The 57,099-nt window shown below is 60.6% G+C and carries 56 protein-coding genes, 2 tRNA genes, 1 other RNA gene, 1 pseudogene and 1 riboswitch (2 of these 61 only partly in view); of the genes and pseudogenes, 40 read left to right on the top strand and 20 right to left on the bottom strand.

Annotation, left to right across the window (positions count from 1 at the left end):
* Window positions 1-453, top strand: the end of a protein-coding gene (locus tag BLV41_RS02575; RefSeq protein ID WP_044579316.1) for an ammonium transporter. The gene continues 909 nt to the left of window position 1, outside the view; only the last 453 of its 1,362 coding nucleotides appear in the window; its start codon lies off the left edge, out of view; it ends in the stop codon at window positions 451-453.
* On the top strand, window positions 450-788 hold the full coding sequence (locus tag BLV41_RS02580; protein WP_044579315.1) for a P-II family nitrogen regulator: 339 nt from the start codon (window positions 450-452) through the stop codon (window positions 786-788). Before BLV41_RS02575 ends, BLV41_RS02580 begins: the two co-directional genes overlap by 4 nt.
* Window positions 789-921: 133 nt before the next feature.
* Here the strand turns inward: BLV41_RS02580 and BLV41_RS02585 are convergent, their stop codons facing one another.
* Window positions 922-2,403, bottom strand: coding sequence for a glucose-6-phosphate dehydrogenase (locus tag BLV41_RS02585; protein ID WP_083360567.1), 1,482 nt, complete (start codon window positions 2,401-2,403; stop codon window positions 922-924).
* 307 nt (window positions 2,404-2,710) lie between these two features.
* Between BLV41_RS02585 and ffh the strand changes: the two genes are divergently transcribed.
* Together ffh and BLV41_RS02595 are read left to right on the top strand one after the other, a co-directional pair.
* Window positions 2,711-4,285, top strand: a complete 1,575-nt coding sequence (gene ffh, locus BLV41_RS02590) for a signal recognition particle protein (protein ID WP_044579312.1) — start codon at window positions 2,711-2,713, stop codon at window positions 4,283-4,285.
* A 196-nt stretch (window positions 4,286-4,481) separates the two neighbouring features.
* Complete coding sequence (locus tag BLV41_RS02595) at window positions 4,482-5,201, top strand: alpha/beta fold hydrolase (protein WP_074710292.1); 720 nt, start codon at window positions 4,482-4,484, stop codon at window positions 5,199-5,201.
* A gap of 10 nt (window positions 5,202-5,211) precedes the next feature.
* Here BLV41_RS02595 and thiC read toward each other — a convergent pair whose 3' ends face one another.
* Complete coding sequence (gene thiC, locus BLV41_RS02600) at window positions 5,212-6,954, bottom strand: phosphomethylpyrimidine synthase ThiC (RefSeq protein ID WP_074710294.1); 1,743 nt, start codon at window positions 6,952-6,954, stop codon at window positions 5,212-5,214.
* A riboswitch (TPP riboswitch) is annotated at window positions 6,951-7,061 on the bottom strand. It overlaps the preceding gene by 4 nt.
* A gap of 50 nt (window positions 7,062-7,111) precedes the next feature.
* Between thiC and BLV41_RS02605 the strand changes: the two genes are divergently transcribed.
* The 12 genes from BLV41_RS02605 (at window position 7,112) to BLV41_RS02660 (ending at window position 14,940) form a co-directional block, all read left to right on the top strand.
* Window positions 7,112-7,618, top strand: coding sequence for a GNAT family N-acetyltransferase (locus BLV41_RS02605; RefSeq protein ID WP_074710296.1), 507 nt, complete (start codon window positions 7,112-7,114; stop codon window positions 7,616-7,618).
* A gap of 55 nt (window positions 7,619-7,673) precedes the next feature.
* Window positions 7,674-8,558 (top strand): VOC family protein, encoded by an 885-nt coding sequence (locus tag BLV41_RS02610; protein WP_074713065.1) that lies wholly within the window; start codon window positions 7,674-7,676, stop codon window positions 8,556-8,558.
* Window positions 8,559-8,614: 56 nt separating this feature from the next.
* Window positions 8,615-9,067: a hypothetical protein gene (locus BLV41_RS02615; protein WP_074710298.1), complete on the top strand. Its 453-nt coding sequence runs from the start codon at window positions 8,615-8,617 to the stop codon at window positions 9,065-9,067.
* 312 nt (window positions 9,068-9,379) lie between these two features.
* Window positions 9,380-9,787, top strand: coding sequence for a 30S ribosomal protein S16 (gene rpsP, locus BLV41_RS02620; protein WP_044571189.1), 408 nt, complete (start codon window positions 9,380-9,382; stop codon window positions 9,785-9,787).
* A gap of 1 nt (window position 9,788) precedes the next feature.
* Entirely contained in the window at window positions 9,789-10,031 is a 243-nt protein-coding gene (locus BLV41_RS02625) for an RNA-binding protein (RefSeq protein ID WP_044571187.1), read from the top strand.
* Between the two features lie 157 nt (window positions 10,032-10,188).
* Entirely contained in the window at window positions 10,189-10,758 is a 570-nt protein-coding gene (rimM, locus tag BLV41_RS02630) for a ribosome maturation factor RimM (protein WP_074710300.1), read from the top strand.
* Window positions 10,758-11,555, top strand: a complete 798-nt coding sequence (gene trmD, locus BLV41_RS02635; protein ID WP_044571185.1) for a tRNA (guanosine(37)-N1)-methyltransferase TrmD — start codon at window positions 10,758-10,760, stop codon at window positions 11,553-11,555. The genes rimM and trmD overlap by 1 nt, the downstream gene beginning before the upstream one ends.
* A gap of 267 nt (window positions 11,556-11,822) precedes the next feature.
* Window positions 11,823-12,182, top strand: coding sequence for a 50S ribosomal protein L19 (gene rplS, locus BLV41_RS02640; protein ID WP_044571182.1), 360 nt, complete (start codon window positions 11,823-11,825; stop codon window positions 12,180-12,182).
* A gap of 17 nt (window positions 12,183-12,199) precedes the next feature.
* Complete coding sequence (gene lepB / locus BLV41_RS02645; RefSeq protein WP_074710302.1) at window positions 12,200-12,859, top strand: signal peptidase I; 660 nt, start codon at window positions 12,200-12,202, stop codon at window positions 12,857-12,859.
* An 82-nt stretch (window positions 12,860-12,941) separates the two neighbouring features.
* Window positions 12,942-13,868 (top strand): signal peptidase I, encoded by a 927-nt coding sequence (gene lepB, locus BLV41_RS02650; protein ID WP_083360568.1) that lies wholly within the window; start codon window positions 12,942-12,944, stop codon window positions 13,866-13,868.
* Window positions 13,868-14,536, top strand: a complete 669-nt coding sequence (locus tag BLV41_RS02655) for a ribonuclease HII (protein WP_074710304.1) — start codon at window positions 13,868-13,870, stop codon at window positions 14,534-14,536. Before lepB (BLV41_RS02650) ends, BLV41_RS02655 begins: the two co-directional genes overlap by 1 nt.
* 71 nt (window positions 14,537-14,607) lie before the next feature.
* Window positions 14,608-14,940 (top strand): DUF2469 domain-containing protein, encoded by a 333-nt coding sequence (locus tag BLV41_RS02660; protein ID WP_044571173.1) that lies wholly within the window; start codon window positions 14,608-14,610, stop codon window positions 14,938-14,940.
* 105 nt (window positions 14,941-15,045) lie between these two features.
* On the opposite strand, the gene BLV41_RS02665 is transcribed toward BLV41_RS02660, so the two are convergent.
* A complete protein-coding gene (locus BLV41_RS02665) occupies window positions 15,046-15,423 on the bottom strand; it encodes a winged helix-turn-helix transcriptional regulator (protein WP_139244186.1) in 378 nt (125 codons plus the stop codon).
* 125 nt (window positions 15,424-15,548) lie between these two features.
* Here BLV41_RS02665 and BLV41_RS02670 point away from each other — a divergent pair, with 125 nt between their 5' ends.
* From BLV41_RS02670 to BLV41_RS02695, 6 genes and pseudogenes are all read left to right on the top strand, one after another.
* Window positions 15,549-16,193, top strand: a complete 645-nt coding sequence (locus BLV41_RS02670) for an NAD(P)-dependent oxidoreductase (RefSeq protein WP_074710307.1) — start codon at window positions 15,549-15,551, stop codon at window positions 16,191-16,193.
* Window positions 16,194-16,389: 196 nt separating this feature from the next.
* Window positions 16,390-16,746 (top strand): YraN family protein, encoded by a 357-nt coding sequence (locus tag BLV41_RS02675; RefSeq protein WP_074713067.1) that lies wholly within the window; start codon window positions 16,390-16,392, stop codon window positions 16,744-16,746.
* Complete coding sequence (locus BLV41_RS02680; RefSeq protein WP_074710309.1) at window positions 16,746-18,299, top strand: YifB family Mg chelatase-like AAA ATPase; 1,554 nt, start codon at window positions 16,746-16,748, stop codon at window positions 18,297-18,299. Before BLV41_RS02675 ends, BLV41_RS02680 begins: the two co-directional genes overlap by 1 nt.
* A gap of 23 nt (window positions 18,300-18,322) precedes the next feature.
* Window positions 18,323-19,591, top strand: a pseudogene (locus tag BLV41_RS02685) (DNA-processing protein DprA).
* 140 nt (window positions 19,592-19,731) lie between these two features.
* On the top strand, window positions 19,732-20,667 hold the full coding sequence (locus BLV41_RS02690) for a tyrosine recombinase XerC (RefSeq protein WP_074710311.1): 936 nt from the start codon (window positions 19,732-19,734) through the stop codon (window positions 20,665-20,667).
* 219 nt (window positions 20,668-20,886) lie between these two features.
* Window positions 20,887-21,390 carry a DUF3145 domain-containing protein gene (locus BLV41_RS02695; protein WP_044571152.1) on the top strand — a complete coding sequence of 168 codons (504 nt, stop codon included), beginning with the start codon at window positions 20,887-20,889 and terminating at the stop codon, window positions 21,388-21,390.
* 89 nt (window positions 21,391-21,479) lie between these two features.
* Here the strand turns inward: BLV41_RS02695 and fabF are convergent, their stop codons facing one another.
* The 6 genes from fabF to aceE form a co-directional block, all read right to left on the bottom strand.
* Entirely contained in the window at window positions 21,480-22,739 is a 1,260-nt protein-coding gene (gene fabF, locus BLV41_RS02700; RefSeq protein ID WP_058945610.1) for a beta-ketoacyl-ACP synthase II, read from the bottom strand.
* A gap of 130 nt (window positions 22,740-22,869) precedes the next feature.
* Window positions 22,870-23,115: an acyl carrier protein gene (locus tag BLV41_RS02705; protein ID WP_044571151.1), complete on the bottom strand. Its 246-nt coding sequence runs from the start codon at window positions 23,113-23,115 to the stop codon at window positions 22,870-22,872.
* Window positions 23,116-23,202: 87 nt separating this feature from the next.
* On the bottom strand, window positions 23,203-24,264 hold the full coding sequence (locus BLV41_RS02710; protein WP_044571150.1) for a beta-ketoacyl-ACP synthase III: 1,062 nt from the start codon (window positions 24,262-24,264) through the stop codon (window positions 23,203-23,205).
* Window positions 24,261-25,214 (bottom strand): ACP S-malonyltransferase, encoded by a 954-nt coding sequence (locus BLV41_RS02715; RefSeq protein ID WP_074710313.1) that lies wholly within the window; start codon window positions 25,212-25,214, stop codon window positions 24,261-24,263. Before BLV41_RS02715 ends, BLV41_RS02710 begins: the two co-directional genes overlap by 4 nt.
* 180 nt (window positions 25,215-25,394) lie before the next feature.
* Entirely contained in the window at window positions 25,395-26,654 is a 1,260-nt protein-coding gene (locus BLV41_RS02720) for a PucR family transcriptional regulator (protein WP_074710315.1), read from the bottom strand.
* A gap of 179 nt (window positions 26,655-26,833) precedes the next feature.
* On the bottom strand, window positions 26,834-29,575 hold the full coding sequence (gene aceE / locus BLV41_RS02725; protein WP_074713068.1) for a pyruvate dehydrogenase (acetyl-transferring), homodimeric type: 2,742 nt from the start codon (window positions 29,573-29,575) through the stop codon (window positions 26,834-26,836).
* 324 nt (window positions 29,576-29,899) lie between these two features.
* Between aceE and BLV41_RS02730 the strand changes: the two genes are divergently transcribed.
* The 8 genes from BLV41_RS02730 (at window position 29,900) to BLV41_RS02765 (ending at window position 36,128) form a co-directional block, all read left to right on the top strand.
* A complete protein-coding gene (locus BLV41_RS02730; RefSeq protein ID WP_044572344.1) occupies window positions 29,900-30,319 on the top strand; it encodes a DUF3052 domain-containing protein in 420 nt (139 codons plus the stop codon).
* Between the two features lie 58 nt (window positions 30,320-30,377).
* The gene (locus BLV41_RS02735) at window positions 30,378-30,812 is read left to right on the top strand and encodes a peroxiredoxin (protein ID WP_074713069.1); all 435 of its coding nucleotides are present in this window, start codon (window positions 30,378-30,380) and stop codon (window positions 30,810-30,812) included.
* A gap of 2 nt (window positions 30,813-30,814) precedes the next feature.
* Entirely contained in the window at window positions 30,815-31,783 is a 969-nt protein-coding gene (locus BLV41_RS02740; protein ID WP_074710317.1) for an NAD-dependent protein deacetylase, read from the top strand.
* Window positions 31,784-31,852: 69 nt separating this feature from the next.
* Window positions 31,853-31,928, top strand: a tRNA-Val gene (locus BLV41_RS02745).
* Window positions 31,929-32,068: 140 nt separating this feature from the next.
* Entirely contained in the window at window positions 32,069-32,971 is a 903-nt protein-coding gene (locus BLV41_RS02750; RefSeq protein WP_074710319.1) for an exonuclease domain-containing protein, read from the top strand.
* A gap of 66 nt (window positions 32,972-33,037) precedes the next feature.
* Window positions 33,038-33,340 carry a hypothetical protein gene (locus tag BLV41_RS02755; protein WP_044572348.1) on the top strand — a complete coding sequence of 101 codons (303 nt, stop codon included), beginning with the start codon at window positions 33,038-33,040 and terminating at the stop codon, window positions 33,338-33,340.
* Between the two features lie 462 nt (window positions 33,341-33,802).
* Entirely contained in the window at window positions 33,803-34,639 is an 837-nt protein-coding gene (locus BLV41_RS02760) for an IclR family transcriptional regulator (RefSeq protein WP_244516711.1), read from the top strand.
* A gap of 130 nt (window positions 34,640-34,769) precedes the next feature.
* Complete coding sequence (locus BLV41_RS02765; protein WP_074710321.1) at window positions 34,770-36,128, top strand: MFS transporter; 1,359 nt, start codon at window positions 34,770-34,772, stop codon at window positions 36,126-36,128.
* Window positions 36,129-36,381: 253 nt separating this feature from the next.
* Here the strand turns inward: BLV41_RS02765 and BLV41_RS02770 are convergent, their stop codons facing one another.
* Window positions 36,382-37,446, bottom strand: a complete 1,065-nt coding sequence (locus BLV41_RS02770; protein WP_074710323.1) for a D-2-hydroxyacid dehydrogenase — start codon at window positions 37,444-37,446, stop codon at window positions 36,382-36,384.
* Between the two features lie 85 nt (window positions 37,447-37,531).
* Here BLV41_RS02770 and BLV41_RS02775 point away from each other — a divergent pair, with 85 nt between their 5' ends.
* The 4 genes from BLV41_RS02775 to gndA all read left to right on the top strand — a co-directional run bounded on the left by BLV41_RS02775 (window position 37,532) and on the right by gndA (window position 41,982).
* Window positions 37,532-38,470, top strand: coding sequence for an NAD(P)-dependent oxidoreductase (locus BLV41_RS02775; protein ID WP_074710325.1), 939 nt, complete (start codon window positions 37,532-37,534; stop codon window positions 38,468-38,470).
* 91 nt (window positions 38,471-38,561) lie between these two features.
* Complete coding sequence (locus BLV41_RS02780; RefSeq protein ID WP_074710327.1) at window positions 38,562-39,332, top strand: SDR family oxidoreductase; 771 nt, start codon at window positions 38,562-38,564, stop codon at window positions 39,330-39,332.
* A 3-nt stretch (window positions 39,333-39,335) separates the two neighbouring features.
* The gene (locus BLV41_RS02785) at window positions 39,336-40,394 is read left to right on the top strand and encodes an L-idonate 5-dehydrogenase (protein ID WP_074710329.1); all 1,059 of its coding nucleotides are present in this window, start codon (window positions 39,336-39,338) and stop codon (window positions 40,392-40,394) included.
* A 136-nt stretch (window positions 40,395-40,530) separates the two neighbouring features.
* Complete coding sequence (gndA, locus tag BLV41_RS02790; RefSeq protein ID WP_074710331.1) at window positions 40,531-41,982, top strand: NADP-dependent phosphogluconate dehydrogenase; 1,452 nt, start codon at window positions 40,531-40,533, stop codon at window positions 41,980-41,982.
* Window positions 41,983-42,163: 181 nt separating this feature from the next.
* Here the strand turns inward: gndA and epsC are convergent, their stop codons facing one another.
* The 3 genes from epsC to msrA all read right to left on the bottom strand — a co-directional run bounded on the left by epsC (window position 42,164) and on the right by msrA (window position 44,463).
* A complete protein-coding gene (gene epsC / locus BLV41_RS02795; RefSeq protein ID WP_044572362.1) occupies window positions 42,164-42,751 on the bottom strand; it encodes a serine O-acetyltransferase EpsC in 588 nt (195 codons plus the stop codon).
* Between the two features lie 139 nt (window positions 42,752-42,890).
* Complete coding sequence (gene cysK, locus BLV41_RS02800; protein WP_074710333.1) at window positions 42,891-43,826, bottom strand: cysteine synthase A; 936 nt, start codon at window positions 43,824-43,826, stop codon at window positions 42,891-42,893.
* Between the two features lie 112 nt (window positions 43,827-43,938).
* Entirely contained in the window at window positions 43,939-44,463 is a 525-nt protein-coding gene (gene msrA / locus BLV41_RS02805) for a peptide-methionine (S)-S-oxide reductase MsrA (protein WP_044572367.1), read from the bottom strand.
* A gap of 90 nt (window positions 44,464-44,553) precedes the next feature.
* Between msrA and BLV41_RS02810 the strand changes: the two genes are divergently transcribed.
* Window positions 44,554-45,624, top strand: coding sequence for a Nif3-like dinuclear metal center hexameric protein (locus BLV41_RS02810; RefSeq protein WP_083360570.1), 1,071 nt, complete (start codon window positions 44,554-44,556; stop codon window positions 45,622-45,624).
* Between the two features lie 48 nt (window positions 45,625-45,672).
* A complete protein-coding gene (locus BLV41_RS02815) occupies window positions 45,673-46,410 on the top strand; it encodes a zinc ribbon domain-containing protein (RefSeq protein ID WP_074710335.1) in 738 nt (245 codons plus the stop codon).
* Between the two features lie 79 nt (window positions 46,411-46,489).
* On the opposite strand, the gene BLV41_RS02820 is transcribed toward BLV41_RS02815, so the two are convergent.
* On the bottom strand, window positions 46,490-47,254 hold the full coding sequence (locus tag BLV41_RS02820) for a YaaA family protein (protein ID WP_074710337.1): 765 nt from the start codon (window positions 47,252-47,254) through the stop codon (window positions 46,490-46,492).
* 257 nt (window positions 47,255-47,511) lie between these two features.
* On the opposite strand from BLV41_RS02820, the gene BLV41_RS02825 reads away from it, so the two are divergent.
* From BLV41_RS02825 to BLV41_RS02835, 3 genes are all read left to right on the top strand, one after another.
* Window positions 47,512-48,978 (top strand): glyceraldehyde-3-phosphate dehydrogenase, encoded by a 1,467-nt coding sequence (locus BLV41_RS02825; protein ID WP_074713072.1) that lies wholly within the window; start codon window positions 47,512-47,514, stop codon window positions 48,976-48,978.
* A 90-nt stretch (window positions 48,979-49,068) separates the two neighbouring features.
* An RNA gene (gene rnpB / locus BLV41_RS02830) (RNase P RNA component class A) lies at window positions 49,069-49,449 on the top strand.
* Window positions 49,450-49,663: 214 nt separating this feature from the next.
* Window positions 49,664-50,473 (top strand): HNH endonuclease family protein, encoded by an 810-nt coding sequence (locus tag BLV41_RS02835; RefSeq protein ID WP_074710339.1) that lies wholly within the window; start codon window positions 49,664-49,666, stop codon window positions 50,471-50,473.
* Window positions 50,474-50,510: 37 nt separating this feature from the next.
* On the opposite strand, the gene BLV41_RS02840 is transcribed toward BLV41_RS02835, so the two are convergent.
* The 6 genes from BLV41_RS02840 to orn form a co-directional block, all read right to left on the bottom strand.
* Window positions 50,511-52,115, bottom strand: coding sequence for a peptide chain release factor 3 (locus BLV41_RS02840; RefSeq protein ID WP_074710341.1), 1,605 nt, complete (start codon window positions 52,113-52,115; stop codon window positions 50,511-50,513).
* Window positions 52,116-52,203: 88 nt separating this feature from the next.
* On the bottom strand, window positions 52,204-53,064 hold the full coding sequence (locus tag BLV41_RS02845; protein WP_044572377.1) for an acyltransferase domain-containing protein: 861 nt from the start codon (window positions 53,062-53,064) through the stop codon (window positions 52,204-52,206).
* 150 nt (window positions 53,065-53,214) lie between these two features.
* A complete protein-coding gene (locus BLV41_RS02850) occupies window positions 53,215-54,660 on the bottom strand; it encodes a sugar porter family MFS transporter (RefSeq protein ID WP_074710343.1) in 1,446 nt (481 codons plus the stop codon).
* A 169-nt stretch (window positions 54,661-54,829) separates the two neighbouring features.
* Window positions 54,830-55,402: a peptide deformylase gene (def, locus tag BLV41_RS02855; RefSeq protein ID WP_044572382.1), complete on the bottom strand. Its 573-nt coding sequence runs from the start codon at window positions 55,400-55,402 to the stop codon at window positions 54,830-54,832.
* 116 nt (window positions 55,403-55,518) lie between these two features.
* Window positions 55,519-55,594: transfer RNA gene (locus BLV41_RS02860), tRNA-His, on the bottom strand.
* A 167-nt stretch (window positions 55,595-55,761) separates the two neighbouring features.
* On the bottom strand, window positions 55,762-56,358 hold the full coding sequence (orn, locus tag BLV41_RS02865) for an oligoribonuclease (RefSeq protein ID WP_044572384.1): 597 nt from the start codon (window positions 56,356-56,358) through the stop codon (window positions 55,762-55,764).
* Window positions 56,359-56,479: 121 nt separating this feature from the next.
* Between orn and mptB the strand changes: the two genes are divergently transcribed.
* Window positions 56,480-57,099: the beginning of a polyprenol phosphomannose-dependent alpha 1,6 mannosyltransferase MptB gene (mptB, locus tag BLV41_RS02870; protein ID WP_074710345.1), read on the top strand. It continues 928 nt past the right edge of the window; only the first 620 of its 1,548 coding nucleotides appear in the window; its start codon is at window positions 56,480-56,482; its stop codon lies beyond the right edge, outside the window.

Consider the following 57,099-nt stretch of genomic DNA (forward strand, 5'->3'; position numbering starts at 1 on the left):
ATCGCCGGCGTTATCTGCGCACTGGCAGTTGGCTTGAAGTACCGTTTTGGAATTGACGATTCACTGGACGTTGTAGGTGTCCACCTTGTCGGCGGCATTGTCGGCACGCTGTTCATTGGGCTCGCGGCGGACGAAAACTCGCCGGCAGGTGGCCAGGGTCTTTTCTATGGTGGCGGATTCGAACTTCTGGGCAAGCAGGCTATCGGCGCATTCGCAGTTATGCTCTACTCCTTCGTGATCGCGTTCGTCATCGGTTGGATCATCAACAAGACCATGGGCTTCCGTATCTCGGACGAACATGAAGTAGATGGCATTGACGTCGCCATTCATGCAGAATCAGCTTATGACTTGGGCGGCCGCAACTCCGGTAGCTTCTCGCCCCTCCTTGAAAAACTCCCTACGGCTTCCGGGTCCAAGGAATCACGTAGCGTGGAAGCGAAGGTAGACGCATGAAACTAATTACGGCGATCATCCGCCCGGAACAACTGGACGATGTCCGCAACGCCTTGGAAAGCTACGGTGTTCAAGGACTCACAGTCAGCGGCGCGCACGGCTACGGCCGCCAACGCGGCCACACCGAGGTTTACCGCGGTGCCGAGTACACGGTGGACTTGCACCCGAAGATCCGGATCGAAGTCCTTGCCAGCGATGAGCAAGCTTACGATCTCATGGACATCATCGTTGCCAGCTCCAACACCGGTACCGCAGGTGATGGCAAGGTTTGGATGATCGAGGTTTACGAGGCAGTCCGGGTCCGGACCGGCGAACGCGGCGTAGCCGCCATCTAAGTAAATTCAGTGGGCCCACGCGCCCGTGGGTTTCCTGGCTGAGCTTGCGAGGTTGGGGAGGGTGCGGGGAACGACGGCGGCCGTTGGGTGAGTTTCAAAACTCACCCAACGGCCGCCGTCGTACTTGTGCCTGCTAGTCGCTGCTGGTGGTCCACTGCGCCGGACCCGTGGTACCGGCTGCGTATTCCTCCATGGGGACCTCATTTGCCTTCCATGCGGCAAATGCCGGCTCCACGATCCGCCAGCATTCCTCTGCGGTGTCGCCGCGAACGGAGAGGAGTGGATCCGCGCTGAGGACGCCGTCGAGCACTTCACCGTAGGGCAGAAGGGGGTCACTGGCCAGCTTTGCCTCCAGCTGAACGCGATCCAGCGTGAAAAGGTCGCCGGGGCCATTGACATCCAGGTCCAGGGTGAGAGTCTCCGGGCCAAAGCCAATGTGAAGGCGGGTGGGGGAGTCAGTTCCCTTGAAGCCCACGGGAAGGTGCGGAACTGGTTTAAAGGTCACCACGGCCTCTTTGCGGGTTCGTCCCAAGGCCTTGCCGGAGCGCAGAATGAATGGGACACCGGCCCAACGCCAATTGTTGACAAAGACCTCCACCTCAGCCAGCGTCTCCGTGCCATTTGCCGGATCCACGCCCTCCTCGTCCAAATAGTTTGGGACGGTTCGTTCGGCAATGGTCCCTGCTGTGTAGCGGGCACGGCGGGTGTGTCCGGCGAGGTCGCCATTGCGGCCTATGCTGCTGGCTCGAAGCACCGAGGCAATGTTGGAGCGGACATCGTGCTCGTCAAGCGTGGCCGGCGGCTCCATGGCCATTATTGCCATGATTTGCAGGAGGTGGCTTTGAATCATGTCGCGTCCGGCGCCGGCATGATCGTAGTAGCGGGCACGGTTCTCCAAGGTCAGGGGTTCATCAAAAACAATCTCGACTTTTTCAATGTGGTCGCCGTTCCAGGAATGCTCCAGCAACCTGTTGGCGAAACGCAGCCCCATGATGTTAAGAACCGTGGACTTGCCCAGGAAATGATCAACGCGGTGAATATGATCCTCCTGGACGAGCCGGGCCAAGGTGGCGTTCAGGAGTTGCGCCGACTCTGTACTCGAACCAAACGGCTTCTCCATGACCAGCCTGGTGCCGGCGGGCAAATCTTTTTTGGCAAGAATTTCACAAGCCTTTTGACTCACCGCGGGCGGCAGCGCGAAGTACAACGCCACGGGCCCCTCGATATCCTTCAAGAACGCACCCAACGCGCCCTTGGCCGTGACATCAAGCTGGTGATAGGTGCTGTCCTTTTGAACGCTCGTGAGCTCGGCAATACCGGCCTCAGTTGACGCGCCGCCAGGTCTTAGGGCATCGGCGAAGCTGTCCGTGAGCCGTTCCTGCCACTGTTGGGCTGGCCACGCATCGTTTCCGGCACCCACCAACTTCAAGCCAGGGGCACGGCCGGAGGCAATAAGCCTGGCAACACCTGGCAAGAGCAGCCGCCCGGTGAGATCGCCGGAAGCACCCAAAATCACCAATGTCTTAATGCGCCCGCCTGGGCTGGCAGCGGCTGCCGGGGACCCGGCGTCGTGCGTGGCGGTGGACTGTGGACCGGATTTGGAAGAGGTTTTCATCACGGAATCAGCATGCCACTAAGCCGCGGCAAATTCAGCCCACTTGAGCCGGGCATGTTTGAATATTTACCCACGGGAAAATCGTAGGAAGTCAATCGGAATCCGTTGGCGACGCGTGCAGCGAAGGGGCCCGCAAGTTGGTACCCTTGATAGTTGAGTCCCTCAGGAAAGGGAGTGGGGCAGCGAAAATGCTGGCCCGCCGGTCTCATCCTGAATATCGAAAATTGCCGCGCCCCTTGCGCGGGCAGGCCTAGCTGCCGGTCCGCGCGGGCGTCGGTTAATCCCTGACGAAAGAAGTACGCGGCGCGTGTTCAACTCACTATCTGATCGGTTGACAGCAACCTTCAAAAACCTCCGTGGCAAGGGCCGGCTCAGCGAGGCCGACGTCGATGCCACAGTGCGCGAGATCCGTCGCGCCCTGCTGGATGCCGACGTTGCCGTTCCCGTAGTTCGCGAATTCACCGCAAAGGTACGCGAACGCGCACTCGGTGCGGAGGTCAACGACGCCCTGAACCCGGCGCAGCAGATCGTCAAGATCGTCAACGAGGAACTTGTTGCCATTCTCGGTGGGGAAACCCGCCGCATCAACCTGGCCAAGAACCCGCCCACCGTGATCATGCTGGCCGGTTTGCAGGGTGCAGGCAAGACCACGCTTGCCGGAAAGCTGTCCAAGTGGCTCAAGGGCCAGGGCCACAGCCCGCTGTTGGTCGCCGCGGATCTCCAGCGTCCCAACGCCGTCAAGCAGCTCCAGGTTAACGGTGAGCGCGCGGGCGTTCCCGTCTTCGCCCCGCACCCAGGCGTCAGCAGCGAATTTGAAAGTGCCACGGGCGATCCCGTAGCCGTCGCCATGGCCGGTTTGGCCGAAGCCAAGTCCAAGCTGTACGACGTGGTCATTGTTGACACCGCCGGCCGCTTGGGTATCGACGCCGAGCTGATGAAGCAGGCCGCGGACATCCGCGCCGCCATCAACCCCGACGAAGTGCTCTTCGTCATCGATGCCATGATCGGCCAGGACGCCGTCAACACGGCCCAGGCGTTCAACGAGGGTGTCAACTTCACAGGCGTTGTGCTCACCAAGCTCGACGGCGACGCCCGCGGTGGTGCCGCCCTCTCGGTGGCTTCCATCACGGGCAAGCCCGTCATGTTCGCCTCCACCGGCGAGTCCCTGGACGACTTTGAACTGTTCCACCCTGACCGCATGGCCAGTCGCATCCTCGACATGGGTGACGTACTTACGCTCATCGAGCAGGCTGAAAAGAACTGGGACAAGGGCGAAGCCGAGCGGATGGCGAAGAAGTTCGCCGACCAGGAAGACTTCACCCTGGATGACTTCCTGGCCCAGATGCAGCAAATTCGCAAAATGGGCTCCATGAAGAAGATGCTCATGATGATGCCGGGTGCCGCCGGAATGCGCCAGCAGCTCGAGAACTTCGACGAGCGTGAGATCGACCGCGTCGAGGCCATTGTCCGCTCCATGACCCCGCACGAGCGTGTTGCGCCGAAGATCGTGAACGGATCACGCCGCGCCCGCATTGCCAAGGGTTCAGGTGTTCACGTCTCCGAGGTCAACGGCCTGCTGGAGCGCTTCGGCCAGGCCCAGAAGATGATGAAAAAGATGGCCCAGGGTGGCGGCATTCCCGGCATGCCGGGTGTTGCTGGCCCCGGCGGCTTCAACAGCGCCCGCAAGGGAAAGCAGGGCCCCAAGAAGAAGGCCAAGTCAGGCAACCCGGCCAAGGCCGCGGCTGAGCTGAAGGCGGCGCAGGAGAAGGCCAACGCACCCAAGGCCCTGCCCACGGGTGCCGCCTTTGGTGCCGGCGCCGAAGACTTTGATCCGGCAAGCCTGAACCTGCCCAAGGGATTTGAGAAGTTCCTGGGTAAGTAGTCTTGCTGCGCTGGAAGGCCCCGTTCGCTGCGTTAATCTTCGACGCCGGACGGGGCCTTTCGCTGTCTCGGCGCGGCGGTGGCTGGTCGGAACGACGCGACAGACTCACACGATGTGGGCGACACCTAACGCGCAAACATCGCGGCCAGGTGGCGAAATCGGGCAACTTGCCAGCCCCATCCGGTAATCTGCACCAATGAGTAAAACCCGGATTGTGTTTGTGCACGGCATGGACGGCTATGGGATTGCAGCCTGGCCCGCCCAGCATCTCTTGGCCGGGAACTATGATTGTCTCTTTCTCAAGCGGACTGGTTTTGACGCTACCGAACCACCTGTAGCAACAGATTTTGAGGCCGACGCCCGCATCGTTACTGACGCATTGGGACAGGGCGGACATCTTGTGGCCCATGCACAAGGTGCCATCGCCGCAGTGATGGCAGCGGTGGAGCGCCCTGATCTGGTCAAGTCGCTGGTTCTGGTCGAGCCGGCCTTGCTGTCACTCACGGCAGAACTTCCGGCAACTACGGCCTACCGCGAATACGTTGAGCCACTGTTTGCCCGCAGCGCCGAACTCACCGACACCGCCTTCTCAGCAGAGTTTCGACGATTGACAGCATCCATGGCAGGTACCGCAGCGGTGCGGACGGTCCCGGCCGAGTCATCAGCCAGAATTGCCGCCCGCATCCACCTGCAGGCACCGCAGTGGGAAGCCCCATTGCACATAGTTCCCGGAGTTCCCACGCTTGTGCTGACCGGTGGGTGGGAGCCTCTCTATGAAGAGATTGCCGAGTACCTCACCACGACGGGGGCCCTTCACCGCATGGCCCCGGGCGGCCACCGCCCACACGACACTCCTGCCGGGGCTGCGATGATCACTGAATTCATCGCAGCCCAAGAGGACGCTGCCGGCGCCTAACCCGGCGCATTCAACTGCGGGGGACCACCAAGTCAGGCAGATACACCTTGGCGCCGGAATCCAGGAATTCTGCGCTCTTGGCAGCCATGCCACCAGCAATGGCCTCTTGTTGCGCCGCTGATCCGTAGGTATCCCTGATGTCTTGGCTGATCTTCATGGAGCAAAACTTCGGACCACACATGGAACAAAAATGCGCCGTCTTGGCTGGTTCTGCCGGGAGCGTCTCGTCGTGGAAAGCTTCAGCCGTGGCTGGATCCAGGGACAGCGAGAACTGGTCACGCCACCGGAATTCAAACCGTGCCTTGGACAATGCGTCATCACGGTCCCGGGCGCCGGGATGCCCTTTGGCCATGTCGGCCGCGTGGGCGGCGATCTTGTAGGTGATGACACCGGTTTTTACGTCGTCCTTGTTGGGCAACCCCAGATGTTCCTTGGGCGTTACGTAACACAGCATGGCCGTGCCGTACCTGGCAATCTCGGTGGCGCCAATTGCGGAGGTGATGTGGTCATACCCGGGCGCAATGTCCGTGACCAGCGGCCCCAAAGTGTAGAACGGCGCGCCGTCGCACAGCTCCTGTTGGCGCTCAACGTTCTCCCGGACAAGATGGAACGGGACGTGGCCCGGCCCCTCCACCATGACCTGAACGTCGTAGGTCCAGGCCCGCTTCGTTAGCTCGGCAAGGGTGTCCAGCTCGGCAAATTGGGCCGCGTCGTTGGCATCTGCCGTTGAGCCAGGCCGCAGACCGTCGCCCAGGGAAAACGCAACGTCGTAACGGGCAAAGATCTCGCACAGTTCATCGAAGTGCGTGTAGAGGAAATTCTCCTGGTGGTGGGCAAGGCACCAGCCGGCCATGATGGATCCACCGCGGGAGACGATCCCCGTGACGCGGTTGGCCGTGAGCGGGACGTAGCGCAGCAGCACCCCGGCGTGGATGGTCATGTAGTCCACGCCTTGTTCGCATTGTTCGATCACGGTGTCACGGAATATCTCCCAGGTGAGGTTATGGGCTTCGCCGTTGACCTTCTCCAATGCCTGATAGATGGGAACGGTGCCGATGGGAACCGGAGAATTGCGGATGATCCATTCACGGGTGGTGTGGATGTCATCGCCGGTTGAGAGGTCCATGACGGTGTCCGCGCCCCACAGCGTGGCCCACTGCAGCTTGTCCACTTCCTCGGCGATTGAGCTCGTCACGGCCGAGTTGCCGATGTTCGCGTTGATCTTCACCAGGAAGGCCTTGCCGATGATCATCGGTTCGGACTCGGGGTGGTTGATGTTGCTGGGAATGATGGCCCGGCCCGCCGCCAGCTCGCTGCGAACGAGTTCCACGGAGCAGTTTTCGCGCAGCGCCACGAACCTCATTTCGGCAGTAACGACGCCGGTCCTTGCGTAGTGCATTTGGGTCACCGTGCGCCCGGCTTCGGAGCGCAGAGGCGCCCGCTGCGTGCCTTGCCATTCCGCGGAGGCGGCGCCGCGGCGCTGGGCCGAACGGCCGTCGTCGAGCAGTTCACGCCCGCGGCCTTGGTAATTCTGGGTGTCCGCCCGGGACTTGATCCAGGGATCCCGCAGAGGTGGCAGTCCGCGGACCGGGTCACTGCCTGGCCCCGCGGTACGGTACACCTGAATGGGTGGGTTGGGGCGGCCGGGTGCGGACTCATCCAGAGAAATGGATGTTACGGGAACGCTTAGCCCGTGCTGTTCATCCTCAAGATAGGAAAGCGTGTGGGCAGGGCTTTGTTCGGTGAAACTCATGGGTGAAACTCACTTCCTTCGCCGGCATTACCCGGACAGGTTCAACGGTCCAGGGCAGCTTCAGCCCATGTCTCAGCCCCTGCTTCGGGGCTCCCGTGTGGTCAGAGTCGAAGCTACACGATCAACGGGGTCCGATGTCAAGCCGTAGGATCGGTGCATGCTTGAAATACGTCCCGCCGCACTGAGTGAGTTTGCGCTGCTGCCCTCCATCGAGGCCGAGGCAGACGCGGCTTTTGAAACACTGGATCCACCGCTGAGCACCTCCGATTTTCCGCCGCCGGCCCTGCCCGCCGATTACGCGGCTGCCTTTCACATCATGGTGGCCGGGCGGCCCCCGGCGGGCTTTGTTCGCTTGGAAATTGTTGACGGTCAGGCGCATCTGGAGCAGTTGGCAGTGAGCCCCGAGTATGCGCGACAGGGTATTGGCAGAGCTCTCGTCAGCGCTGCCAAGGCATGGGCACTCGAGGCAGGTTTTCATTCCATGACCCTGTGCACCTTTGCCGATGTCCCCTTCAACGCACCCTTCTATGCCAGTTGCGGATTTAGTGAGCTTCCCCACAGTGAGTGGACCCCGGGGCTGGCCAGGATGCGAGAGCACGAGGCTGCGCTAGATGCCGCGGGCAGGAGGGTTGTCATGAAAATAAAACTAACCACCCAGGAATAACTTGAAGCTTCAAGTAGTTTGCTACTATATGAGTACAACAAACCTTGGAGACATCATGACTGCACGCAACGATCTACTTTCCGCCGACCTTACGATGGGCACCGTGATGCTCAAGGTTGGTGACATGACGATGATGAGCAACTATTACCAGAAGGCCCTCGGTCTGGACATCGTTGCCGAAGCCGATGGAGGCCAGTATCTGGGCCGCGGCAGCACCCCGCTGGTGCACTTGCAGCCTGCCGGCGGCCTCCACATTCCCGGACGCGGTGAAGCCGGGCTGTTCCACACCGCCCTGCTGTTCAATGACCAGGCGTCCCTTGCCGCAACCGTGGCCACCGCTGCCCAGTACAGCCCCCAGGCATTTGCCGGCAGCGCCGATCATCTAGTCTCCGAGGCCTTCTACTTCACCGATCCTGAGGGTAACGGCATTGAGCTTTACTGGGACCGCCCGCGTGATTCCTGGGCTTGGAGCAACGGTGAAGTTGAGATGGACTCCCTGGCGCTCTCGCCCCAGCACTATCTCCAGCAGCACCTGACAGAAGAGGCCGTTGTTGGACAGCGCCAATCCGGCGCTGACATTGGGCACGTCCACCTGCAGGTTGGTGATGTGAAAACGGCCGAGAAGTTTTACGTTGACACGCTCGGCTTCGAAAAGACCTCCAGCTTTCATGGCCAGGCCCTGTTTGTTTCGGCCGGCGGCTACCACCACCACATGGCCATGAATGTTTGGAACAGCCGCGGCGCCGGTCCGCGTAAGGACACGTTGGGCCTGGGTGAGGTGCTCATCCAGCTGCCGGGCCAGGACGACGTCGGGGCCCTCCACGAGCGTTTGGCCCACCATGGCATTGCGGTTGCCAATACTGGCGCCGAGATCACATTTAACGATCCGTGGAGCAACCAAATTCGCGTTAGTGTTGATTCCGGACAGTCCGCCAAGTAATAGGTGGGCGCCCTGGCACTCCTGCGTGTCGGACCACCAACTTGAAAGGCTTGTGCGTGGCCAATTATTCTGAGTTCTTCATCGCCGACCACCACCAGGCAGTAGCACGGGCCAAGGCTCGGCAGTCCGGAAAATCGCCGTCGATCGATGTTCCCGTGCTGCCAACGCCGGGCCTGAGCGATTTTGAAATTGAAGTACTGGGCGAGTTTGCCGTCAAGAAAGTCCACGCAACAGGCGTTGGCGCAGAGCTGAGCCTGGTGGACATCGAACTGGACACCCTGTTCGCCGTGCCGGATGCCCTGCTTGAGGTTTTCGCCGAGCTCAACGCACCCGAAGATCCCGAAGAAATTGTGGAGTTGGCTGCCGAATGGGCCGCTGCCGAGGAGATGGAGTCAACTCCAGAGGTGACCGAACCGTTGTTGCGCGCGCTCACCGCAATGGCGGCCGCCGCCCTCGCCGCCGCGGAAGACAACGCCAAGATGGGGCTGTTCTTCTACTCCGCGGACTAATCCCCGCGCCGTCCTGAAAAATGACACCGATCCCGCTTTCCGATGCCGAAATACCGGTGTCGAAAAGCGGAATCGGTGTCATTTTGCGTGGAGCGTCGTGCGTTCGGGGCCAGCATGGGGAGCAACACGCGGCAGGTGGGCAGCAACACGTCGCGCGGATCGGGTATTTTCTGGCATAATGAACAGGTACTCGATCCACATGGCCCCTCTCTCCGTGTGATGATCCTGTCCTTAGGATTCTGAAGAACGGCCCGCCCCACGGGAGCGTGAACCGGAATTCGCCCCTTTTTCGAAACAGGAGTAACCACAAAAGTGGCTGTAAAGATTCGCCTTAAGCGCTTTGGTAAAATGCGCGCCCCGTACTACCGCATCGTTGTTATGGACTCACACTCAAAGCGTGACGGCCGTGCCATCGAAGAGATCGGTAAGTACCACCCGACCGAAAACCCGTCCTTCATCGAGGTCGACACCGACCGCGCTCAGTACTGGCTCTCCGTCGGCGCTCAGCCGTCTGAGCCTGTTGCCAAGATCCTGAAGATCACCGGTGACTGGCAGAAGTTCAAGGGAATCAAGGGCGCCGAAGGCACCTTGAAGACCAAGGCCCCGAAGGTTGCATTCGTTGCTCCTGAGGCCAAGAACGTTGTTGTCAAGGAAGCCATCACCAAGAAGGCCAAGAAGGCTGACTCGGAAGAGGCCGCTGAGAGCACCGAGGCCGAGTAGTTTGTTGGCTGAAGCGCTGGAGCACCTAGTTCGCGGGATTGTTGACTCTCCCGAGGACGTACAGGTGAGCGTCAAGAACAACCGCCGCGGGGAATCCCTCGAGGTGCGAGTTCACCAAGACGATCTGGGCCGGGTTATTGGCCGTCAGGGCCGCACAGCCCGTGCCTTGCGCACGGTGGTTGCAGCCTTGGCCAATGGCGAACCGGTACGTGTTGACGTTGTCGACACCGACCGCCGCCGCTAACCTGCGTCAAAGAGCCTGGCACCTCCACAAGGGGTGTCTGGGAAGTTTTCAGCAGTAAAGCCAAATGTTTGGCCCCGGCACCATAATGGTGACGGGGCCAAACTTTTTCCCCAAATTTTCAAGCAATACATCATTCCAGCAGTACTTAGGAGTACTCATGCAGGTTCAGGTTGCCCGAATTGGCAAGCCCCACGGCATCAAGGGTGAAGTGACCGTTCTGGTCCTCACCGACGCCCCCGATTCCCGGTTCGCAGTCGGCGCCGAGTTCGTTGTGGAGCCAGCAAAGATTGGCACCCTGACCGTCAAGAGCTCGCGCTGGAACAAGGACATCCTCCTGCTGGGTTTCGAGGGCACCACCACCCGCAACGAAGCGGAGCTGCTCCGTGGCGCAACCATGTTCTTTGAGTCAGAGGATGACGAGGACGACGACGCCTGGTACGAACACGAATTGCTGGGCCTTGAGGTCCGGGTTGGCACAGAGAAGGTTGGCAAGGTGACGGGCCTGCGGACCCTGGCCGTGCAGGATCTGCTCATTGTCGAAGACAATGACGGCGATGAAGTCTTGGTCCCGTTCGTTGATGAGATCGTCCCCGAGGTGAACATCGAGGAAGGTTACGTCTTGCTGACTCCTCCTGCCGGCCTGTTCACCGTGAATAAGGAAATCTCTGCCAGCGATGAAACCGGCGAAGCAGCGGATCTGAATGGCTCGGAAGGATTGCCTGAGTAATGCGTTTTGACGTAGTCAGCATCTTCCCCGAGTACCTTGCGCCACTGGACCTGAGCCTGATCGGCAAGGCCCGCACCGAGGGCCTGCTGGAATTGAAGGTCCATGACCTGCGCAGTTACACGCAGGATCGCCATCGCACGGTGGATGACACACCCTATGGTGGTGGCGCCGGCATGGTCATGAAGCCGGAACCCTGGGCTCAAGCCCTGACGGACATCGCCGCAGCTTCTCCCTCGTCCGACGGCGTGAAGCCAACCTTGATTGTCCCGTCGCCTGCTGGCGAAGTGTTCAACCAGGCGCTGGCCTATGAGCTGGCCGAAACCGAACACCTCGTGTTCGCGTGTGGCCGTTACGAAGGCATCGACGAGCGTGTCCTTGAATGGGCAGCGGACGATTACATTGTTCGCCCCGTCAGCCTGGGCGACTATGTCCTCAACGGCGGCGAAGTCGCTGTGCTGGCCATGGTTGAGGCAATTGGCCGGCTGATCCCCGGTGTGGTGGGCAACCCTGAGTCCCTCATTGAGGAATCACACTCCGATGGTTTGCTCGAATACCCGGTCTACACCAAACCTTCCAGCTGGCGCGAGCGTGACGTCCCCGAGGTTCTCCTCAGTGGAAACCATGGCAAGATTGCCAAGTTCCGCAAAGAACTCCAGCTGCGCCGCACCTCCGAACGCCGCCCGGACCTGATCGCCGCCCTCGATGTCTCCAAGTTCAGCAAAGCGGACCGCAACATCCTCTGGGAACTTGGCTACGCCGTCGTCGATGGCAGGGCAGTACGCCGCGAAGGCGAGTAGAGCCCGCCACCCCGCTACACAGGACTCATCATGAACTAAGCCGCCGGATGAATTAGTCTGGCGGCTTCGAGTATGGCAAAATAAGTAGATGTGCCTACTGGGCGCGTTCCTGCCACAGGGGGAGCGTTCGTCAACAGAGCGGCACACCGGTGAGCCAACCTAGGCGATCCGGTCCAATTCTTTCGATCCCCGTGACTGGCCGAGTGCCGTCCGTGGGGATCGTGACACAAAGTAAATGACCTGTGGCGTTTACCTGGAGTGAGAAAAATGCATCTTCTCGATTCAGTCGACGCAGCCAGCCTGCGTACCGACATCCCCGCCTTCCGCGCCGGTGACACCCTCAACGTTCACGTGAACATCATTGAAGGTTCCCGCGCCCGTGTCCAGGTATTCAAGGGCTTCGTCCTTGGCCGCCACGGCGATGGCCTCCGCGAAACCTTCACGGTTCGCAAGGTCTCCTTCGGTGTCGGTGTAGAGCGTACCTTCCCGGTACACTCCCCGGTTCTGGAAAAGATCGAAGTTGTCACCAAGGGTGACGTTCGCCGCGCCAAGCTGTACTACATGCGTAACCTGCGCGGCAAGGCTGCAAAGATCAAGGAAAAGCGCGACAACCTCCCCACCAAGTAACAAAGGGGAGTCGCACTTTGACTCAAGCGAAACGCCAGTCCAGGAAACTGGGCTGGCGTTTTGTTTTTTTGGCAGTGGCCTTGATTTTCGTGTTCCTGGCATTGGTGCGCAATGTCTGGGTGGATGTGTATTACATCCCGTCCGAATCGATGGAGCCCCTGCTGCTGGCCGGAGACCGTGTTCTTGTGTCCCGGACGGCGTTCGCCACCCAGCCCATAGAGCGTGGGGATGTGGTTGTCTTTGACGGGCGCGGATCCTTCAGGCCTTTGAAGTCCGGGGCCGGTGATCTTGCCGATGGCATCGTAGCTGCGGGGCAATGGCTGGGGTTCGTGCCCAACAACAATGTTTACGTAAAACGCGTCCTTGGAGTCGCCGGCGATACCGTCAAGTGCTGCTCGGCCAGCGGCCTCTTGGAAATCAATGGAGTTCCGGTAACTGAGAGTTACCTATATCCCGGTGATGAGCCCAGCGCGTTGACATTCGAGGTGAGCGTCCCGCAGGGTAAGTTGTGGCTTATGGGTGATCATCGCAGCGTTTCACTGGATTCAAGATCGCTCCTTGGCGCGCCCGGTGGCGGCCTGATCTCCACCTCGCGAGTCATCGGTTCGCCGATTGCCAACGTTTGGCCCCTGGGCCGGATCCACGCAATCTACAGCGACGGAACGGCCCTGCCCTAGTAGTTGACCTTGCTCCTGACCGCTGCCCACGGACTTCCATAAAGAATTCTTTGACCTGACTTTGCTAAGGAAATAGACGTTGATGCAAGAGAACGTGCCGGAGAACAATGGTGGCGAGCCGCCCCACGAAAGTGACGGGCAGGGAACAAACCGGGACCACGTCCGCCAAGATTGGCGCGGACGCCGTTTCAAGGCACACAAGCACGCAGAGGGCACCAATGCAGAGCACCGCGCCGGCGATGGTGCCGGCCACAACGACCTTGAGGCGAACGACGACGGCACGGCCACCGAGCGCTTCGGCCGCCAGGCCTGGGCCTGGGGCAAGGAACTGCTCACCATTGTCGTCATTGCTGTGGTGCTCTCCTTCTTGATCAAGACGTTCCTATTCCGGGCGTTCTACATCCCCTCCGGTTCCATGGAAAATACTTTGGAGATCCATGATCGGATCTTTGTGAACCTGCTGGTTCCGGAGCCCTTCTCGCTCAAGCGCGGAGACGTTGTTGTCTTCAAGGACACGCAGGGATGGTTGCAAGCCCCCGACACCGCCGCGGATCCGGTCAGTTGGCTCGGCGAGGTTGCCACCTTCATCGGCCTTGCCCCTGACAGCTCCGAGCAGCACTTGGTCAAGCGCGTCATTGGCCTGCCAGGGGATCACGTCATTTGCTGCAATGCCGAAGGAAAGCTGACCGTCAACGGCGAAGCCATCACTGAACCGTACCTCTTCCCGGGGGCGTCACCATCGGAGACCACCTTTGACGTTACGGTCCCTGAGGGACACCTGTGGGTCATGGGTGACCACCGCAACAACTCTCAGGATTCGCGCTACCACGACGCTTTCAATGGCACCGGATTTGTCCCCATCGAGGATGTTGAAGGACGCGCCGTGGTGATTGCCTGGCCCATTACCCATTGGGGCTTCTTGGGCAATCACCCCGAAGTTTTTGACAAAGTTCCGGACCCGACAACCAACAGCGTTGGCTCGGCTCCGCATGTTGCGGCGGGCCAGTAGTGGCCGCCGCGGCGCCCACACTTGATTGGGAACGTGAGCTGGCGGAGCAGGGCTACGCTGTCGTGGCGGGCTGCGATGAGGTGGGCCGCGGGTCTCTTGCCGGACCTGTAAGCGTTGGGGTGGTCATTGTTCGGGCCGCAACGGCGGTTGAGCTGCCCGGCGTGAAGGACAGCAAGCTCCTGCGTCCGGCCGTTCGCGAGGCATTGGCGCCGGCCATTGAAGAGTGGGCTGCAGCCAGTGCCGTTGGCCATGCTGCCGCACATGAAATTGATGCGCTGGGCCTCGTCAGCGCCCTGCGGCTTGCAGGAACCCGGGCCTTGGCACAGGCGTCCGCCATGGTGATGCCCGATTTTGTGATCTTGGATGGCAATCAAGACTGGCTTTCCGAGCCTGAACAGGGTGACTTGTTCGGGGCCTCACTGCCCACCGCGGCGCCCGCCCCATGGCGGCTCCAGACTCGGATCAAGGCCGACATGACCTGCTTGTCCGTTGCTGCCGCCAGCGTTTTGGCGAAGGTGGAACGCGATGCCATCATGACCGGCCTGGCCCAGGAGTTCCCCGCCTTCGGGTGGGACGCCAACATGGGGTACGGAACGGCGGGGCACCGAGCGGCCATCGCCGCCTGCGGTCCTACTGACTTCCATCGAAAGACGTGGCGACTTCTCTAGATTGTGCACACTTTGTGCCGCTTGGCCGCGCCCGTTGGGTAAGTAACGCGCATGTGATGGATGATGGAACCATGAGTGCTGAGGATCTGGAAAACTACGAAACTGACATGGAGCTGCAGCTTTACCGCGAATACCGTGACGTGGTGAACCTGTTCAGCTATGTGGTGGAAACCGAACGACGTTTCTACCTGGCCAACCATGTGGATTTGCAGGCCCGATCCGCCGACGGTGAGGTGTACTTTGACCTGACACTGCAGGATGCCTGGGTCTGGGACGTGTACCGCACGGCCCGCTTCGTGAAGAACGTGCGGGTCATCACCTTCAAGGACGTCAACGTTGAGGAACTCATCAAGTCTGACGACCTGCAGATCCCCAAGGATGGCCAGCTGGGCCCGCTGGGCTAAGGTGCCCTGCGCCCGCTCCGCCAAGGATTAAAGGAAAGGACGACGCCGGAACGCAAGTTCCGGCGTCGTCCTTTCCTTTAATCCTCTAATCCTCTAATCGTCGATTCAGTCCTTCGGGGCGTGTTCTGCGTCGTAGGCATCGCGAGAGCTGAGGATGGATGGCATGTTTTCCTTGGCCCAGTCCTCCAGGGCCAGCATAGGCCCGGCAAGACTAATGCCGGACTCGGTCAACTCGTAGTCAACGCGCGGGGGAATCTGGGCGTACATGGTGCGGGCCACGAGGCCGTCGCGCTCAAGACCACGCAGTGTCTGCGTCAGCATCTTCTGGGACACGCCATCCACCGTTTTGGCGAGAGCGGAAAAACGCAGGGGCCCATGCGCCAAAGCCCCGACCACCAAAACGCTCCAGCGGTCGCCAATCCTGTCCAGCACCTGCCGTGAAGGGCAATTCCGGTCGTAGGGATCCCACATTGGCTCATTCATAATTCTCTTCTCCACACTGGTTGTCCCAATGAGTCTAGCAAATACTTACTTCCCATTAGTGTGTTACTCTCTATTGGTAACCAAGAAAATGATGTGGCGCCTAGCCACCCACAAGGAGATCCACCATGGCAAAGATCAACGTAATCGGCGGAACCGGCTACGCAGGAAGCAACATTGTTCGTGAGGCTGTCAAGCGGGGACATGACGTCACATCCTTTAGCCGCAACCTCCCCGAAGTTCCTGTTGAGGGTGCAAAGTACGTCACCGGGTCGGTGCTCGATGCCGATTTCTTGGCGACGACCGTCACGGACGCCGACGTGGTGATTCATTCCTTGTCTCCCCGCGGAGAGCTGGTGGGAAAGCTTGACGGCGTTGTGGACCAGCTGCTACCGCTTGCAGAGACCGCAGGTGTACGCCTTGGCGTCATCGGTGGCGCAGGTTCCCTGCAGGTTGCCGCAGGAGGCCCCTTGGTCATGGACACACCGGGTTTCCCGGCCGAGATACTGCCCGAAGCCAAGACCGCTGGTGCGCTCCTGGAGACGCTGAAGAGCAGCGAAGCAGATCTTGACTGGTTCTATGTCAGCCCTGCTGGTGGATTTGGTGGCTTTGCCCCGGGCACGGCCACGGGCACCTACCGCACCGGAGGCGATGTCCTGCTCGTAGACGATCAGGGAAACTCGCACATCTCCGGTGTTGATTTCGGCTTGGCCATCATTGATGAGGTGGAGACGCCGGTGCACCGCAACCAGCGCTTCACTGTGGCGTACTAAATCAATTTGACCTTCACATGGCGGTGTTGTGCCGCGTAAGAGCACCACAAGGTTCTCAGTGCCCGGTCGGGTCTTTCCGGCCGGGCACTGTTGTCTGTTCCTCCACAAGCGGCGGTGACAGGGCGACTGCCCACAATTGGGCCACGTGGCCTTTCGGGCGCTCCCGAAGCCAGCCAAGCTGGCAGTGGAGGCAAAGATGAGAACAAAGGATGAGCTCGGTCTGAGCGGTGAACAGTTGGCGGCCGACTATCTGGAAGATCGCGGAATTCGGGTCATTGACAGCAACTGGCGATGTTCCAGCGGCGAAATCGACATTGTGGCGCTCGATGGGCAGGATCTGGTCATCGTGGAAGTAAAAACGCGTCGATCGCGGCGGTATGGCGATCCGCTTGAAGCCATTACCAAGGCCAAACTCTTGCGCCTGCGAACCCTGGCTGTGCTGTGGGCGCGCGACCACAACCGCGTTGTTGGTGCGCTGAGGATCGACGCCGTGGGAATTATCATGGGTGGCCGGCAAGAGCCTAGTATCGACCACATCAAGGGCGTGGCCTGATGGGAATGGGTCGATCGTTGGCAATTGCCCTTGTGGGACTCAACGGCCACGTCATTGAGGTTGAGGCGGACATTGGCCAGACATTGCCAAACTTCATTCTCCTGGGGCTGCCAGACGCATCGCTGAGTGAAGCGCGCGAGAGAATCCGTTCGGCGGCTCAAAACTCCGGGATTCCTCTAAGCCGACGCAAAATCACCGTGAACTTGGTTCCGGCGTCCTTGCCCAAGAAGGGCTCCGGCTTTGATCTGGCCATTGTCATGGCGGCATTGGATGCCGCTGGCGATGTCCGTGGGACCGGCAGAACGGTTTTCATTGCCGAGTTGGGCCTCGATGGTCGATTGCGTCCCGTGCGCGGAATCCTACCCGCTGTCATAGCGGGCCTTGCAGCAGGGCATGCCGAATTCGTGGTGGCGAAGGCCAACCTTGCCGAGGCGCAGCTTGTTAAGGGAGCAAAGGTGCGCGGCTATGAGTGCCTCGCCGAGGTAGCCGTGGACTTTGGTGCGGATCCCCATGACCTACCGGCCGTGGATCGCGAATGGGTCTCCGGCCCCGAACCCGGCGGAACCGCCCAGAGACAGCCACACGCGCAGGAAAGCGTTGATCTGGCCGAGGTGGCTGGACAACCAATTGCTCGCCTTGCTTTGGAAATAGCGGCGGCTGGAGGGCATCACCTCATGATGGTGGGCCCGCCTGGATCGGGTAAAACCATGTTGGCTGAACGGCTGCCGGGGCTGCTGCCGGATCTCAATGACGCCGAATCCATGGAGGTCACAGCAATTCATTCCCTTGAACACAGTGCCTCCAATCTGGTTGCGCTAATTCACCGGCCACCCTATGAACGCCCGCACCATTCCGCCAGTACGGCAGCCATCATTGGCGGCGGCAGCGGCATACCCAGGCCAGGGGCAGCGTCGCGTGCGCACAGGGGAGTGCTGTTCCTGGACGAGGCGCCCGAGTTCGACAAGAGAGTCCTTGATGCACTCAGGCAGCCGTTGGAGAGTGGGGAGCTGGTTCTGCACAGATCCGCTGGAACAGCAGCATATCCGGCGCGTTTTCAGCTTGTCCTGGCCGCCAATCCTTGTCCGTGCGGCAAGGCCACCGGCAAAGGGGTGCACTGTGAGTGCACCCCGATGGCGCGAAGGCGATATTTCGGACGATTGTCTGGTCCATTGCTGGACAGGGTGGACATTCAATTACAAGTTAATAAGGTCCAGCTGTCCCAGCTGGCCGACACCGAACCCCGAGAATCCAGCGCCCAAGTTGCCGAACGCGTGAAGCTGGCCCGGGCTGTCGCCGGTGAGCGGCTCAAGCCTTGGGGATTGGTGCACAATGCGGACCTCACCGGCCGGATCCTGCGAGGTCCCCTGCGTCTGGGCGGGCATGACACCGCACTTCTGGACAAAGCCATGGGTGTGGGTGTGCTCAGTGCCCGCGGTTACGACCGTGTGCTGCGCCTGGCCTGGACAGTGGCCGATCTGCAGGGCCTGGAACGCCCTGGCAGCGATGAAGTAGGGCTGGCTCTGACATTGCGACAACGAGGAGAAGGTCTATGAGCACTACGCACGGCAGCAGCACAATGGGCGCGAGCGCATGGTCAGGCAAGGGCCTGCGAGTCGCCAGGGCGGCGCTCACCCGGTTGATGGAACCCTCAGACCTGCCCGGGCTTGCCTTGATTGAGGTCCTGGGACCGGAGGAGGCGCTAGGGCTCATTGAGAGCGGTGCGGCCACTGACGCCACGACGGAACGGGATATGACAACCGTATTGGCTGCGGCCGGTACCCAACGGTGGGCCGGTCTGCCAGAGGCGTTGGGACGTTGGCGGCCACGGCTGGCAGATCTTGCCCCGGAACGTGATCTTTAGACAGTCGAGCGGTTCGGTGGACGGCTTTTGATTCCGGAAGATGACACGTGGCCACTGGCTCTTCTTGACTTAGAACTGAAGGCACCCATCGCGCTGTGGTGCCGCGGCTCCCATGATCGAATCCCGGATCAGGACAGGTGCATCGCCGTGGTGGGATCTCGGGACAGCACCAGCTACGGAGCCAATGTCACAGCCGAGATTGCCAATTCCCTGGTTCAGCGGGACTTCACGGTGGTCAGCGGAGGCGCCTATGGGATCGACGCGCACGCTCATCGAGGAGCATTGGCCGCTTCGCCGGATGTCACGAGGCGGTCAGGCGGTGAACGACCCCCCGCCAGAACCTCAGCTGTCGATGCCGAACAGCAACGAGAAGCACCGCCCACCTTGGCCGTTATGGCTGGGGGAGTGGACAGGTTTTATCCCTCCGGCAACGACGATCTGCTGCATGTCATCGCCCAGAGGGGACTCGTGGTCGCCGAGGTGCCGCCGGGTACAAACCCCACACGATACAGATTCCTGCAGCGCAACCGGCTGATCGCCGCCCTGTGCTCTGTCACGGTTGTCGTGGAAGCACGGTGGCGATCCGGGGCTCTCAACACGGCACACCACGCGGAATCGCTGAGCCGTTTGGTGGGGGCAGTGCCTGGGTCTGTCTATTCGGCCAATTCTGCTGGCTGCCACAGACTGCTGAAGGAGGGGGCGGCAGTTTGTGTCACCGATGCCGCAGACATCGCTGAACTGGCCGGCTCGATGGGACAGCATATGGTGGATGAGCCGATCGCCCAGGCAGCTCTGCACGACGGGCTGGGCACCTCTGATTTACTCCTCCTTGACGCCCTGCCGCTGCGGACAGCTACAACTCTGGAAAAGCTCTGTGTGGTTGCGGGGTTGAGTGCCCCTACCGTCCTGGCAGGGTTGGGCAGGCTGGAAGTCTTGGGCCTGGCCGAGCGCTTCGCGGGAGGTTGGAAGCGCCACGGGAAATAGCCAAAGGGCATGGTGTGCATCGCCGTCATGGCCCATGAGTTCCCCTGTGATGCGTGGGAGGATGCGTCAGTGAAAGGGGTCTGGGCTAGTCCACGGCGGGGCAACTTGCCCCAGGCACCGCAACAGCGCACAGTGGGTGTGTGGACTCCGAAGAACGCGCAGCACTGCCGCCAGCTCTAGCTCAAGCCGCCGACGCGTTCGAAAGGTACCTCCGCGCTGAACGGGGCAGGTCTGAACACACGATTCGTGCCTATCGCGGGGATATTGATGCGCTCTTGATCCACGCCGTCACCGAGGGCATCAGCAACCTCGGTGAGGTTGACTTGGCACAGTTGCGACGCTGGCTCGGCGAGCAGAGCGCTTCAGGGCTGGCACGCTCCACCTTGGCCCGCCGTGCGGCCACCATTCGAAGCTTTACTGCGTGGGCGCTGCGCGAGGAGATCATTTCCGTGGATCCCTCCTTGCGCCTCAAAGCTCCCAAAAAGGAGAAAAACCTGCCAGCCGTCTTGCAACAGCAACAGCTGGGCCGGCTCCTTGAAAACTTGGCCGTCGCAGCCCAAGAACAAGACCCCATAGCCCTGAGGAATCTAGCCATGGTCGAGTTTCTCTACGGGACGGGAATCCGTGTCGGCGAACTGACAGGACTGGACGTGCAGGATGTCAACCGCGAACGGCGCACCGTCAGGGTGCTCGGAAAAGGGAACAAGGAACGCGTGGTTCCCTATGGTGTTCCGGCCGAGGAGGCGCTGGGCAGGTGGCTGGACCGGGGTCGCAACGCATTGATTCAAAGCCAGAGCGGGAGTGCCTTGTTTCTGGGGAAACGCGGCGGTCGGATTGATCAACGCACGGTCCGGTCAGTTGTGGACAAACTTTTTGCCTTATTGGGTGACACCTCGGCCACTGGTCCGCACACCCTGCGCCATTCGGCCGCCACACACCTGCTCGACGGCGGCGCCGACTTGCGGAGCGTCCAGGAAATTCTGGGCCATTCTTCCTTGGCGACAACGCAGCTTTACACCCATGTTTCGGTGGAACGTTTGCGCGAAAGTTATCGCACAGCACACCCACGTGCATGAGCTTGGGGAGGAAATGCGCCTTCGGTTGCGACGGATTGTCCTGACGGTGGCGTAATCGGCCCGGCTACGGCACAATGATAGGGAGCCATAGCTCAAGAACTAAAGGTCGGGTTTCAAACCCGGATAATCAGGGCCGGTAGATGCCAAGCTCTGCGCAAGACCAAGTTTCATCCTAAGAAGGTCGTTGGGGAAGACGCACCTACTGCAATGGAGGATGGAATGAAGGTAGAAACCACGCGCGGGGTTTTGTTTGTACACTCAGCCCCGGCTGTCATGTGCCCGCATATTGAATCGTCCATTGCAGCCGTAATGGATCAACGCTCGGACTTGCAGTGGACTGCACAGCCCGCGGCGCGCAATGTGCTGCGCACCGAACTTGCCTGGCGCGGCCCTGCTGGCACCGGCGCACGGCTCGCTTCGGCACTACGTGGTTGGGCCAATGTCCGCTACGAAGTCACCGAAGACCCGAGCCCGGGAGTGGATGGATCACGCTGGTCGCACACCCCTGAACTGGGCATCTTCCATGCCGTCACCGATGTTCATGGCAACATCATGGTGTCTGAGGATCGCATCCGCTACGCCTACGAGACTGGCAAGGGTGATCCCTCAATGGTCTATCAGGAGCTCTCGCTGGCACTGGGTGAAGCATGGGACGAGGAACTCGAACCCTTCCGTCACGCCGCGGCTGGGGCGCCTGTCCGCTGGCTTCACCACGTTGGCTAGCCAAAACTAGAATCCAAAAAACAAAGAACGACGGCGGCGCCCACCTTTTGGTGAGAGCCGCCGTCGTTATTGTCCCTGCAAAGGGGAGCCTAGGCCAACTCGACCTTGGGGCCCGTGCTGCGGATGGCTACAACTGCATTGTGGCCTCCGAAGCCGAAGGAGTTGTTCAACGCCATGATCTCGCCGTCGGGCAATTCACGAGGAGTGCCGGTGACGACGTCCAAGGGAATTTCCGGATCCTGATTTTCCAGGTTGATCGTGACAGGGGCCAGGCGGTGGTAGACGGCCAGAACCGTCAGCACAGACTCAACGGCGCCTGAGGCGCCAAGCAAGTGGCCCATCTGGGACTTGGTGGCTGAGACACAGACGTTGTTGACGTGATCGCCCAGGGCAGACTTCAAAGCCGTGTACTCGGGACGGTCGCCAACAGGGGTGGACGTCGCGTGTGCGTTGACGTGGACCACGTCTTCCGGCAGTGCCCGGGCATCGAACAGCGCAGCCTTGAGCGCGCGGGTTGCACCCAGGCCCTGGGGGTCCGGAGCTGTGATGTGGTACGCGTCGGCCGTGACCGCAGTGCCGGCCAGCTCACCGTAAATACGTGCGCCGCGGGCAATGGCGTGCTCTTCAGCTTCCAACACCAGTGCACCAGCACCTTCACCCATGACGAATCCGTCGCGGCTGATGTCGTAGGGGCGTGACGCGGTCTCCGGGGAGTCATTGCGCTTGGAGAGTGCCTGCATGGCGGCAAAGGAGGCCAACGGCATGGGGTGAATGGCTGCCTCGGCGCCACCGGCCATGACAACATCTGCCTTGCCGGAGCGGATGAGCTCCAGTCCGATGTGCAGGGCTTCGGTACCTGATGCGCAAGCGGAAACCGGTGTGTGCGCACCGGCGCGGGCGCCGAGGTCAAGGCTGACTGCTGCTGCCGGGCCGTTGGGCATCAACATCGGAACCGTCATGGGCAAGACGCGGCGGGGCCCCTTTTCGCGCAGGGTGTCCCATGCGTCCAGGAGTGTCCAAACTCCACCAATGCCAGTTGCGAAGGCCACTGCGAGGCGGTCGTGGTCGATCTCCTCGATGCCGGAGTCCTTCCAGGCCTCACGGGCTGCCACAACGGCGAACTGCGTTGAGGGGTCCATACGCTTGGCTTCAACGCGGCTCAGGACATCTGTTGCGGGAGTTGTTGCTTTGGCCGCGAAGTGAACGGGCAGATTGTACTTTTCCACCCAATCATCGGTCAGCGTGTGGGCGCCGGAAACACCCTTCAGGGCGTTCTTCCACATGGTCGGAACATCGCCGCCAATGGGCGTCGTTGCTCCGAGACCGGTGATGACTACTTTGCGGGCCATGATTCAACTCTCTAAAAAATTATGGGTCAGGGCTAAAGGATGGTGATGTGGTTGGCCGGCGTCCTGCTCCTCCGGCCAACCACCATGCCCTGGACCACTTGCGTGGCCAGGGAACAAGGCACAGGGCTGCTTAAGCCTGTGCGCCTGCGATGAAGCTGACAGCGTCGCCGACGGTCTTGAGGTTCTTGACTTCCTCGTCCGGGATCTTCACGTCGAACTTCTCTTCGGCGTTGACGACGATCGTCATCATGGAGATGGAATCGATGTCCAGGTCATCCGTGAAGGACTTCTCCAGTTCAACGGCCTCGGGGGCAAGACCGGTCTCTTCGTTAACGATTTCGGCCAATCCAGCCAGGATTTCTTCGTTGCTAGCCATTGATGGCTCCTTTTCTTCTTTGTGCTGTGATCAAGAAATTGATCATGTCAGGCATGCTGATCCAGCCACGGTTGTGGCTGGATGCGTTTAGGGAAGGCGCACCACTTGGGCACCAAACACCAGTCCGGCGCCAAAGCCGATCTGAAGCGAAAGTTTACCGGAGAGCTCCGGGTTCTCCGCCAGCAGGCGGTGTGTTGCCAACGGGATGGAGGCTGCGGAGGTGTTTCCAGCATCGGCGATGTCCCGGCCAATGAGGACGTGTTCGGGCAACTTGAGCTGCTTGGCCAGTTCGTCGATGATGCGCATATTGGCCTGGTGCGGCACAAAGGCGCCAAGATCCTCGGCCGTGATGCCGGCGGCATCCAGGGCCTTTTTTGCCATCTTAGCCATCTCCCAGACTGCCCAGCGGAAGACGGTCTGTCCGTCTTGGCGCAGAGTTGGCCACAGGGTGGCGTGAGCCTCGTCAGCGGCCGCCTGGGCGACGTCGTCGCCCTTCATGGCCTGTTCGCTGAAATCGCGGACGTCGGTCAGGGAGTGGGTCATGCCGATGGTGTCCCACTTGCTGCCGTCCGAACCCCACACGGCCGGGCTGATGCCGGGCTCATCGGAGGGGCCAACGACAACAGCGCCGGCGCCGTCGCCCAACAGGAAGGAGATGGTGCGCTCGTGGTTGTCGATGACGTCGGAGAGCTTCTCGGCGCCGATGACAAGAACGTAATCTGCCGTGCCCGAACGAACCAGCGCGTCAGCCTGGGCCACGCCGTAGCAGTAGCCGGCGCAAGCGGCGGAGATGTCAAAGGCAGGCGCGGGGTTGGCCCCGATCTTGTCTGCGATCAGGGCAGCGGCCGACGGCGTCGCGTAGGGGTGCGACACCGTGGAGACCAGGACCGCGCCAATCTGGGACGGTTCGATCCCCGCGTTCTTGATGGCTTCGGTGCCGGCGCCGACGGCCATGTCCACCACGGAGACGTCCTTGGGGGCACGGTGGCGGGTGATGATGCCGGTGCGCTGTTGGATCCACTCGTCCGAGGAATCGATCCACTGGCATACGTCTTCATTGGTCACGATCACGGACGGTCGGTATGCGCCAATGCCCATGATGCGTGAGCCTGTGTGGATCGGATTTTGCTTCAGCGTAGGGGTGCTCACAGTGTTCCTGCTTCCAGCGAAGAGTGTGCTGCCAGCAGTTCCTGTGCAGCTTGAAGATCATCGGGCGTTTTCACGGCGACGGTGGTGATGCCGCTCATTCCACGCTTGGCCAGACCGGTCAGCGTGCCGGCCGGAGCCAGCTCAATCAGCCCCGTCACGCCCATGGCGCTCATGGTTTCCATGCACAGGTCCCAACGGACCGGGCGCGAAACCTGGGCGATCAAGGACTCAAGTGCCGCTTCTCCGGAAGGTACGACGGCGCCGTCGTAGTTGGAGAGCAGCGGCACCTTGGGTGCGTGGGTGGTCAGGGACGGTGCCAATGCCTCCAAAGCGGAAACCGCAGGTGCCATGTGGTGCGTGTGGAACGCGCCCGCAACCTGGAGGGGGATGACCCGTGCCTTGGCCGGCGGAGCTGCTACGAGGGCGGCAATTTGTTCCAGCGTGCCGGCAGCAACAGTTTGGCCCTTGGAGTTCATGTTCGCCGGAGTCAGCCCGGCTGCTGCAATGGCGGCAATGACCTCATCCGGGTCGCCACCCACAACGGCGGCCATGCCGGTGGGTGTGGCGGCAGCGGCGTCGGCCATGCGGTTGGCACGCTCACGCACAAACGCCATGGCGTCCGCGTTGGAGAGCGTCCCGGTGAGAGCCGCAGCAGTGATTTCACCGACCGAATGGCCTGCGATGACCACCGATCGTGGGGTCAGGGCCCCTGGTGCATCGGCACCTAGAAGTGCCTGAGCCGTGATGAGCCCGGCCGCAACGATCAGGGGCTGCGCAACCGCGGTGTCCTTGATGGTTTCGGCGTCTGAGGTGGTGCCGTGGGCCAGCAAATCGATGCCGGCTGCATCACTCAAGATGGCCAATTGTTCCTGTACACCCGGGCGTTCAAGCCATGGTGAAAGGAAACCGGGGGATTGGGAGCCCTGTCCAGGGCAGACTATTGCAAGCACATTAACCAGCTTTCCAAACTTAGGGGCTTTTGACGGTGTTTCCCCACACCAAGCTCTTCAGCACATTTTGTAGGAAGTCTACAATGACTGCGCTGTTTGGTGACAAAGGGAGGGAAGTTTTAGGCGAAATCTACTAACGGTTCACCTCGCGGGCCGAGGTGGGCTTGGTGTCCAGGGGCTTTACCGCAGTGGTTTGGTGGCATAATTTTTCGATGGCGTGGCGAGCCTGCCCACGATGACGGCCGTCTGCAACACAAAGGCTTCCCGGGGGATCAACGGATCCCAGCCGGTGACGTCACATACCCGCCGCAAGCGGTAACGAACCGTGTTGGAGTGCACAAAGAGTTCCCGGGCAGCGGCCTCAAGCGAGTGGCCGCCCTGCAGGTAGCTGCTGAGGGTTTCAATGAGTCCGTTGGAAGCTGCGATCAAGGGCCGGTAGATGTTCACAATTAGCGCCCGCCGTGCCGATTCGTCCCCGCCCATGACTCGTTCCGGCAGGAGGTCATCGGCTGAGACCGGACGCGGTGCGCCGGACCATCCCTTGGCAACCGAAATACCGGCAAACGCTGCCTTGGCAGATGCAGTTGCATCCGACAGCGTGGCGGCCATAGGGCCGTAAACAACCGGGCCAGGGGCAAAAAGGTCGCTGAGGCGCAGGTACGCCGATTCAGGGTCTTTCACATTGCCCAGAACCAGAATCAGTTTGTCGCCCTGGATGCCCACCATGACGTCCTCGGCGAAACGGGCGGCCGCGCGTCGCAGTGTGGCCAGGAACAAGGCATTGGCTTCCTGCGGGGCAGGTCCAACCATGATCGTAATGTGGCTGTGACTGGTCCAACCCAGGGCTGAAATACGCGATTGCAAGGCGTCCGTGTTTTCACCGCGCAAGATCCCGTCCACCGCCAAGGCCTCCAAGCGCGTATCCCACGCTCCACGATTTTCTGCGGCACGCGCATAAACATCGGCGGCGGCGAAGGCCACCTCGCGTGAATAGCGGAGCACCGCTTCACGAAGAGCCGTCTGCTCCTCCGCGGCAGCCAGCTCCGGAACACGATCTTCCACCACCTGGACTACGGTGCGGATTAGTTGCAGGGCCCGTTGGAGGCTGATGGCACGTGTCAGCTCGGTGGGTGCGGTGCCGAAGACATCTGAGAGGACCCAGCTCGGTGATGACGGCTGCTCGTACCAGGAGACGAAGGCCGTGATGCCATTTTGTGCGACCAGGCCAAGAGCTGAACGTTCATCGGCACTGAGCCGTCGGTACCAGGGCAAGGTATTTTCAAGTTCGCTGCGCATCATGGAGGAGAGCGATCCCACGTTTGCGCGCAGGCGCTCCAAAGTCTCGGTGCTGCCGTGGACCTTGGTGGGTTTGCGCGGGGCCTTGGTGGCCGGGGAACCCTCTGCCGGCGACTCTGTCACCGGTTTTTTTGTTGCTGCCATGATTCGAGGGTATGTCCTTGAGGCCCGGAAGCGCTATTTGTGTGAATCCCACAACTCCATGATGAGTCATGAAGCGGGCTTGCGCACTTAAAAGCGAAAGGGTGGTTGGTGTTGCTGTAGAGGTTCTACAGCAACACCAACCACCCTTGGGGCAGAAGACGCGAGCGTGGGTGTGGGGCTTAGCCTTCGCCGCCGGCGTTGCCGGTGGTGCCTGCGTTGACGTTGAGGAGATCGTATTTCGCTGCTGCCTGGGCGGCGGCGTTGGGGTCGATCTTGCCTTGCTTGGCGAGCATCTGCAGGGTGCGGACTACCACTGAGTGGGAGTCGATCTTGAAGAAGCGGCGGGCCGCGGAGCGGGTGTCGGAGAAGCCGAAGCCGTCGGCACCGAGGGTTGCGAAGTCATTGGGCAGGAACTGGCGTATCTGATCCGGCACTGCTTTCATGTAGTCGGTCACGGCGATGACCGGGCCCTGGGCATCAGCCATTTTTGCGGTGATGTATGGGACGCGGGCTTCTGCTTCGGGGTGCAAGAACGCGTCCTCTTCGGCAGCAAGGCCGTCGCGACGCAGCTCGTTCCAGGAGGTTACGGACCAGACATCGGCTGCTACGCCCCATTCGGTGGCGAGGATCTGCGCAGCTTCCAGGGCCCAGGGCACGGACACGCCGGAGGCCAGCAGTTGAGTGCGGGGCCCGTCGATCTCAGCAACCTTGAGCTTGTAGATGCCCTTGGTGATGCCCTCGACGTCGATGTTCTCCGGCGCCTTGGGCTGGCTGATCGGCTCGTTGTACACGGTGATGTAGTACATGACGTTGGGATCAACTGAATCCTTGCCGTACATGCGCTCAAGACCGGACTTGATGATGACGCCGATTTCGTAGCCGTAGGCGGGGTCGTAGGTGACCACTGCCGGGTTCGTGGAGGCCAGGATCGGTGAGTGCCCGTCAGCGTGCTGCAAACCTTCACCAGTGAGGGTGGTGCGCCCTGCTGTGGCGCCGATGATGAAGCCGCGGGTCATCTGGTCACCGGCGGCCCAGAAGGAATCACCGGTGCGCTGGAAACCAAACATGGAGTAGAACACGTAGACCGGGATCAACGGTTCACCATGGGTGGCGTAGGCGGTGCCGGCGGCGGTGAACGCTGCCACGGAACCGGCCTCGTTGATGCCGGCGTGCACGATCTGCCCAGAAATGGATTCCTTGTACGCCAAGACCAGGTCGCGGTCCACGGAGAGGTAGTTCTGCCCGTTGGGGTTGTAGATCTTCGCGGTCGGGAAGAACGCATCGATGCCGAAGGTGCGGGCCTCATCAGGGATGATCGGCACAATACGCTGGCCAATCCCCTTGTCACGCATCAGATCCTTGAGCAGGCGTACGAAGGCCATGGTGGTGGCTGCCTGCTGCTTGCCGGAGCCGCGGTTGGCAACCTCGTAGGTTTTATCGCCGGGCAGTTCCAGCTCGGTGTGCTTGCTGCGACGCTCAGGGACGGAACCGCCCAGTGCGTTGCGGCGCTCCATCATGTACTGGATTTCCGGCGTATCCATCCCTGGGTGGTAGTACGGGGGACGGTACGGGTCGGCTTCGAGGACCTCATCGCTGATGGGCAGGCGCAGGTGTGTGCGGAAGTCCTTCAAGTCCTGCAAGGTGAGCTTCTTCATCTGGTGCGTGGCGTTGCGCGCCTCGAAGTGGCTGCCCAGGCCGTAGCCCTTGACGGTGTGCGCCAGGATCACTGTGGGCTTGCCCTTGAACTCGGTCGCTGCCTTGTAGGCGGCGTAAACCTTGTGGTAATCGTGGCCGCCGCGCTTGAGGTTCCAGACCTCATCGTCGCTAAGGTGTGCGGCGAGTTCCTTGGTTTGCGGGGTTTGCCCGAAGAAGTGCTCGCGGACGAACCCGCCGGATTCGGCCTTGTACGTCTGGTAGTCACCATCGCGGGTGGTGTTCATGACATCGACCAGGGATCCGTCGCTGTCGCGGTCTAGCAGGTCATCCCACTCACGGCCCCAGAGGACCTTGATGACGTTCCAGCCGGCACCGCGGAAGAACGCTTCGAGTTCCTGAACGATCTTGCCGTTGCCGCGTACCGGACCATCGAGGCGTTGGAGGTTGCAGTTGACAACGAAGGTGAGGTTGTCGAGCTTGTCGTTAGCGGCGAGTTGGAGCAGGCCGCGTGATTCGGGCTCGTCCATTTCACCGTCCCCCAGGAACGCCCAGACCTGCTGGTCGCTGGTGTCCTTGATGCCGCGGTTGTGCAGGTATCGGTTGGACTGGGCCTGGTAGATCGCGTTCATCGGGCCAATGCCCATGGACACGGTGGGGAATTCCCAGAATTCCGGCATCAGGCGCGGGTGCGGGTACGAGGAAAGCGCGTGGCCTTCCTTGGACTTTTCCTGACGGAATCCGTCCATGTCTTCTTCGGAGAGGCGGCCTTCAAGGAAGGCGCGGGCGTACATGCCGGGGGAGGCGTGGCCCTGGAAGAAGACCTGGTCCCCGCCACCGGCGTGGTCCTTGCCGCGGAAGAAGTGGTTGAAACCGACCTCGTACAGGGTTGCGGCACCTGCATAAGTGGAAATGTGTCCACCAACACCAATCTCCGGAGACTGGGCCCGGTGGACCATAATGGCGGCGTTCCAGCGCAACCAGGCACGGTACTTACGCTCGATCTCCTCGTTGCCGGGGAACACGGGTTCCTGATCAACGGGAATCGTGTTTACGTAGTCCGTGGTCGTGACCATCGGCACGCCAACGCTCTGCGCACCAGCCCGCTGAAGCAGGCTACGCATAATGTACTGGGCACGCTCTGTGCCGCGTTCCTGAATCAACGTATCCAAGGACTCAAGCCATTCGGCTGTCTCTTCTGGATCGCGATCAGGCAGCTGGTTTGTCAACCCGCTGAGGATATGGGAGTTTTCGTCTCCTGCAGCCACGTCCAACCTCTCTTATAAAAGCAGTGTGGGGGCGCCCAGAGCTGTGGCCATGGGCGTGTACCAACACTCTAGACCGCAGGGACCGCTAGTGCGTAGCTGCGCCCGTTGCATGACCAGCTGCATGAACTGCATCTAATGCCGTTACAAGCGAACTCCCGCGCACCCGCGAAAAGTGCCATGTTGTGCAAATCACAAAATGATCGAGGACTTTGCGGGGTGTTTGTTGCCAATGGCAGTTAAGTAGAGGCAATATGGGCTGACCCCCTAGACTGGGGATACATACCAACAAACCAGCGCGCAAGTGCTGACCGCAGGAGGAAAAACGTGAGCGAGGCCGACGCCGGCACTGTTGCCAAGGTGGCAGGCAAATTGGGGTTCAAGGATGAGGATCTTGTCCAGGAACTCGGATACGACGACGACGTTGATTTTAAACTTCGCGATGACATTGAGGATCTGATTGGGTCCGAAATGTTTGATGAGGACGATCATGACGTTGTGGACGCCATTATCTTCTGGTGGCGCGCAGACGACGGCGATCTGGTGGATTCCCTGGTGGATTCACTGACGACTCTGGATGAGGGTGGGATTGTTTGGATCCTCACACCGAAGCAGGGCCGGGATGGTTACGTCCCGCCGTCGGACATTCAGGAAGCTGCCCCTACGGCGGGCCTGCATGTGACAACCACCGCCGGAGTGTCCGCGGATTGGGCGGCAACCCGCTTGGTTCCACGCAAGCGCCAGTAGCGCAGGACTGCCTGTGACGAACGACGGCGGCACGGACTTTGGATTGCGCGTGGGGGACATGGCTCCCGACTTTTCCTTGCCGAACCAGTTTGGCGAGCCAATTTCCCTTTCCGGGTTGCGTGGTGCTCCTGTGGCGATCGTTTTTTACCCTTTCGCGTTCTCCGGGATTTGCACGGGGGAGTTGTGTGAACTTCGTGACAATATTGCCGATTTTGCTGCTGTGGGCGTGCGCTTGTTAGCTGTGTCCGTGGACACGAAATACACACTGCGCGCCTACGCCCATGCCGAGGGCTATGACTTTGACCTGCTGGCCGATTTTTGGCCCCATGGTGGGGTGAGCCAGGCTTATGGAGTCTTTAACCCTGTCCGCGGCATGGCCGGGCGAGGCACTTTTTTGGTGTCGGCCGATGGGCGCATAGCTGACATGTTCAGCACTCCCACAGGCCAGGCTCGTCCGTTGGCTCGGTACCGTCAAGCTTTGGGGCGGCTTTAGTCATGGACAAGGTGCGTCCGGGTATTGGCCAGACGGCCTTCGCAAAGGGGTCGCCCTTGCCGCCCGATGGCTTAGCCGCGGATGCTCAGCGGTTCGGTGACCTTCCCGCTGGTGCCCTATCGGCTGGGGATATTGAGGCGCTCGACCGGCTGGCTGAAATGATGAGGCACCGGCGTGTAGCTTTGCTCACCGGTGCCGGACTCAGCACGGATTCGGGCATTCCGGATTACCGCGGCCCGGACTCAGCGCCCCGCCAGCCTTTGACGTACCAGGAATTTGTGGGCGACCCGCTGCTCCGTCAGCGTTATTGGGCCAGGAACCATATTGGCTGGGCACACATGCACCGAGCCGAACCCAATGTTGGACATTTTGCCGCAGCGGCACTGGAGCGAGCAGGTCATCTCACAGGCATCGTGACTCAGAATGTTGACCGCCTGCATGAGGATGCGGGGGCCTCAAATGTTGTGGACCTGCACGGTCGCTTTGATCAAGTCGTGTGCATGAATTGCCAGACAACCTATTCGCGATCGTTTCTCGCCACGATTCTTGCCGAACTTAATCCAGGTTTTCTTGAGGCCGTCAACGGAGCCCCGATAGGGCCTGATGCCGACGCTGACATTGCCGATGAACTTCTCATTGCCTCTTTCAAGATCGCCAAGTGCCCCTTGTGCGGCGGGATGCTCAAACCCGATTTTGTTTTCTTTGGAGAAAACGTTCCTAAGGAAAGAGTTGAACGGTCCTTTGCCATGGTGGAGGCCGCGGAGTTGTTGTTGGTGGCCGGATCCTCTTTGACGGTCATGAGCGGGTTAAGGTTCGTGAAGAGAGCGGCCAAAGACCTAAAACACGTGGTGATCATTAATCGCGGTGAAACCCGCGGTGATCCGCTAGCCAATGCCAAATTAGAGACCGGCGTGGGGGAGAGTTTGAGCTATTTGGCAGGCGCGCTGGGACTCGATTGGCACAATCGCTAAAACCTGTGTACAGTAGTTTCTCGTTGGTCAGGCCAACAAGCGCAAAGCTTGGAAGCTGAATCAATGAATGGGTCTTTAGCTCAGCTGGTAGAGCGCCACGTTTACACCGTGGATGTCATCGGTTCGATCCCGGTAGGACCCACCACAGAAGAACCCCTCGGTTTCACGGTTTAGACCATGAAACCGAGGGGTTCTTTGCTTTGCCCCGTGAATTCATCTGGGCTGAATCTGAGCCTTTGCTGCCACGAAAATTTTGGGCACCAACGGCTGTACGTAGAGGATTGCATGCAAGGGATATCGTTCACGGCCATTGACTTCGAAACGGCCAATAACTTCCGCGCCTCTGCATGTGCTGTGGGGCTGACGAAAGTCCGGGCCGGGCGCGTTGTGGCTCAGGTGGCATGGTTGATGAAACCATTGCCAGGCTACGAGGAGTTTCATCCGGTCAATGTAGGCATCCACGGGATCACTGCAGCCCACGTTCGGGCCATGCCTGACTGGCGGGGCATTTACGGCCCCATGATGGATTTCATTGAGGGTGATGCCTTGGTGGGCCATAATGTCAGTTTTGAGAAGTCGGTCATTGCCAAGGCCAACGAGGCCAGCGGGCTGCCCGTTCCCACGTTGGACTATTACTGCACCTTGGCTCTGGCGCGAAAGCAGCTGGAATTGCCGCACTACACGTTGTCGGATGTTGTCGGGGCCTTGGATCTGCCTGCCTTCAACCACCATGACGCCGGAGATGACGCTCGTGCCAGCGCACTGATCGCTATTGAGCTGGCCAAGCGCAGCGGTGCCAGCACGCTGGCTCAGCTGTGGCCGGCGGCTAGCGGGCCCAGTGCCCGAGTTCCTGCCTACTATTCGCCAGGGTACACGCGGAAGCTGGCGGAGCTGCCGCAGGCAAATCCACAGGCCAATCCCTACGGGCCGCTATTTGGCCAGACCATGGTCTTCAGCGGTGACCTGGACGCCATGCCCCGTGCCGAGGCTCAGGACGCATCGGCTGCACGAGGTGCCACGATCGCCAACGGTACAACGAAAAAGGTCACCATAGTCGTTTGCGCCGAGCTTGAGCGCGGAGGCCGGCCAAGCGCCAAGGTGAAGCGTGCTCACGAGCTGGCGGCAGCAGGCCAAAACATCATGGTCATCGGTGAACTGCAGTTCCTGAGGCTGTTGGCGTTTAAGTAGCCGCTACGCCCCCAGTACGGAACATCCCGGGCAGGCATGTCAGACCCTGTCCGTAAGGTACCGTCCATGACCTCATATCCTGAAGAAGTTCTGGTACGCATCTCACCCGCCGGAGTCCCACTGGCGATCACTCGAAATGGTCGCGTCTGGTTTGTGGGAGCTGAACCCATCCGATGGTTTGAGCGGACGGCCTGGTGGAAGCATCAGCGGCGCATGCCCAAGGGGCAAGGCCGGGTGGATGTTCAAGTGTGGCGGATTCAAGCCCGGCTGGGACACAATCCTCGCAGCGAGTTGGTCACCATGGAATTGGAATGTGATTCCGATGGCGGTGCGTGGCGCATGCGGGGCCCGATTGCCCTGGCCGGCTAAAGTTGTGGCCGCCCAGAATATGCCTTGTTAAAGTGAAAGGTTCCCCGCCACAGCTATTGGGGGACGCTGTGGTGGGGAACCAGTAATAAAAATATAACGCCTCATTCTGCAAGATGCAAACTGACACGCCAAATTTCCAGATTGCCGCCGGAGGGGCGCAACAACGCATGACACAGTGTGGTGCCAAGTGCTTTTGGAGTGGGTAATTGCATTCGGAGCAGGCTCAGACGAATGGTTCTTTAAAATGGAGGACCCTCCACTGTGGCTATTGGGGGACGCCACAGTGGAAGGTCTGAAAAAGAATATACAGCCCCCTTGGGCAAAACACAATACCGGACGTTCTACCTCTTCGGCTGACCAGTATGGTGGAACTTGTTCACTGTAATGAACTAGAATTGTGTTGTATATTACCGGCCTGTGGGACGCATGGGCCACCCCCCCCTTCAGCGTCGAGGAAACCACATGAGTGAAGTTATGGCCGAAGCTACGAGCGCACCTTCCCGTCAGTCCGCGACTGCCGGCAAGGGCCATGACGTTAGGCCAAACGCGACCCCGGCTCCGGCGGTAACTCGGGCGGCAGCCGTACTGGACGCCTTGGCGGATTCACTCACGGGGCGCCTCACTCTTAGTGACTTGGCGCGGGAGTTGGCCATCCCTAAATCCTCCACCTCAAACTTGCTGCAGGCCCTGGAGGACGCGGAACTCATCACTCGCGTTGGAACCGACTATGCGCTAGGTGTGAAGCTGGTGGAACTTGGTGCTGCTTATCTGAGTCGCCGCGATGAGGTGAAAGAGTTTTACCGCTTCTGCGAGCAGGCGCCACTACTTAATGCTGCAACGGTTCGCATCGCCATGCTTGACGGCGACAATGTCATCTACCTGGCCCGTTATGAGGGGCACCCCGCTGTTCGGTTGACGTCCAATATTGGCGACAAGATGCCCGTGTCGCTGTGCTCCGTTGGCAAGGCCTTGGTGGCAAAGCTGCACGACCATGATCTGGATGAGCAGTTTCCGGATGATGTGGCGTTACCCATCATGACCTCCAAGTCCCTAAAGACCGGGCGCGAGCTCAAGGCTGAGATCAGGTCCATCCGAGCGCAAGGTTATGCCTTCGAGGATGAGGAATCCACCCTGGGGGTTGTGAGCCTGGGTGTTGCCGTACCTACCCGCGGCTCTCACGGGCCAAGCCTGGGTGTCTCCGTGACGGCATTGAAGGCAACTTTCTCTGAAGCCGAGCGCGAGGCCATGGTGGGCGAGTTGCGTGATTTGACTAAAATGCTGGGCAACCCGATGGGGTAGTGACATAAACTACATTTTCTCTTGGCGAAGTGTTCAATGTACTGTACGCTGTTCAACATAGTGATCGACCTTCGGGTCGTTGTCGCCTGCCTGAACCAATGGTGGTTCGGTACGTTTCAAGGGAGATTCAGTGACTACACAACCGCTACGCTCGGCTCCGGCATCAGCTTCGGATGCAGACGAGAAGGTAGATCCGGACCAGCTTCGCCGGGCCACGCTCGCAAGCTCAGTAGGTTCAGCACTTGAGTACTACGACTTCTACATTTACGGTCTCGCTTCGGCGCTGATCTTTGGTCCACTTTTCTTCGCTCCACTGGGCGACACAGGCGCCTTGATCGCATCCTTCGCCACGTACGGCGTTGGCTTTGCGGCTCGCCCCTTCGGTGGCCTGGTGTTTGGCTACATTGGAGATCGCTTCGGCCGCAAGCAGGTTCTGCTGCTTACCATCGCTCTCATGGGTGGCGCATCGTTCGCCATCGGCCTGCTGCCCACCTATGAGCAGGCGGGTATGGTCGGTGCCGTGCTCTTGGTTCTCATGCGAATCCTGCAGGGCTTGGGCGCAGGCGCCGAGCAGGCTGGAGCCACAACTCTCATCTCCGAAGTTGCCCCGCGAAAGCGCCGTGGCTCCTTCGCGTCCCTGCCCTTCGTGGGTATCCAGGTCGGTACGCTCCTGGGTGCCGGTACCTTCGCCTTGCTCGGCATGGCCAATCCGGAAATCCTCACCGGTTGGCTGTGGCGTGTGCCGTTCCTTGCCAGCATCGTGCTGATCGCCGTCGCCGTGTACATCCGCCTGCAGCTCAAGGAGACCCCCGTCTTCCAGGAGCTGGAGAAGCACAAGAACGTCACCAAGAACCCGCTTGGAACGCTGTGGCGCACCTCCAAAAAGAATGTCCTGATCGGCATTGGCCTGCGCATGGGCGAAAACGGCAACTCCAGCATCTACTCCACACTTCTGGTTGGCTTCATGGCTGGCAAGGGCGGCGTGTTTGAAGGGGACAAGTTCATTGGCCCCGTGGGTTTGCTGATCGCGGCCGGTTTCGCAGCAATCTTGGTCATCACTTTCGGCGCACTGTCCGACCGTGTCGGCCGTGTCAAGGTGTACCGCTATGGCGCTCTGTTCCAGCTGCTGTTTGCCTTCCCTGCGTTCTACCTGATCACCCTGGGGCACGTCTGGCTCGTCTGGGCGGTCATGGTTGTGGGCATCTCCATCGGTGTTCAGTCCATGCTCGGCCCGCAGTGTGCGCTGCTACCGGAGCTCTTCGGTGCCACCCACCGATTCACGGGCGTGGCCATGAGCCGCGAAATCTCGGCCGTGTTTGCCGGTGGTTTTGCCCCCATGATCGGTGCGGGTCTGCTGGTCCTCACGAACCACTCCTGGCTGGTTCTGGCCGTGTACTCCGCCGTTCTGGCCGGCATCTCCTTCGTCACCACTTTCTTTACCCCGGAAACCGTGGGCCGCGACCTCAACCTCGTCGAGGACGCCTCCTAATATCTAACAAGTACAGAACGGCGCCCGTCTCGACGGGCGCCGTTCTGCATTTAATTGACCCGGCCGATCCCTGTCCCGCCAAGTTCGACGCCGGCCTCCGGCCCCGCGGCCACCCCACCAGGGCCGATGCCCTCGCTGGGCAGTCTTCTCCTGGGAGAGCGGGCCGCACCCGGCCTCGTGAGTTCTTTCGGGCATGAAGAAGGGGAACCTGCACGGTGCAGGTTCCCCTTCTTGATGGATTGTTGCGAGGTGCTTAGTAGAAGTGAACCGGGTCCACGATGTGCAGAAGAGGCTCGCCAGCTTGGAAGCTGCTGAGGTTCTTGATGAACCGTTCTGCGATGAGACGGTTCTCGGCAGCACTCAAGGCCGAAGTGTGCGGAGAGACCATGACGCGCGGGTGGTCCCAGAGGGGGCTTGTGGCCGGCAGAGGCTCCACGGCGAATACGTCGAGGCAGGCGTAGGACACCTGGCCGTTGTTCAATGCCTCCAGCAATGCATCCTCGTCAACAACGGTGCCACGACCAACGTTGACCAGCACGGTGCCGGGCTTCATCGCATTGAAGATCTCAGCATTGATCATCTTTTCCGTGTACGGCGTCCCGGGAAGAGTGTTGATCAGCACGTCAGCGGTGGAGACCAGCCCTGGCAATCCGGCGGTGTCGGTGACCTGCTCGATGCCGTCGATGGGTTCAACGTTGCGCTTGGTGCCATTGACCTTCATTCCCAGAGCGCGGGCCAAACGTGCCGTCTCCATGCCGATCTCTCCGAGGCCGGTAATGACCACGGAGGAGCCGCTGGCCAGGCGTGTAGGCGTCCGCAGTTCGGGCCAGTTCTTGACGGCCTGGTCTGCCGCCAGCTCAGCGGTGCGCTTGAATCCATTGAGGACGCCCATCATGGCGAATTCAGCCAAAGGAAGGGCGTGGACTCCGGCGGAGCTGGTTACGGTGATCCGGGCCAAATCGGCGGCCGGGAGATTGGCAGCCTTGACGGCTCCGCCGGCTCCTGCGGCCATTGCCTGGATCCACTGCAACTTCTGGCTTGAGGCGATGGCGGCCAGGCCGGCAGGGTTCTCGTTGGGGAATCCATAGAGTACCTCGGCGCTGTTCAATAGTTCCCAGTAGCGAGCCTCCTGTTCCGGTGTGCGCACGAATGCCGGATCGCCGGCGTGGTCGGCGGGGAAGCGTTCTTGGGGGAGCAGCTCCGGCTCGTAGAGAACTGTGACAGCCGGGTGGGCGGCGCGAATGGCCTCCACAAGCTCGGCTTCCAGGGGGACAGCAATCGCAACGGTGAGATTATTTGTGGTCATGATGTTCATCATACTGAATTGTGGATAGAATACTGAACACATGTGACTTTGAGTCGCAGGGAAAATCCAACTACAAAGTTGTGAGGACAGGTACGCAATGACGCAAACCCCTTCATCTCGACCGCCATCGGGAATTTCATACAGTCCAAGCGGCCCACAAGCGCTTGGATTTGTTGGCTTGGGGCACATGGGTGCGCCCATGGCCGCCAACCTCCTGCGAGCCGGATGGGCCGTGACTGTCTGGAACCGCTCCGCACGTTCCGTAAATGACCTCGCCAAACAGGGCGCGAAGGCCGTCGCCAGGGTTGCCGAACTTCGCGACCACAACGTGATCATCTTTATGCTGCCTGATCTGGACTTCATCGCAGAGGCAGCAGAGCCTCTTTTGGACTCTTGGCGAGCCGAACCACCCGCGCCGGGAAGCGCCGTCGTTGTTATGAGCAGTGTTTCACCGCAGGCGGTCAAAGCCTTTGGAGAAACGGTGGCACAGGCAAGTTCAGGCAACGCATCGGTCGTTGATGCTCCCGTGAGCGGCGGAACCGTAGGTGCGCGCAACGGCACGTTGGCCATCATGGCAGGAGGAGCCGCAGCGGACTTCGCACGTGTTCGCCCGGTCCTTGAAAGCATGGGGAGCACCGTGCGATTGCTTGGTGGGCTTGGCTCGGGGTCGTTGGCCAAGGCGTGTAACCAGTTGCTAGTGGGGACTGCTGCCGCGGCATTGGCGGAGGCCGCCGAGCTGGCTGAGCGATCGGGTATGGATGTTGACGCGCTTTTTGAGGTCCTCAGTGGCGGGCTCGCCGGAAGTGCCGTCATGCAAATTGTGGGGCCGCGGATCGCCGCCAAGGACTACACCCCCACGGGGCCGGCGAAGTTCATGCACAAGGATCTGGGCTTTGTTTTGGACAGTGCTCAGGCCGCCGGCTCAGCGGTTCCCATGGCATCGGCAGCTCGCGCGTTGTACGGCACCCTCAAGGAGCAAGGGCTCGGCGATCTGGACCTTGCCGTAGTACGCGAAAGTATTGCCCGGCTGGCGTGATTCCCATCCCGGTGCCCACAGCCCCTCACCTGGGGCGACGGCAGGGTATTTCTCACGGAAAGTTCTCGACAAGCAGTGAAGGAACACAGTAATGACTGGAATGTTTGATCTAAGCGGCCGAGTGGCCCTGGTGACCGGTTCAAGCCGGGGTATTGGCAACGCATTGGCGCGTGGCCTGGCCGAAGCCGGGGCAACGGTTGTGCTCCATGGGCTCGACCCGGTTCGATTGGTGGCAGCCGAAGCTGCGATGGCCACCGACTTCGCGGAAGGACAAATCCGTTCCGTCGCATTCGATGTCACCTCCGATGTGGCCGCCGCCGAAGGCGTGGCGTGGATTGAAAACAATGTTGGACCCCTGGAAATCCTCGTCAACAACGCCGGGATTCAGCACCGCGTCCCCCTGCTCGAAATGGACGTCAAGGACTGGGAGCGCGTCATAAGCACGGATTTGACCAGCGCATTCTTGGTGGGCCGTGAAGCTGCCAAGGGCATGCTGGCGCGCGGACACGGAAAGGTCATCAACATTTGTTCCGTACAGACTGATCTGGCGCGGCCCACGATTGCCGCTTACACAGCAGCCAAGGGTGGATTGCGGAATCTGACCCGTGCCATGACGGCCGAGTGGGCCGGTGGCGGATTGCAGATCAATGGGATTGCTCCCGGATACATTCATACCGAAATGACCCAAAACTTGGTCGACGATGAAAAGTTCAACGCCTGGATTCTGGGACGCACGCCGGCAAATAGGTGGGGGACCGTGCAAGACCTTGCAGGACCTGCCGTGTGGCTCGCCTCGGATGCATCGAACTTTGTCAACGGCCAGACCATCTTCATTGATGGCGGCATGACGGTGGTGGTCTAGGACATGGCTGAATTCTTAGCGCTTCCGGCCACGGCACCGGCCGTAGTTGCACATGGCAAGGGTGACTTGCGGATAGATCAGCTCACTTTGACCGAACCGGGCAATGATGAGGCCGTGATTGAAATTTCCTACGGCGGCATCTGCGGTTCCGATCTTCATTACTGGATCCACGGTGCTGCGGGGGAGTCAATCCTGAAGGACCCCATGGTTTTGGGCCATGAAGTGGTGGGCACTGTGGCACGTGCCGCTGCTGATGGGACAGGACCTGCCGTGGGGACCGCCGTCGCCGTGCACCCGGCTACGCCCGGGGAAGGCGCCGCAAAGTACCCTGCGGACCGCCCCAACTTGTCACCGGGGTGCACTTACTTGGGCAGCGCTGCCCGCCACCCCCACACAAACGGGGCGTTTCTGCGCTACGCCAACTTACCCACCCGAATGCTGCGCACCTTGCCACCATCGCTGCCGATGCGTTTGGCAGCACTCGTGGAGCCGGCCAGCGTAGCGTGGCACGCAGTAGCCCGGGCCGGAGATGTGCGCGGAAAATCCGTACTGGTCGTTGGCTGTGGCCCCATTGGAACCCTGGCAATCGCCATCTTGAAGCGCGCTGGCGCTGGGCATATTACGGCAGTTGACATGCACGCCAAGCCCTTGGAGATTGCGGCCGCCGTTGGGGCTGATCGGGTGCTTCAAGCGCCAGACGCGGAGACCATTGCTGCGATTGAGGCTGATGTGGTGATTGAATCCTCCGGCAATCATTTTGGCCTGGGAACGGCTATCAATGGCGCCACCCGAGGCGGGCGCGTCGTTATGGTCGGGTTGTTACCCTCAGGTCAGCAACCGGTTGCCATCTCCTTGGCGATCACTCGTGAGCTTGAGCTCTTGGGATCATTTCGCTTCAATGAAGAAATTGAAGACGTTATCGACGCCCTTGCCGACGGTTCACTGTTCGTAGATCCTGTCATTACGCATGAATACGCACTTAGTGACGCCCTGGAAGCATTTGACATGGCCAAGAATTCCGCATTGTCCGGCAAGGTTTTACTTAACTTCGATGCACATTAAGGCAGGATGGCATCCGGTTGCCAACGTTTCCATGGTTTGTGCGTCATGTTACGTATCCAAATCATGGAACCAAGTGGGGATCCGGTGTCAACACCGATAAGCTGTAGGAAACTGTTCAATTCACTCTGGAGGTAGTATGTCTGCACAAATCGGCACTGCACAGATCGGCGTTACAGGTCTGGCCGTCATGGGCGCCAACTTGGCCCGCAACCTGGCCCGCAACGGATTCACCGTTGCCCTGCACAACCGCTCGGTCGAGAAGACCGATTCACTTCTTGCTGCGCACGGCACCGAGGGCGACTTTGTTCGTACCGAGACGCTGGCAGAGTTGGTCGAGTCCCTGGAGAAGCCGCGCCGCGTGCTCATTATGGTCAAGGCCGGTGGCCCGGTTGACTCCGTAATCGATCAGCTGGTTCCGCTCCTGGAAGCTGGCGACATTGTTATTGACGGTGGCAACTCGCACTACCTGGACACCCGCCGCCGAGAAGCTACGCTGGCCGAGAAGGACCTGCACTTCGTAGGCGTTGGCGTTTCCGGTGGTGAAGAAGGCGCCTTGCTGGGCCCGTCCATCATGCCCGGCGGCTCCAAGGAATCCTACGATGCACTTGGCCCGCTGCTGGAAAAGATTTCCGCCAAGGTTGACGGCCAGCCCTGCTGCGCCTGGATCGGCACCGACGGCGCCGGCCACTTCGTCAAGATGGTTCACAACGGCATCGAATATGCTGACATGCAGGTTATCGGTGAAGCGTTCGACCTGCTGCGTAGCGCAGCCGGCATCGAGCCGGCCGAGCAGGCAGAGATCTTCGGCAAGTGGAACGAAGGCCAGCTGGCCTCCTTCCTGATCGAAATCACCGCTGAAGTTCTGGGTCACGTTGACGCCAAAACCGGCAAGCCGCTGGTTGACGTCATTGTTGACTCCGCAGGCCAGAAGGGCACGGGCCGCTGGACGGTTCAGTCCGGCCTGGATCTGGGTTCGCCCCTCTCCGCCATCGCCGAGTCCGTTTTCGCTCGCGGCCTCTCCTCACAGCGTGATCAGCGTGCCATCGGCCAGGAAGTTCTGGCCGGCCACGAGGTTGCCGTTGAACTTGGCGCCGACTTCGTTGAAGACGTTCGCCAGGCACTCTACGCATCCAAGCTCATCAGCTACGCGCAGGGCATCGACATGCTGCAGTCTGCCGCCGTTGAATACAACTGGGACCTGAAGCTGGACGAGATCGCTTCGCTGTGGCGTGGCGGTTGCATCATCCGTGCCGAACTCCTCAAGGACATCACCAAGGCCTACGCGGCAGCGGACAAGCCGGCCAACCTGCTGTTCGCACCGGCGTTCGCCGCCGAAATCGCGGAGGTTCTCCCTGCCTGGCGCCGCGTGGTTTCCACCGCTGTCCAGCTGGGCATCCCGGTTCCGGTATTCTCCTCCTCGCTGGCTTACTACGACGGCCTGCGCCGCAAGCGCCTGCCCGCCGCACTGACCCAGGGTCTGCGCGACCTCTTCGGTGCTCACACGTACAGCCGTGTTGACGTTGAAGGCACCTTCCACACTCAGTGGAGCGGCGACAAATCCGAGATCAGTGCAGTAGACACCCACTAATCCGCAACCGCGAGGGGCCCCAAATAAAGCCGCTGGCGCGTCTTTATTTGGGGCCCCTCGCGGTTGCGGGCCCAGATAACTGGGCTTGCGCGGTTTAGAGGTAAGTGCGACGGCGGCCGGTGACATTCCTCAGGGAAGGTCACCGGCCGCCGTCGCACTTTAAGCGAGCGTCAGGAAAAAATTAGATCCACATGGCGGGATCAATGTACTCTGCCGGATCCACGGCCGGTGCCATCTCGCGCTTCGCATCCCGGTGGCGCCACGTGGCAGGGATGCCGGTGATGATGGAGTTGGCGGGCGCATCCTTGACCACGACGGCGTTGGAACCAACGGCCGAATCGTCGCCAATATTGATGGGCCCCAAAACCTTGGCGCCGGCACCGATGGTGACCCGATTGCCGATGGTGGGGTGACGCTTCGTCTTGGCCAGGGAACGGCCGCCAAGGGTTACGCCGTGGTAAATCATGACGTCGTCACCAATTTCGGCTGTCTCGCCGATAACAACGCCCATGCCGTGGTCAATAAAGAACCGCCGACCGATGGTGGCTCCGGGGTGGATCTCAACCCCGGTGGCGAAACGGGTCAGCTGTGAGAGGACCCTGGCCGGGAATCGCAGTCCCGGATTGGCCCACATCTTGTGCGTCAGCCGATGCATCCAGATGGCATGCATGCCCGAATAGACAAAAAAGTTCTCCAGGGAACCTCGAGCTGCCGGGTCATGCGACCGGGCGGATTCAAGGTCTTCACGTATCCTGCCGAAAAATCCCACAGACTTCTTTCAGTTGACCGCCGCAGTTTTACTTCGGCGTGGTTCTTGCGTGCACCTAACCCTGCAGAGCCAAAGACCCGCATCACTGACACAAGAGCGTCAATGATGCGGGAATTATTCCAGCAGGGCGCAGGGAGTTCTAGCCTCGGATGTCGTCGTACAGGACGGTGGAGATGTAGCGTTCGCCGAAGTCGGGGACGACGGCAACAATGAGCTTGCCGGCGTTTTCCGGTCGCTTCGCCAGTTCCAGGGCGCCCCAGACAGCGGCTCCGGCCGAGATGCCGCCCAGGATGCCTTCCTGGTTGCCCATGGCCCGGGAAACGGCAACGGAGTCCTCCAGTGTGGCGTCCAGGACTTCGTCGTAGATGCCCTGGTCAAGAACCTCGGGGATGAAGTTGGCGCCAAGGCCCTGGATCTTGTGCGGGCCCGGTGCGCCACCGTTGAGGATCGCGGAGTCGATCGGCTCCACGGCTACGATCTGAATGCCGGGCTTGCGCTCCTTCAGAAGCTGACCGGCGCCCGTGATGGTTCCGCCCGTTCCGATGCCGGCAACGAAGATGTCGATGGCGCCGTCGGTGTCTTCCCAGATTTCTTCACCCGTTGTGGCGTGGTGAATGGCTGCGTTGGCCGGGTTGGCGAACTGTTGGGCCCAGATGGCGTTTTCCGTGTTGGAAACAATTTCCTTCGCCTTCTCGACGGCACCACGCATGCCTTCGGAGCCTGGAGTAAGGACGATCTCGGCGCCGTAAGCGCGCAACATGACACGACGCTCGGTGGACATGGTCTCGGGCATGGTGAGGATGACCTTGTACCCACGTGCCGCACCCACCATGGCCAGGGCAATGCCGGTGTTCCCGGATGTGCCTTCCACAATGGTTCCGCCGGGCTTGAGCGCGCCTGAGGCTTCGGCGGCGTCGACGATTGCAACACCGATCCGGTCCTTGACGCTGTTGGCGGGGTTGTAGAACTCAAGCTTCACGGCGACGGTGGCGTCCAAGCCCTCCGTCAAGCGGTTCAGGCGCACCAGTGGGGTGCCGCCAACCAGCTGGGTGACATTGTCATAAATACGTGCCATGAAAGGTCCTTAGAATCGTCTGGAAAACGGGGGAGTGCGGACTGCTGCGACGGGCGCGCCGTGTCCGCGGACAGTGCATTACCGTCAGCGTACCGAGTCCAATTGCGTGGTCCTAGGCAGTGAGCCACTTCGCGTAATGTTTGCGAACTTTTGCAATTTTTGGGTTGATAATGACCTGGCAGTAGCCAACTTCGGGCCGCTGGGCATAAAAATCCTGGTGGTAGTGCTCGGCGGGGAAAATCTTCACCTGCGGGCTTACCTCGGTAACAATGGGATCGGACCAAAGTGGCTGATTCCGTTCCACGGCCGCCAGGAAGGCCGCTTCCTGTTTCGCATCAGCGTAGTACATGGCCGAGCGGTACTGGGTGCCGACGTCGTACCCCTGCCGGTTCAAGGTGGTTGGGTCATGCTGGACAAAGAACATGTCCAAGATGACATCCTCCGGGATGACCGTTTCATCGAACGTCACAGCCACAACCTCCGCGTGGCCTGTCATTCCGGTACAGATTTGTTCATAGGTGGGGTTGGGCAGGGCGCCGCCGGTGTAGCCGGAAACCACTGATTCCACGCCCCGGGTCATCTGATAGACGGCATCGAGGCACCAAAAGCAGCCGCCGCCAAGTACAAAAGTCTTCATAGTCCTTTATAAGCCATTTGAGGCCAGCATCATTCCCGCCGCGGCGTTCTGTGTCCCTCCGCAGGGGCCTGCCGGAAGTAAGCTAGAAGCATGAGCAAGGAACCAACTTTCCCCTCGTCCGAGGACGGGGCTGACGCAGCTGCCCAGGGTGCCGAGGCACTGACGGCACATCTTGAAGGATTCGAGACCGCCGGCGATGCTGCTGCGGTGCTGCCTGACGCCGTAGAAGCCGCCGGGCTTTCCGTTGTTGGTGATGACGAACTTGTTGGCGATGTTTCCGACGCCGACGACGCCGACGAGGAATTTGAGCAGGAGGATCTGGACACCCCTGTCCTTTCCGACGTGCTTGTGGCTGTCGAGGAGCTCTGGCCCGAATCATTGGCCGAGGACTGGGACCGTGTAGGGCTGGTGGTTGGTCGCCCAGAAGCCGAAGTAAGGCGGATCATGTTTGCCGTGGATCCTACGATCGAGGTGGTTGAAGAGGCCCTTGAATGGGGTGCCCAACTTCTCATCACCCACCACCCCCTGCTGTTGAAGGGCGTCAATTCCGTCGCCGCAACATCCGGCAAGGGCCGAATTGTCCATCGGCTCATTGAGGGCGGCTGCGCACTTCTTACGGTCCATACCAATGGTGACAGCGCCGTGGGCGGCGTCTCCGATGTTCTCGCCGACGTCTTGGGACTCGCCGATACCCAACCGCTTACACCCGCGGTCCACGGACTTGTTGAAGAAGGCATTGGCCGGGTGGGTCTGCTGCCCGGAGTTGAAAAGCTCGGAGATTTGGCGGCACGAATCTTCCTGACTCTGCCCGCCGTCGCTGGTGGTGTTCGGGTATCAGGAGACCGGGACGCGCTGGTGCAAAAGGTCGCCGTCTGTGGTGGTGCCGGCGACAGCTTGTTTGAAGCCGTCCGGGCGAACGATGCCGATGTCTATGTCACGGCGGATCTGCGCCACCATCCTGCGTCGGAAGCTCGGGAGGCACGTACCGACGGTCGGCCCTACCTGATTGATCTATCCCACTTTGCCAGTGAATGGTTGTGGCTTCCCCCAGCGGCCAAGGCGCTGGGAAATGTTCTGGCAGATCAAGGATTTGAAGCAGAGCTTAGGGTCAGCCAAACAAATACGGACCCGTGGGATTTTATTCTCACGCCCGGCAACTAGGCTTGCCTACAGGAATACCCATTTTTAATATGCAGCAGGAGGACTTACATGGCTAAGGCAGAACCGGGCGAGCAAATGCGCTTGCTGGACGTTGCGGTGCTTGACGGCAAACTACGGGGACTGGACGTCCAAGCCAAGGCTTTGAAGGAAGACCCCAGGCTTCCGGATCTGCATTCGGGTCTCACAGTGGCAAAAAGCGATCTCGTTGTCCTTGACACAGCCGTCAGCGACGCTCAGCGTGCGTTGACAAAGTCCGAGGACGATGTGGCGGCCGTCGTTGCCCGTATCGAACGCGACGAAGCGAAGCTCAATAGCGGAACCGGCCTGTCCAAGGACCTCATGGCGCTGCAAAGTGAAATTGAGTCACTGACCAACCGCCGCGGCACCCTGGAAGATGTTGAGCTTGAGGCCATGGAGGCTTTCGAGGAAGCAACTGCCAAGGCTCAGGCCGAACGCGAGCTCGTGGCACAAATGCAGAGCGTGCTCGATGAAGTTCTTGACGAGGTGCGCAGCAAGCTAGGGGCTTTGAAGATGGAACGCGATGCCATCTTGGCCGAGCGCACCGACTTGGCAGCAACCTTCGCCCCTGACCTGATGGCTATCTACGACCGCTCACTTGCCAAATACGGGGTGGGCGCAGCGCGCCTGTTCCACGGCAAGTCTGAAGGTTCCGGCATGCATCTGAGCGCTGGCGACCTCGTTGACATCAAGAAAGCCAGCCCGGAGACAATCGTGATGTGCCCCGATTCCGGTGCCATCTTGGTCCGCTCTGCGGACTGGGGATAAAACCTTATCCGCTGCGAACGCCGGCCACGGAATTCGCAGCGGATAGATCCCGCCATCACCGACGGGACAACCCTGCGGGTTAGTCCGCCAGGATGATGTTCAGTGCGTGCGGCTTGCGGGCCGTTCCAGCAATGAGTTCCACAGTCCATTTCTCCCCGGCAGCCTTGGCCAATTGCGCAGGGGTTTGGGGATCCTTGCCGCGGCGGGTCAGTAGGTGCCGGGCCAGCTCGCCGCGGGTGTGCTTGGCAAAGTGTGAGACCACCTTGCGGACGCCGTCGCGCTCCGTGAAGACGTTGACCGCCACGGTCCGTTCCGGCTCTGGCGCCCACGCCGCTGCGTACGTGCTGGAGCGGCAGTCGACCAGCAGATGACCCTCGGTGTGCGGGGATACTGCCTCAGCCAACTTTGGTTTCCAATAGCTGGCCAGTTTTCCTGTGCCCGGCAGCCCCACGGACATCGATAGTCGGTAGGCGGGAATCCTGTCAGCAAAACCGACGGCGCCCCATAGCCCGGAGACAACAACGACGGCGGCGTCGGCCTTGCGCTTTTGGGGTGTGGTGAGGCTTTGGTAGCCCAAGGCATCGAACAGCACGCCCGAGTAAATACTATGCGCCGGTGCGGCAGGCTCGCGGGCCAAGCGCGTATTGCGGCTGACCTCGTGTACCAAGGACGCCCCGACGCCCAGATGACTGAGCGCGTCCTCTTGGGCAGACACCGCAGCCAAGGCCACGGCCACTTCCTGGCGGGCACCCGTCAACTCCGGAAAGCTCAATTCGGCAAGGTCAACGGGGGAGCCGGCATCGGCAGGAGTCTTGCCCTCGGAAGGGGGAAGCAAAATTAGCACCAGATGAGCTTATCGTTTGGCGGTCGGCCCCGGTTCACGGGCCGTGTACAGCAGGGTGTACCGCCAGCTCCAAAAGAGCGCCTGCGCTCCCTAAAGCCTTGTACTTGCTGATGCAGCGCCCACTTTGCCTATAGACCGGTCTAGTGAGTCGCCTCACGGAACTCGCCGGTAACAAGGGAGCCCTGACAGACTTGTCAGTGGCTTGAACCAAGGGTGTTTCAAGCTGGAAAAGGGTAACTATTGTGGTTCAACAACTCGTGGTAAACACTAGCGACGCCGTCCTTGACTCCTGGATCGAGCGCGAGACCATGGCCGAGGCCATGATTCCGCTCATCGGCAAGCTGTACCGTGAAAACAACGTGCTCACCAGCATTCACGGCCGGTCACTGATCAATCAATCGGTCATCAGCATCCTGAAGGCCCACCGCTTCGCCCGTCAGATCGACGAGGTTGAACTGCCGGTGGAAGAAACACTGCCCCTGCTGCAAGAACTCGCCAAGCTGCAATTGGGTGCCGCCTCCCTTGACCTGGCCCGCCTCAACGCCAGTTTCAAGGCCTCGGCTGAGGAATCCCTGGAGATCTTCCTGCGGACCGAGCTGGCCGAGATCGTCGACGGGTTCGGCGCGGACGAGCGCAGCAGCACAGATGTTGTCCTCTACGGCTTTGGCCGCATTGGCCGCCTCCTGGCACGCATCCTCATTGAACACTCAGGCGGTGGCCACGGCCTGCGCTTGCGTGCCATAGTGGTGCGCAAGGGTGGCGACATGGACCTGACCAAGCGTGCCAGCCTGCTTCGCCGCGACTCCGTCCACGGACCCTTCAACGGCACCATCACCGTTGATCATGACCGCAACATCATCCTGGCCAATGGAACAGCAGTTCAGGTCATTTACTCTGACAGCCCTGCCACCATCGATTACACCAGCTACGGCATCCACGATGCCTTGGTGGTGGACAATACGGGCCGCTGGCGCGACGAGGAAGGCCTGTCGCAGCACCTGCAGAGCACGGGAGTTGCCAGGGTTCTCCTAACAGCTCCGGGCAAGGGTGCGCTGAAGAACATCGTGCACGGTATCAACCACGGCACCATCGCACCCGAAGACAAGATTGTCACGGCAGCCTCCTGCACCACCAACGCCATCACCCCGGTGCTGAAGGTGCTCAACGACAAATTCGGCATTGTCCACGGCCACGTCGAGACGGTTCACTCATTCACCAATGACCAAAACCTCACGGACAACTTCCACAAGGGAGACCGTCGCGGCCGTTCCGCAGCCCTGAACATGGTGCTGACCGAGACCGGGGCGGCCAAAGCAGTGGCCAAGGCCCTGCCCGAACTCGAGGGCAAGCTGACCGGCAACTCGATCCGCGTGCCAACCCCCAATGTGTCCATGGCAATCTTGCACCTGACGTTGGAAAACGGCACCACCAAGGATGAGGTCAACACCTACCTGCGGGACATCTCGCTGCACTCGGGGCTGCGCAAGCAGATCGACTACATCGATTCCCCCGAAGTGGTCTCCAGCGACTTTGTCGGCTCGCGCCGTGCAGGAATCGTGGACGGGCTGGCCACCATCAGCACCGAAAAGAATTTGGTGCTTTACGTCTGGTACGACAACGAGTTCGGCTACAGCTGCCAGGTGGTGCGCGTCATGGAGGAGATGGCAGGAGTTCACCCCCGCCCGTTCCCCAGCCTCGAGCACGCCGCCGCCCAGCTGGGCTAGCAACTCAGGGGACGGCGTCGAACATTAATGCTCGACGCCGTCCCGTCCGTTCGCAGGGTGTCTCACGAGACGTTAGACTTGGTAGCTGGATAGGGCAGCTGGGCAACCGCGCGTCACGCAAGTGGCTCGAGGAACGTCCGGGCTCCACAGAACAGGGTGGTGGGTAACGCCCACTCGGGGTAACCCGCAGGACAGTGCCACAGAGAATAGACCGCCTGTGTTCCTCCAAGGATCTGCAGGTAAGGGTGAAACGGTGGTGTAAGAGACCACCAGTTCCCTAGGTGACTAGGGAAGCTAGGTAAACCCCACCCGGAGCAAGGCCAGACAGGGCATGATTGAGGGCTGTTCGCCCGAGTGCCTGGGTAGGCTGCTAGAGGGCGTCGGCAACGGCGTTCGTAGATGGATGGTTGCCTCTCCGCCACGGGCAACTGCGGCGGATGACAAAACCCGGCGTATCGGCTGCCCTATCCAACAAATTTCACCGATTCCGGCCGCCAGGCTTTCACCATGCGCAGAGTTCACAACGAATGTGACGCATGGTGCCGCGGGCGTCAAACTCACCATGAACGCTGCGCATGACGCCTGTGGATAACCGCGGGCCCGCGAGTTCGCTGCGTCTTAGACTTAAGCCATCACGATCCACACGCGGCCGCGATCGCCGGCCAGTCAGGGGTGGGCACCGTCCATGGCACGGCATGCACAGGTTTTCCGATCCCAACGCTCCGCACGCCAGCGGCATGGACGGGCACCCGTCCGCTCCGCCGTTGTCCTGGCCCTGATCGTCCTGGTGGTGCTGGTTGGATGGCTGCACAGTTCCGGGCGTTGGCCCTTTGAAGCCAATGCCGGGCCGCCACCGAAGCTCACGGCACTGCCGCCGGCACAGGGAAAACCCCTTGTCGCAGTGGGCCCGGGCACCGCATTGGCCCTGCTGGAAACCCTGGAGGTCAAGGGGAAAGCTTCCGGCAGCGACTATCAGCGCAGTGCGTTTGGCGAGGCGTGGGAGGACGCCGACGCCAATGGCTGCGACACCCGCAATGACGTCCTGCGCCGGGACCTGCAGGATGTCAGGTACGCGGAAAACTCACCGTGCCTCGTTGCCTCGGGTCTGCTCGCCGAGCCGTACACAGGGACGACCGTAGAGTTCCGCCGGGGCAAGGACAGCAGCGGCGCCGTTCAGATCGATCACGTAGTGGCCCTTGGCAATGCTTGGCGAACGGGTGCAGCTGCCCTCACCGCCGTTCAACGCCAAAGTTTGGCCAATGACCCCTTGAACCTCATGGCTGTGGACGGCCCGGCCAATGAGGAGAAGTCCGACGGCGATGCTGCCACGTGGCTGCCTCCGGCCAAAAAGATCCGCTGCCATTATGTTGCCCGCCAAATCTCGGTCAAGGCCGCCTACCGCCTCTGGGTGGCACCCGCGGAGAAAGCCGCCATGGTGCGCGTTCTCGGCTTGTGTCCACAACAAGAAAGCCTGCCCTCCGGCTACCTCCCTTAAAGGTGGGCACCGGTGGGCAGGCTCCGTGAGACTGCTGCTACATGGTGGTTCCGATTTCGGTCAACGGCAGATCCGGGTGGTTCTTCTCGACGCGGCGCATGGCCCAAACATCGTTGAAGAGGGCAAGGAATTCGCCGTCCGAGCGCTCCAGCACCTCAGCGCCGTGGAGGTTGGCCAGCGTGGCCGTTGCCTCCGGCGTCGTCAGCCTGGCGAGGGAGTACGGAAGGCGCTCCAGACGCATGGGGGCGTTGAAGTCGTGGTGCATGCGGTCCTCGACCACCTCGAACTGCATGGGGCCGACAGCGGCCAGTACAGGTGCCTGGTCTCCGCGCACGTCCGAGCGGAGCACCTGGATGACGCCTTCGTGCTCCAGCTGTTCGATGCCGCGCCGGAACTGCTTGTACTTGCTGGGGTCCTTGGAGCGTGCCACCTGGAAGTGCTCGGGCGCGAACAACGGGATTGCCGGGTACTCCACAGCCTCCTCGACGAAGAGGCTGTCACCCACGCGCAGGGCGGAGGCGTTGACCAGGCCGACGACGTCGCCCGGGAAAGCGGTGTCAATGACTTCGCGTTCGCGACCAAAGACCTGCTGGGCGTACTTCGTGGCAAAGGACTTGCCTGTGCGGGTCTGCGTGACAACCATGCCCCGCTCAAACTTGCCCGAACAGATGCGAATGAACGCCACGTGATCGCGGTGTGCCTGGTTCATGCCGGCCTGGACCTTGAAGACGAATCCGGAGAAAGGCGCGTCAACGGGGCGGGCGGTGCCGGTCACATCGGCGCGGGGTGAGGCTGGCGGAGCGAAATCCACCAACGTGTCCAGGATCTGCTTGACCCCGAAGTTCAGGGCCGCTGAGGAAAACAGAAGGGGGGTGGCCTTGCCGGCGTAGAAGGCCTCGAGATCCAGCGGGTTGGCTTCGTCCACCACCAGACTGGCCTCATCAGTGGAATCCGCCCACGCGGAACCTTCGGAGTTCGCCGCCTGTTCTGGGGTTAGGTACTCGGTCAGGGCGATCTGCGCGCCAGAGCTGTTGCGGGAAAACTTTGCGAACTCGTTGCGGCGGACGTCCCAGACGCCGCGGAAATCGCCGGCGATGCCAATGGCCCAGGTCAACGGCATGGGTGTCAGTCCGGTGCGCGCGGTGATCTCATCCATGAGTTCCAAGGGGTCCAGGCCCGGACGGTCCCACTTGTTAATGACTGTGATGATGGGAAGGTTGCGCTGGCGGCACACCTCGAACAGCTTCATGGTCTGGGTTTCCAGTCCCTTGGCCGCATCGACGAGCATGACGGCGCAGTCAACCGCTGCCAGAACACGGTAGGTGTCCTCGGAAAAGTCGGCGTGCCCAGGGGTGTCAAGGAGGTTGATGACAGTGTCCCGGTAGGAGAACTGCAGCGCCGCGGAGCTGATCGAGATGCCTCGGTCCTTTTCCATCTGCTGCCAGTCAGAGACCGTGTCCTTGCGGTTGGACTTGCCGTTCGTGGCGCCGGCCGTGCCGATGACCTTGGCATGCAATGCGAGTGCCTCTGTCAGCGTGGACTTACCAGCATCGGGGTGAGAGATGACGGCGAAGGTACGCCGACGCTCCGCCTGGCCGGAAATTTCGGTGGCGCGGGCGGGGGACTGGGCCGGAGAGGACACAAGACTACTTTCTAGCGGTGAAGAATTTTGGGGCGGGGCGCAACTATCTAGTTTACCGCAGCCTGCAGGGCGCGGTTCTTGGCCTTGTTTAGCGCGGCAAGGAAAGTGAACCAAATCCCAGCTGCCACGAACCGCCGGCATCGATGCGTTCCAGGACAATCCTTTGCAATGCGGTGGTGCGGGGGAGTGCGTCCAGGTTTTCCATACTGCGCGTACGGAAGGTGAAGTAGACGGCATCCGTTGGCTGGTCCATGGGGTCACCATAGGGAGTGAACCGGGCTGCAAACGCCGCGATGTTGGATTCCGGGTTCAAATGGTCCCGTAGATACGGGTCCAGCAGCCATGACTCACAATTGGCCGTGCGGACCGGCTTGTCTGGGAAGTGTTCGGCAAAGAATGAGGCAGCCTGGGCGAGGCTGTCCTGAACAACGGCGGTGGACAAGCCACCATCTTCGGGGATGTGGATGCCAAGAATCCATTCCCCCTCGTCGACGCCGGGGATGCTCGCCTTGGGTTGGTGAATCAGGTATTGCAGGCGGCCCAGCTGGTAGATCCGGCCGGAAAAGCTCTGGTTGAGCCACTTGTAGGTGTCCATGCCAAATCTGTTGTGAACACGGCGATTGATGGCCATATTGCGGCCAAAATCTGCCAAAGTAGCGCGTGAGATTGCCTCTGAAATGCCCCGCGCGCCGTGCCACGCAACAATTGCCGGAACAAAGCGCATCATGGCGCTGAGCCAATCCAATTCCGTGACGGGGTTCTCGGCGGTGCCCAGTGTGGGAATGGATTCCTCTGAACTGCCCAACTGTGTGGCCAAGAATGCCAGGACTTCCTCAACGGCGGGGGAAGCCGGAGCGTTCAACAACGCGAGGGACTCGGCCTGGTCCTCTTGCGCAATGTTGAGGTATTCAAACGTCAGGGCTGGGCTCATGGCGGTCCGCAAGGTCATGTGCCCAGCCTACCCAACTGAGCGGGGCCAAAAATCAAAAAAAAGAATGGGCAGTAGTTGTCTGTCGTGAAAGCACGATCAACTACTGCCCATTCTTTTGTCATGGCCGGGTATTTCCATCCGTCATGGGTGCAAGTGCGCAGGATGCGGCTACTTGGCTGCCTTTGGCTTCTGATCGAAAAGGGTCTCAGCCTGTTCGAGTGACATGCCGTTGGTCTCCGGGATCTTGAACATCACGAAGAAGAACGATGCCACGGCGAACAGCGCGTACATGCCGTAGGTCAGCGGCAAGGATGCCGCGGCCATGGACGGGAACGTCAAGGTGATGGCGAAGTTCGCAATCCACTGGGCAGCGGCGGCCAGGCCGAGGGCCCTGGCGCGAATGCGTGACGGGAAGATCTCACCCAGGAGAACCCATACCAGCGGGCCCCAGGAAGCGCCAAAGCTGACGACAAACACGTTGGCGGCGACCAGGGCAACCGGACCCCAAGCGCCCTGCAGGGAGATTTCGGAGCCCGTACCCGTTGCTGCGGAGAACGCCAGAGCCATGGTGCCCAAGGAAAGGGCCATGCCAATGGAACCCACCAGAAGGATGGGGCGTCGGCCAATCTTGTCGACCAGGGCAATGGCTACCAAGGTGACCAAGATGTTGACGATTGCCGTCACCACGGAGATGGTCAGCGAGTCTTTTTCCTGGAAGCCGACTGCCTTCCACAACGTAGTGGAGTAGTAGAAGATCACATTGATGCCAACGAACTGCTGCAGCATGGAGAGGATGATGCCGATCCACACCACCGGCATCAAGCCAAAGCGCTTGCCGCGCAGCGAGCCCTGGCGTGCAGCCAACTTATCTGCGTGGACAGCATCCAGGATTTCGTTGATGCTGATTTCAGCGTCTTCGTTCGGTGCAATGGTCTTGAAGACCTTGGCGGCCTCGTCTTCCTTGCCCTTCAGGACAAGGTAGCGAGGGGATTCGGGCAGCTTCAAGGCGATAAGGAAGTATGCGACGGCGGGCACGGCGGCAGCCAGGAACATCCAGCGCCAGGCAGGCAGCCCAAACCACAGCTCCTGCGCGGCACCACCGGCGGCATTGGCGAACAAGGCATCCGAGAGCAACGCGGCAAAGATACCGATCGTGATGGCCAGCTGCTGCAGCGAGGCCAGCCGGCCACGGTGCTTACGGGGCGAAATTTCAGAGATGTACGCCGGGGCAATGACGGAGGCCAGACCGATGCCCAAACCTCCCACCAGACGCCAGAAGATCAGGTCGTAGACTCCGAAAGCAAAGCCGGTACCCAGTGCGCTGACCAGGAACAGCACGCCACCAATTTTCATGGCGGGGATGCGGCCCCTGGCGTCTGCAATGCGCCCGGCCATGTAGGCGCCAACGGCACAGCCCAAAAGTGCCACGGCGACGGCGAACCCTGTGACTGCATCGCCAAGGACGAAATCATCTTGCAAGGCATCGACGGCGCCGTTAACTACCGAGGAATCAAAACCGAAGAGGAATCCTCCCACGGCGCCGGCGACGGCAAGTCCAATGACCTTGCGTGGTATCGGCGTTGTTGGTGATTTTGGCGTAGCAGTCCCGGACATGGTTCCCCTTTGAAGCCGCCACGCAAAAGATCGTGGCCCGTTTGAAAAAAGTGCTTAGTAATTCCAAATGGTAAAGCTACTCCATGCTGGCGAGCCCAACGAACTGCAGGCGCCTAAACCGGCCGTGACAAATGACTCATGGGATGTGCGTCACGGCAAGGGGGTGGTCCTAGTGACCAAACGGGTCTGGATCCACGCCGGGCATCCACGTCAGGCCCGGAACACCCCAGCCGAGGCTCTTGGCGGAGCGCCGGGCCTTTTTTGAGTAGCGGGCGTTGAGCCGATCCACGTAGAGCTTTCCGTCCAGATGGTCGTACTCATGCTGCATGCAGCGAGCAAACCAGCCGGTCGCCTCAAAGTCCAGCGGATTGCCCTGCGCATCGAATCCGCGAACCCGGACCCATTCGGCGCGCTTGAGCGGAAAATCGATTCCCGGAACGGAAAGGCATCCCTCTACCTCGTCATCGGGATCCGGGGTGTTGCCGGAGATCTTGCCAACGGTCAGCGTGGGGTTCACAACAACGCCACGGGAGGGGACGTCGTCGTCGTTTTCCATCTTGTAGGTGAAGATGCGCAGACCCACGCCGATCTGGGGTGCTGCCAGGCCAACGCCGTTGGCAGCGTCCATGGTCTCGTGCATGTCCGCGATGAGGGACGCGAGTTCCGCATCAAAGGCTTTGACCTCATCGGCACGGCGGTGAAGAACGGGCTCACCCAAGATGGTCACGGGGCGGATGGTCATGAGGACTTCCTTTTCACGCTGGCAACAATTTGCAAGTTTACAAAAGCTATGGGGCAAAGAAAAACACCCCGATCAATTGACCGGGGTGTTTATCGTGATTCCAGGTGAACCACACATGGGGTGAGATACGGGGTTTGAACCCGCGACCTCCTGGACCACAACCAGGCGCTCTGCCAACTGAGCTAATCCCACCATGTCCGCCGTAGGCTTGGAAGTTTTACCCTCCGTGCTTGTGGCAACGACGAATAGTCTATCCGATCTAAAAGGGGGTCAGGACCAAAAGAGGCCTTTTTTGCCTATTTGTGACCTAGATCGCGTCGCAGCGGAGCAGATTCCGCGAAAATACGCGGAATCTGAATCTAGAACTTGGCAGAAATCTTTTTCGCGGTCTTAGAATCCGGGCCCGGGGCCGGCACGAACACTGCCTCGCGGTAGTACTTAAGCTCGTTGATGCTGTCCTTGATGTCCCCGAGTGCCCGGTGGTTGCCGGTCTTGGGGGGCGACTGGAAGTAGGCGCGCGGGTACCAACGCCGGGAGAGCTCCTTGATGGTGGAAACATCGATGACACGGTAGTGCAGGTGCTCCACCAGCTCGGGCATGTCGCGGACCAGGAACACCTTGTCGGTGCCAATCGAGTTGCCGGCCAGCGGTGCCTTGTTGGCAACGGGCACGTGCTCACGAATGTAGGCCAGCACCTGGGCCTGGGCGTCTTCCATTGTGGTTCCATCGGCCAGCTCGTCGATCAGCTTGGAGGTGGTGTGCATGTTGCGGACAAAATCGCCCATCTGCGCCAAGGCCTCGTCGCTGGGCTTGATGACAACGTCAACGCCCTCGCCCAAGATGTTCAATTCGGAGTCCGTGACGAGCGCCGCAACCTCGATCAGGGCGTCGTTCTCGGCATCCAGGCCGGTCATCTCACAGTCAATCCACACAATGCGTTCATTAGTAATAGCCACCTCACCAATGTACCGCTAACCGCACGCCCGCCGCCGCGCTGGTAAAATTAGGCACGGCAAAGCCTGTGCTGCCTTTTTATCTAGTTGCAGGAAAATTACTTACGACGGCTGGAGACTTTCGATGGCAGCCCTGCCTTCCGCACGGCGGCAGCCGGCCGCGTCCGCGCCGAGACCGTGGATTGCTGTGCTCGAAGGCTTCATCGGCTCCGTCTTGATCCTGGTGGGCTCCGTAGGAGTTGGCTGGATTGCCAACGGTTCGCCCATGATTCGCAATTCCCTGGTCATCGCCATGCGCACCGAAGGCGCAGGCGTGGTGACCTCCACGGTTCTCTTGACGCTCGGAGCCATGCTCCTGCTGCGCTCATGGCTGCGCCTTGGCCAGAGCCTCATCAACTGGGGTCCCGGTTCCTTGAAAACCGTGGTGGTGGCGGTGATTGCCTGGGGCGCACCCATGATGCTGGCCGTGCCCATTTTCTCCCGCGATGTCTATGCCTACACAGGCCAGGGCAGGCTCATGGCGGAAGGGCTAAACCCTTACACCTACGGCATCTCGGCTCTCAGTAACTGGTTCATGTTGGGCACAGACCCCTCATGGGCGGAAAACCGCACACCCTATGGCCCCTTGTTTCTCTGGCTGAGCCGCGGCGTCGTGGCCTTGACGGGAGCGCAGCCGGACATTTCCGTGCTGCTGTTCCGGGCCATCGCATGCATCGGTGTGGCCCTGTGTGTGATCTTCGTGCC

Origin of the sequence: Arthrobacter alpinus (assembly GCF_900105965.1) — a bacterium.
GTDB lineage: Bacteria > Actinomycetota > Actinomycetes > Actinomycetales > Micrococcaceae > Specibacter > Specibacter alpinus.

Coding starts and splice junctions, on each gene's coding strand:
- BLV41_RS02755 (WP_044572348.1), top strand. CDS start 33,038: ATGACCTCATATCCTGAAGAAGTTCTGGTACGCATCTCACCCGCCGGA.
- BLV41_RS02835 (WP_074710339.1), top strand. CDS start 49,664: ATGGCACGGCATGCACAGGTTTTCCGATCCCAACGCTCCGCACGCCAG.
- BLV41_RS02780 (WP_074710327.1), top strand. CDS start 38,562: ATGACTGGAATGTTTGATCTAAGCGGCCGAGTGGCCCTGGTGACCGGT.
- BLV41_RS02845 (WP_044572377.1), bottom strand. CDS start 53,064: ATGACCTTGCGGACCGCCATGAGCCCAGCCCTGACGTTTGAATACCTC.
- BLV41_RS02695 (WP_044571152.1), top strand. CDS start 20,887: ATGAAGGTAGAAACCACGCGCGGGGTTTTGTTTGTACACTCAGCCCCG.
- BLV41_RS02595 (WP_074710292.1), top strand. CDS start 4,482: ATGAGTAAAACCCGGATTGTGTTTGTGCACGGCATGGACGGCTATGGG.
- BLV41_RS02760 (WP_244516711.1), top strand. CDS start 33,803: ATGAGTGAAGTTATGGCCGAAGCTACGAGCGCACCTTCCCGTCAGTCC.
- BLV41_RS02735 (WP_074713069.1), top strand. CDS start 30,378: ATGGCTCCCGACTTTTCCTTGCCGAACCAGTTTGGCGAGCCAATTTCC.
- BLV41_RS02770 (WP_074710323.1), bottom strand. CDS start 37,446: ATGATGAACATCATGACCACAAATAATCTCACCGTTGCGATTGCTGTC.
- BLV41_RS02675 (WP_074713067.1), top strand. CDS start 16,390: ATGAGAACAAAGGATGAGCTCGGTCTGAGCGGTGAACAGTTGGCGGCC.
- BLV41_RS02750 (WP_074710319.1), top strand. CDS start 32,069: ATGCAAGGGATATCGTTCACGGCCATTGACTTCGAAACGGCCAATAAC.
- thiC (WP_074710294.1), bottom strand. CDS start 6,954: ATGAGTTTCACCGAACAAAGCCCTGCCCACACGCTTTCCTATCTTGAG.
- BLV41_RS02740 (WP_074710317.1), top strand. CDS start 30,815: ATGGACAAGGTGCGTCCGGGTATTGGCCAGACGGCCTTCGCAAAGGGG.
- BLV41_RS02720 (WP_074710315.1), bottom strand. CDS start 26,654: ATGGCAGCAACAAAAAAACCGGTGACAGAGTCGCCGGCAGAGGGTTCC.
- rplS (WP_044571182.1), top strand. CDS start 11,823: ATGCATCTTCTCGATTCAGTCGACGCAGCCAGCCTGCGTACCGACATC.
- BLV41_RS02815 (WP_074710335.1), top strand. CDS start 45,673: ATGGCTAAGGCAGAACCGGGCGAGCAAATGCGCTTGCTGGACGTTGCG.
- cysK (WP_074710333.1), bottom strand. CDS start 43,826: ATGGCACGTATTTATGACAATGTCACCCAGCTGGTTGGCGGCACCCCA.
- trmD (WP_044571185.1), top strand. CDS start 10,758: ATGCGTTTTGACGTAGTCAGCATCTTCCCCGAGTACCTTGCGCCACTG.
- BLV41_RS02775 (WP_074710325.1), top strand. CDS start 37,532: ATGACGCAAACCCCTTCATCTCGACCGCCATCGGGAATTTCATACAGT.
- BLV41_RS02850 (WP_074710343.1), bottom strand. CDS start 54,660: ATGTCCGGGACTGCTACGCCAAAATCACCAACAACGCCGATACCACGC.
- msrA (WP_044572367.1), bottom strand. CDS start 44,463: ATGAAGACTTTTGTACTTGGCGGCGGCTGCTTTTGGTGCCTCGATGCC.
- BLV41_RS02680 (WP_074710309.1), top strand. CDS start 16,746: ATGGGAATGGGTCGATCGTTGGCAATTGCCCTTGTGGGACTCAACGGC.
- def (WP_044572382.1), bottom strand. CDS start 55,402: ATGACCATCCGCCCCGTGACCATCTTGGGTGAGCCCGTTCTTCACCGC.
- BLV41_RS02585 (WP_083360567.1), bottom strand. CDS start 2,403: ATGAAAACCTCTTCCAAATCCGGTCCACAGTCCACCGCCACGCACGAC.
- BLV41_RS02785 (WP_074710329.1), top strand. CDS start 39,336: ATGGCTGAATTCTTAGCGCTTCCGGCCACGGCACCGGCCGTAGTTGCA.
- BLV41_RS02810 (WP_083360570.1), top strand. CDS start 44,554: ATGAGCAAGGAACCAACTTTCCCCTCGTCCGAGGACGGGGCTGACGCA.
- BLV41_RS02580 (WP_044579315.1), top strand. CDS start 450: ATGAAACTAATTACGGCGATCATCCGCCCGGAACAACTGGACGATGTC.
- BLV41_RS02670 (WP_074710307.1), top strand. CDS start 15,549: ATGGCAAAGATCAACGTAATCGGCGGAACCGGCTACGCAGGAAGCAAC.
- BLV41_RS02705 (WP_044571151.1), bottom strand. CDS start 23,115: ATGGCTAGCAACGAAGAAATCCTGGCTGGATTGGCCGAAATCGTTAAC.
- fabF (WP_058945610.1), bottom strand. CDS start 22,739: ATGGCCCGCAAAGTAGTCATCACCGGTCTCGGAGCAACGACGCCCATT.
- BLV41_RS02605 (WP_074710296.1), top strand. CDS start 7,112: ATGCTTGAAATACGTCCCGCCGCACTGAGTGAGTTTGCGCTGCTGCCC.
- gndA (WP_074710331.1), top strand. CDS start 40,531: ATGTCTGCACAAATCGGCACTGCACAGATCGGCGTTACAGGTCTGGCC.
- BLV41_RS02665 (WP_139244186.1), bottom strand. CDS start 15,423: ATGAATGAGCCAATGTGGGATCCCTACGACCGGAATTGCCCTTCACGG.
- BLV41_RS02660 (WP_044571173.1), top strand. CDS start 14,608: ATGAGTGCTGAGGATCTGGAAAACTACGAAACTGACATGGAGCTGCAG.
- BLV41_RS02610 (WP_074713065.1), top strand. CDS start 7,674: ATGACTGCACGCAACGATCTACTTTCCGCCGACCTTACGATGGGCACC.
- lepB (WP_083360568.1), top strand. CDS start 12,942: ATGCAAGAGAACGTGCCGGAGAACAATGGTGGCGAGCCGCCCCACGAA.
- rimM (WP_074710300.1), top strand. CDS start 10,189: ATGCAGGTTCAGGTTGCCCGAATTGGCAAGCCCCACGGCATCAAGGGT.